Source organism: Collinsella sp. BM28 (assembly GCF_054551995.1).
Map to the genome: position 1 here is coordinate 1,724,021 of NZ_JBTOLJ010000001.1, position 57,671 is coordinate 1,781,691.

At 61.8% G+C, this 57,671-nt stretch carries 47 protein-coding genes, 2 tRNA genes and 1 other RNA gene (2 of these 50 running past the window's edge); 8 read left to right on the plus strand and 42 right to left on the minus strand.

Features of this window, described 5'->3' with window-relative positions:
- Together ACX9NZ_RS07565 and ACX9NZ_RS07570 are read right to left on the minus strand one after the other, a co-directional pair.
- Positions 1-605, minus strand: the 5' portion of a protein-coding gene (locus ACX9NZ_RS07565; protein WP_330006533.1) for a YitT family protein. Its footprint begins 142 nt before the window's first position; 605 of the gene's 747 nt are visible here — the first part of the coding sequence; its start codon is at positions 603-605; its stop codon lies off the left edge, out of view.
- 130 nt (positions 606-735) lie between these two features.
- Positions 736-1,980 (minus strand): MFS transporter, encoded by a 1,245-nt coding sequence (locus tag ACX9NZ_RS07570; protein ID WP_407496690.1) that lies wholly within the window; start codon positions 1,978-1,980, stop codon positions 736-738.
- Between the two features lie 270 nt (positions 1,981-2,250).
- Between ACX9NZ_RS07570 and ACX9NZ_RS07575 the strand changes: the two genes are divergently transcribed.
- The 4 genes from ACX9NZ_RS07575 (at position 2,251) to yihA (ending at position 6,295) form a co-directional block, all read left to right on the plus strand.
- Positions 2,251-3,309: a GTP 3',8-cyclase MoaA gene (locus ACX9NZ_RS07575; protein ID WP_407496692.1), complete on the plus strand. Its 1,059-nt coding sequence runs from the start codon at positions 2,251-2,253 to the stop codon at positions 3,307-3,309.
- 5 nt (positions 3,310-3,314) lie between these two features.
- On the plus strand, positions 3,315-4,673 hold the full coding sequence (moaC, locus tag ACX9NZ_RS07580) for a cyclic pyranopterin monophosphate synthase MoaC (RefSeq protein WP_302742390.1): 1,359 nt from the start codon (positions 3,315-3,317) through the stop codon (positions 4,671-4,673).
- A gap of 136 nt (positions 4,674-4,809) precedes the next feature.
- On the plus strand, positions 4,810-5,640 hold the full coding sequence (locus ACX9NZ_RS07585; protein ID WP_407496694.1) for a 5'-methylthioadenosine/S-adenosylhomocysteine nucleosidase: 831 nt from the start codon (positions 4,810-4,812) through the stop codon (positions 5,638-5,640).
- A 16-nt stretch (positions 5,641-5,656) separates the two neighbouring features.
- A complete protein-coding gene (gene yihA / locus ACX9NZ_RS07590) occupies positions 5,657-6,295 on the plus strand; it encodes a ribosome biogenesis GTP-binding protein YihA/YsxC (protein WP_294121660.1) in 639 nt (212 codons plus the stop codon).
- A gap of 102 nt (positions 6,296-6,397) precedes the next feature.
- Here the strand turns inward: yihA and ACX9NZ_RS07595 are convergent, their stop codons facing one another.
- The 20 genes from ACX9NZ_RS07595 to ACX9NZ_RS07690 all read right to left on the minus strand — a co-directional run bounded on the left by ACX9NZ_RS07595 (position 6,398) and on the right by ACX9NZ_RS07690 (position 27,836).
- Positions 6,398-7,423, minus strand: coding sequence for a YitT family protein (locus tag ACX9NZ_RS07595; RefSeq protein WP_118652397.1), 1,026 nt, complete (start codon positions 7,421-7,423; stop codon positions 6,398-6,400).
- A 166-nt stretch (positions 7,424-7,589) separates the two neighbouring features.
- Positions 7,590-8,459 (minus strand): MetQ/NlpA family ABC transporter substrate-binding protein, encoded by an 870-nt coding sequence (locus ACX9NZ_RS07600; protein ID WP_118652395.1) that lies wholly within the window; start codon positions 8,457-8,459, stop codon positions 7,590-7,592.
- Between the two features lie 367 nt (positions 8,460-8,826).
- The gene (locus ACX9NZ_RS07605; RefSeq protein ID WP_317440153.1) at positions 8,827-9,492 is read right to left on the minus strand and encodes a methionine ABC transporter permease; all 666 of its coding nucleotides are present in this window, start codon (positions 9,490-9,492) and stop codon (positions 8,827-8,829) included.
- Positions 9,485-10,225 (minus strand): methionine ABC transporter ATP-binding protein, encoded by a 741-nt coding sequence (locus tag ACX9NZ_RS07610; protein ID WP_407496697.1) that lies wholly within the window; start codon positions 10,223-10,225, stop codon positions 9,485-9,487. Before ACX9NZ_RS07610 ends, ACX9NZ_RS07605 begins: the two co-directional genes overlap by 8 nt.
- 342 nt (positions 10,226-10,567) lie before the next feature.
- Entirely contained in the window at positions 10,568-11,098 is a 531-nt protein-coding gene (locus tag ACX9NZ_RS07615; RefSeq protein WP_118652389.1) for an Asp23/Gls24 family envelope stress response protein, read from the minus strand.
- Positions 11,099-11,147: 49 nt separating this feature from the next.
- Positions 11,148-11,603: a DUF2273 domain-containing protein gene (locus ACX9NZ_RS07620; protein WP_233545994.1), complete on the minus strand. Its 456-nt coding sequence runs from the start codon at positions 11,601-11,603 to the stop codon at positions 11,148-11,150.
- Positions 11,593-12,138: an alkaline shock response membrane anchor protein AmaP gene (amaP, locus tag ACX9NZ_RS07625; RefSeq protein ID WP_118652387.1), complete on the minus strand. Its 546-nt coding sequence runs from the start codon at positions 12,136-12,138 to the stop codon at positions 11,593-11,595. Before amaP ends, ACX9NZ_RS07620 begins: the two co-directional genes overlap by 11 nt.
- Positions 12,139-12,351: 213 nt before the next feature.
- Positions 12,352-13,158, minus strand: coding sequence for a YebC/PmpR family DNA-binding transcriptional regulator (locus tag ACX9NZ_RS07630; protein WP_118652385.1), 807 nt, complete (start codon positions 13,156-13,158; stop codon positions 12,352-12,354).
- Between the two features lie 178 nt (positions 13,159-13,336).
- Positions 13,337-14,641: a DNA recombination protein RmuC gene (locus ACX9NZ_RS07635; RefSeq protein WP_302742375.1), complete on the minus strand. Its 1,305-nt coding sequence runs from the start codon at positions 14,639-14,641 to the stop codon at positions 13,337-13,339.
- Positions 14,642-15,276: 635 nt separating this feature from the next.
- On the minus strand, positions 15,277-19,137 hold the full coding sequence (locus ACX9NZ_RS07640) for a discoidin domain-containing protein (protein WP_304291669.1): 3,861 nt from the start codon (positions 19,135-19,137) through the stop codon (positions 15,277-15,279).
- Positions 19,138-19,309: 172 nt separating this feature from the next.
- Positions 19,310-19,849, minus strand: coding sequence for a rubrerythrin (rbr, locus tag ACX9NZ_RS07645; protein WP_118652379.1), 540 nt, complete (start codon positions 19,847-19,849; stop codon positions 19,310-19,312).
- 145 nt (positions 19,850-19,994) lie between these two features.
- Positions 19,995-20,954 carry an HhH-GPD family protein gene (locus ACX9NZ_RS07650; protein WP_294159967.1) on the minus strand — a complete coding sequence of 320 codons (960 nt, stop codon included), beginning with the start codon at positions 20,952-20,954 and terminating at the stop codon, positions 19,995-19,997.
- 26 nt (positions 20,955-20,980) lie between these two features.
- On the minus strand, positions 20,981-21,466 hold the full coding sequence (locus ACX9NZ_RS07655) for an RrF2 family transcriptional regulator (RefSeq protein ID WP_118652375.1): 486 nt from the start codon (positions 21,464-21,466) through the stop codon (positions 20,981-20,983).
- Between the two features lie 233 nt (positions 21,467-21,699).
- Positions 21,700-21,777 (minus strand) — tRNA-Asp (locus ACX9NZ_RS07660).
- 86 nt (positions 21,778-21,863) lie between these two features.
- Positions 21,864-22,319, minus strand: a complete 456-nt coding sequence (locus tag ACX9NZ_RS07665; RefSeq protein ID WP_118652373.1) for a YfcE family phosphodiesterase — start codon at positions 22,317-22,319, stop codon at positions 21,864-21,866.
- On the minus strand, positions 22,319-23,053 hold the full coding sequence (locus ACX9NZ_RS07670) for a LytR/AlgR family response regulator transcription factor (RefSeq protein ID WP_407496702.1): 735 nt from the start codon (positions 23,051-23,053) through the stop codon (positions 22,319-22,321). Before ACX9NZ_RS07670 ends, ACX9NZ_RS07665 begins: the two co-directional genes overlap by 1 nt.
- 71 nt (positions 23,054-23,124) lie before the next feature.
- Positions 23,125-24,471: a histidine kinase gene (locus ACX9NZ_RS07675; protein WP_407496708.1), complete on the minus strand. Its 1,347-nt coding sequence runs from the start codon at positions 24,469-24,471 to the stop codon at positions 23,125-23,127.
- Between the two features lie 59 nt (positions 24,472-24,530).
- Positions 24,531-25,715: a glycosyltransferase gene (locus tag ACX9NZ_RS07680; RefSeq protein ID WP_407496704.1), complete on the minus strand. Its 1,185-nt coding sequence runs from the start codon at positions 25,713-25,715 to the stop codon at positions 24,531-24,533.
- Between the two features lie 83 nt (positions 25,716-25,798).
- A complete protein-coding gene (locus ACX9NZ_RS07685) occupies positions 25,799-26,449 on the minus strand; it encodes a QueT transporter family protein (RefSeq protein ID WP_407496706.1) in 651 nt (216 codons plus the stop codon).
- Between the two features lie 124 nt (positions 26,450-26,573).
- Positions 26,574-27,836, minus strand: coding sequence for an MFS transporter (locus ACX9NZ_RS07690; RefSeq protein ID WP_118652367.1), 1,263 nt, complete (start codon positions 27,834-27,836; stop codon positions 26,574-26,576).
- A 479-nt stretch (positions 27,837-28,315) separates the two neighbouring features.
- Here ACX9NZ_RS07690 and ACX9NZ_RS07695 point away from each other — a divergent pair, with 479 nt between their 5' ends.
- Positions 28,316-29,656: an IS3 family transposase gene (locus ACX9NZ_RS07695; protein ID WP_459389438.1), complete on the plus strand. Its 1,341-nt coding sequence runs from the start codon at positions 28,316-28,318 to the stop codon at positions 29,654-29,656.
- Between the two features lie 75 nt (positions 29,657-29,731).
- Here ACX9NZ_RS07695 and ACX9NZ_RS07700 read toward each other — a convergent pair whose 3' ends face one another.
- The 11 genes from ACX9NZ_RS07700 to ACX9NZ_RS07750 all read right to left on the minus strand — a co-directional run bounded on the left by ACX9NZ_RS07700 (position 29,732) and on the right by ACX9NZ_RS07750 (position 42,200).
- Positions 29,732-30,517 carry a helix-turn-helix domain-containing protein gene (locus ACX9NZ_RS07700; protein ID WP_118652365.1) on the minus strand — a complete coding sequence of 262 codons (786 nt, stop codon included), beginning with the start codon at positions 30,515-30,517 and terminating at the stop codon, positions 29,732-29,734.
- Entirely contained in the window at positions 30,517-31,215 is a 699-nt protein-coding gene (locus tag ACX9NZ_RS07705) for a MurR/RpiR family transcriptional regulator (RefSeq protein ID WP_294159974.1), read from the minus strand. The genes ACX9NZ_RS07700 and ACX9NZ_RS07705 overlap by 1 nt, the downstream gene beginning before the upstream one ends.
- Positions 31,216-31,270: 55 nt before the next feature.
- On the minus strand, positions 31,271-31,510 hold the full coding sequence (locus ACX9NZ_RS07710; RefSeq protein ID WP_118652361.1) for a hypothetical protein: 240 nt from the start codon (positions 31,508-31,510) through the stop codon (positions 31,271-31,273).
- A gap of 107 nt (positions 31,511-31,617) precedes the next feature.
- Positions 31,618-32,967, minus strand: a complete 1,350-nt coding sequence (locus ACX9NZ_RS07715; protein ID WP_294121634.1) for a family 4 glycosyl hydrolase — start codon at positions 32,965-32,967, stop codon at positions 31,618-31,620.
- Between the two features lie 175 nt (positions 32,968-33,142).
- Positions 33,143-34,696 (minus strand): PTS transporter subunit EIIC, encoded by a 1,554-nt coding sequence (locus ACX9NZ_RS07720; protein WP_294121632.1) that lies wholly within the window; start codon positions 34,694-34,696, stop codon positions 33,143-33,145.
- Positions 34,697-34,920: 224 nt separating this feature from the next.
- Positions 34,921-36,885 carry an ABC transporter ATP-binding protein gene (locus ACX9NZ_RS07725; RefSeq protein ID WP_304291686.1) on the minus strand — a complete coding sequence of 655 codons (1,965 nt, stop codon included), beginning with the start codon at positions 36,883-36,885 and terminating at the stop codon, positions 34,921-34,923.
- The gene (locus ACX9NZ_RS07730) at positions 36,878-38,770 is read right to left on the minus strand and encodes an ABC transporter ATP-binding protein (RefSeq protein ID WP_304291705.1); all 1,893 of its coding nucleotides are present in this window, start codon (positions 38,768-38,770) and stop codon (positions 36,878-36,880) included. The genes ACX9NZ_RS07725 and ACX9NZ_RS07730 overlap by 8 nt, the downstream gene beginning before the upstream one ends.
- 243 nt (positions 38,771-39,013) lie before the next feature.
- Positions 39,014-39,109: signal recognition particle sRNA small type (gene ffs / locus ACX9NZ_RS07735), an RNA gene on the minus strand.
- A gap of 213 nt (positions 39,110-39,322) precedes the next feature.
- Positions 39,323-41,248 carry a tRNA adenosine(34) deaminase TadA gene (gene tadA / locus ACX9NZ_RS07740; RefSeq protein ID WP_407496464.1) on the minus strand — a complete coding sequence of 642 codons (1,926 nt, stop codon included), beginning with the start codon at positions 41,246-41,248 and terminating at the stop codon, positions 39,323-39,325.
- Between the two features lie 247 nt (positions 41,249-41,495).
- Positions 41,496-41,585, minus strand: a tRNA-Ser gene (locus ACX9NZ_RS07745).
- Positions 41,586-41,609: 24 nt separating this feature from the next.
- Entirely contained in the window at positions 41,610-42,200 is a 591-nt protein-coding gene (locus ACX9NZ_RS07750; protein WP_407496466.1) for a TetR/AcrR family transcriptional regulator, read from the minus strand.
- 301 nt (positions 42,201-42,501) lie between these two features.
- Between ACX9NZ_RS07750 and ACX9NZ_RS07755 the strand changes: the two genes are divergently transcribed.
- The 3 genes from ACX9NZ_RS07755 (at position 42,502) to ACX9NZ_RS07765 (ending at position 46,887) form a co-directional block, all read left to right on the plus strand.
- Entirely contained in the window at positions 42,502-43,056 is a 555-nt protein-coding gene (locus ACX9NZ_RS07755) for a LemA family protein (RefSeq protein ID WP_302742351.1), read from the plus strand.
- Between the two features lie 317 nt (positions 43,057-43,373).
- Positions 43,374-45,314, plus strand: coding sequence for an acyltransferase family protein (locus ACX9NZ_RS07760; protein ID WP_407496469.1), 1,941 nt, complete (start codon positions 43,374-43,376; stop codon positions 45,312-45,314).
- Between the two features lie 484 nt (positions 45,315-45,798).
- Positions 45,799-46,887, plus strand: coding sequence for a hypothetical protein (locus ACX9NZ_RS07765; RefSeq protein ID WP_407496471.1), 1,089 nt, complete (start codon positions 45,799-45,801; stop codon positions 46,885-46,887).
- A gap of 405 nt (positions 46,888-47,292) precedes the next feature.
- Here the strand turns inward: ACX9NZ_RS07765 and ACX9NZ_RS07770 are convergent, their stop codons facing one another.
- From ACX9NZ_RS07770 to trhA, 9 genes are all read right to left on the minus strand, one after another.
- Positions 47,293-48,534 (minus strand): Nramp family divalent metal transporter, encoded by a 1,242-nt coding sequence (locus ACX9NZ_RS07770; protein WP_294159991.1) that lies wholly within the window; start codon positions 48,532-48,534, stop codon positions 47,293-47,295.
- A 15-nt stretch (positions 48,535-48,549) separates the two neighbouring features.
- Entirely contained in the window at positions 48,550-50,436 is a 1,887-nt protein-coding gene (locus ACX9NZ_RS07775; protein ID WP_294121623.1) for a magnesium transporter, read from the minus strand.
- Positions 50,437-50,724: 288 nt separating this feature from the next.
- On the minus strand, positions 50,725-52,041 hold the full coding sequence (locus ACX9NZ_RS07780; RefSeq protein WP_407496498.1) for a polysaccharide deacetylase family protein: 1,317 nt from the start codon (positions 52,039-52,041) through the stop codon (positions 50,725-50,727).
- A 15-nt stretch (positions 52,042-52,056) separates the two neighbouring features.
- A complete protein-coding gene (locus tag ACX9NZ_RS07785; RefSeq protein WP_118652339.1) occupies positions 52,057-53,451 on the minus strand; it encodes a polysaccharide deacetylase family protein in 1,395 nt (464 codons plus the stop codon).
- 17 nt (positions 53,452-53,468) lie between these two features.
- The gene (locus tag ACX9NZ_RS07790) at positions 53,469-54,260 is read right to left on the minus strand and encodes a PRC-barrel domain containing protein (protein WP_118652337.1); all 792 of its coding nucleotides are present in this window, start codon (positions 54,258-54,260) and stop codon (positions 53,469-53,471) included.
- 15 nt (positions 54,261-54,275) lie between these two features.
- The gene (locus tag ACX9NZ_RS07795; protein ID WP_118652335.1) at positions 54,276-54,656 is read right to left on the minus strand and encodes a YtxH domain-containing protein; all 381 of its coding nucleotides are present in this window, start codon (positions 54,654-54,656) and stop codon (positions 54,276-54,278) included.
- 110 nt (positions 54,657-54,766) lie between these two features.
- A complete protein-coding gene (locus ACX9NZ_RS07800) occupies positions 54,767-55,375 on the minus strand; it encodes a hypothetical protein (RefSeq protein WP_118652333.1) in 609 nt (202 codons plus the stop codon).
- Between the two features lie 49 nt (positions 55,376-55,424).
- The gene (locus tag ACX9NZ_RS07805; protein ID WP_294121612.1) at positions 55,425-56,780 is read right to left on the minus strand and encodes a hemolysin family protein; all 1,356 of its coding nucleotides are present in this window, start codon (positions 56,778-56,780) and stop codon (positions 55,425-55,427) included.
- Between the two features lie 89 nt (positions 56,781-56,869).
- Positions 56,870-57,671: the 3' portion of a PAQR family membrane homeostasis protein TrhA gene (gene trhA / locus ACX9NZ_RS07810; protein ID WP_233545988.1), read on the minus strand. Its footprint extends 23 nt past the window's final position; only the last 802 of its 825 coding nucleotides appear in the window; the start codon falls outside the window, past its right edge; the stop codon is at positions 56,870-56,872.

A 57,671-nucleotide genomic window follows, 5' to 3' on the forward strand; every position in this document is an offset into this window, starting at 1 on the left:
ATGTACGTAAGCGAGAGTGCGAGCACCGTGAGGTCGGTGAACAGGTAGCAACGGCCCACACGCCAACCGGTGACCTTGGAGATGGAGAGCGCCAGCGCATCGTCGCCGCCAGCCGAAGCGCCTTGACGAATCACGAGCCCCACGCCCACGCCCACGAACAGGGCACCAAGCACTGCAGCGGCAAGCGGCTGATTCGAAAGATCGGGCAGCATGTGAGGAAGGCTCTCCCAGAGTTTGTAGAATCCGGCGACCGAAACCGTCGCCACGGCGGACCAGCCCAAAAAGCCGCCACCCAGAACCTTGAACGCCACTAGGTACGACAGACCGTCAAGCACCGGCGTAACGACCGAGGGCGGGATGCCAAACCAATGGTCGAAGCACAGGACGAGGCCGATGATACCGCCCTCGGTGATACCCGTGACATTATGGATGTTGTGCACGCCAAAACTCACGATGGCGGACCCGAGCAAGATGACGAGCACCCTCTTGGCGAATTCACGTGGGCTCAAGCCGGCAATGCGCACGCTCGGACTGTCGCCCTCCGTTGTGGCGTCTTCGCTATTGATCGTTGTCACGTTCTGGTGCTGCGTATTCTCGCGCGGCATGGATATCACGTCTCCCAAGTGATCTCGTGCATATCCAGCCTAGCCGAGGATTACGGCGGCGGCAAGCCGAGCACGCGGGGCGTCGTTACTCGTTCACGCCGTCTCCAAAAGCACCTTCATAAGTGGGCGGCTATCCTTCCGCGAGCTCCTCCTCTGCCACGCGCTCGCTCTTCACCAGTTGGGCAAGCTCCCGACGGCGCACCACCAGAATCGCGAGTGGGACCACAGCGACCAGCATGCCCGCAGCTATGAGCGTCCCCTGCACGCCGAACATGTGCGCGAGGCTCGGGGCGCACAGCAGCGGAATCGCGCCCGCCATGTTGTACCCGGCGCCCATAGCGGCATTGACGCGGCCAATGCGGTCGAGCGGCGTATGCACCTGCACGAGGGTGTCCTTAATGGGGCCGAATGCCGAGAACGCGATACCGAGTATGAATTGCCCAACGCACGCGATAAGTACGAAGGGCGTGGCAACGTACAGCAGGCTACCGAGCCCCGTGATGCACAGAACCACGAGCAGGGCCCGCACGTTGATGAGGCGCGGGGGCATAACGCCCGCAAGCGCGGCACCTATAAGACCGCCCACGCCCGACAGAGCGGACAGCCAGCCCATCCACTCGGCACCCACGTTGAGCACATCACGGTAAAACAGGGACTCGAGCGGGTCGAATGCTCCGTATCCCATGAAGGAAAGAAGCGTTGCCCAGAACAGCAAGGTGAGTACGCTGCTGCCAAAGATGACGGAGAAGCCCGCGGAGATATTCCCCCGGGGAGCGGAATCACCCGCTGGCGCCCCGTCCGTCGACGAGAAGGCCGCCTCCCCCATGTCATCGGCGCCCCCATCGAGCTCACCAGGCTGCCTCAAAGCCTCGATCCCCCATCCGGGAATGAGCGCAAACGCCGAGCAGGCCACCATGAACAAAAATACCGCCTGCGTGGGAGCCACGAGCGAGATCGCCCCGCCCACAAGCGGTCCCACTACGATGGCGATGTTGCCCGTAAGGGTCACGAGTGCGTTGATGCGCTTGAGCTCATCCAGGTCATCCGTGAGATAGGCGGGGTACGAGCGCGGGATGGTCTCGGCCATGCCCCATGCGAACCCGAACACAGCGGCCCCGATGTAGACGCCCACGACGCTCGTGCCCGCCACTTGGTAGAGCAGGCCGCTCGCAACGAGTCCTGCCACGGCGATGCGCAGGTAGAGGTGCGGTCCCATACGGTCCAGCAAACCACCTCCGCGAATCTGGCCGAACACGATGCATAGGTTGAGTAAGCCGACCGCGATGGCGTTGTCCCCCACGCCCGCACCCATAGCGAACGTGAGGGTTCCCATCACGCCGATGAAATAGCTCGACATCGCGCCGAGATAGAGCAACAGACGCGCTCAGATGAACCGACGAACCTGCTGCGTGAGCTCCGGCGTTGAATAGGTAAACCGGTCGCAAAGGCCGGAGAAATGTCCCTTTCCCATATCTTCCCATCTCCCGTGCTTTAGCACTCCAGTGTAGCAAAGTACCCCAACCGGCTTACCGGCCCCCTCCCGAAACGCATGCGAACCATCGTGGTTCCCCTCGGTGACGTGGGGTACCATGAAATCATCTACCCTTCACCGGCATGCCGCCGGACCATCCCGAAAGGCGCCCGCGTGCCCCGCGAACTTCACGACGGCTTCGGCCGAGGCATCAACTACCTGCGCATCTCCGTCACGGACAAGTGCAACTTCCGCTGCGTGTACTGCATGCCCGAGGAGGGCGTCGCGATGCGCGCGCACGATGAGCTGCTCTCCGCCGAGGAGATCGCTCATTTCGTGCGGCTCGTCGCTCCCGAGGGCATCACGCGCGTGCGGCTCACCGGGGGCGAACCGCTCGTCTCGCACCGCATCGTGCCCCTCATCGAGGAAATTCGCGCCATCGATGGCATCGAGGACATCTCCCTCACCACCAACGGCGCCCTGCTCCCTCGTCTTGCGCCGGCACTTCGCGAAGCCGGGCTTGACCGCGTGAACATCTCGCTCGACACCCTGAACGCTGACCGCTTCACCCAGATCACGCGCCTGGGCCGCGTCGAACAGGCGCTCGCCGGCATCGATGCCGCCCTCGAATACGGCTTCGAGCCGGTCAAGGTCAACACCGTCGTGGTCAGGCGTATGGACCAGGATGTGCTCGAGCTCGCTAAGCTGTCGCTCGAGCGCCCCGTGCACGTGCGCTTCATCGAGTACATGCCCATTGGCTCCTCAGCCACCTCGCCCCACTGCGGGGCCGGGACTTCGGGCTGCTCCGGGAGCACCCTCAACCCCGAACTGTGGGACGCAAGCGACGTCGTGCCCTCAGATGAGCTGCGCGAGCTCATCTCGAGCCAGGCGCGTGCGATGGGTATCGGAGCCCTCGCTCCCGTGGACGAAAGCGCACCGTACGGAGCCGGTCCCGCACGATACTGGGCCTTCCCCAACGCCGCGGGCACCGTGGGCTTCATCTCCGCCATGTCCAACCACTTCTGCAGCGCCTGCAACCGCCTGCGCCTTACCGCCGACGGTCAGCTAAGGCCCTGCCTCTTCTCCGACGCCGAGTACAACGTACGTGACGCCCTACGCACCGGCGACGACGAAGCGGTTGTTGCCCTGTATCGCACCGCGATTGCCCATAAACCCCAGCAACATGACCACATTGATGGAACCCAGCGCTTCATGTCGCAGATTGGAGGCTGATCTCCGTGACCGCCCGAACCCCCGATAAGCCCGAGCGCCCAAAGACCTTGGGCAGAGCCGTACACGAGAAGTACCCCGCCGCCGTGGTTGAGCCGCGCGATGCCTACCGCGATGAGCTCACACACGTGGACGAGCACGGGGATGTGCGCATGGTCGACGTGGGCGAAAAGGCGGTCACCCAGCGCCTCGCCATCGCAGAGGGCTCCATCCTCATGCACCCCGAGACGCAGGCGATGGTCCTCGAGGACCGCGCCAAGAAGGGCGACGTCCTCGCCTGCGCGCGCATCGCCGGCATCATGGCGAGCAAGCGCACGAGTGACATCATCCCCATGTGTCACCCGCTCAACCTCACCAAGGCGAAGGTCGAGATAGCGCCCATCACCGCGCCGGGCACAAAGCTCGCGAGCGGCTGGGCACCAGAGCGCGAGGACGGTCGCGTGGGCTTTCGCGTGCGCGCGACCTGCGGCGTGACGGGCGTCACGGGCATCGAAATGGAGGCCCTTACCGCCGCCTCGGCCGCCTGCCTCACCATCTACGACATGTGCAAGGCCGTCGACCGCGGCATGGAGATCGTCGACGTACGCCTGCTCCACAAAGAGGGCGGGCGTTCCGGCCTGTGGGAACGCGACGGTGCGAAAGACATGGCAGGCACCGATGACGCTACGGCCATCGCCGACTCCACCCATGCCGCAAACGCGGCCCTCCACCCCATCTCCCCCGCACCCGAGGACCTCGATCCCTCGCCGCTGCCCGGCGGACCGCGCACAGGGGCGGCGGCGCCGGCCATCGCCTTTGTGGGCTACCAAAACGCCGGAAAGACGACGCTCGTCGAGAAGGTCATTAGCCGACTCACCCAGCGCGGCCTGCGCGTGGGATCCATCAAACACCACGGCCACAAGGGCTTCGACATCGACCAGCCCGGCAAGGATTCGTGGCGTCACGCTCAGGCGGGCAGCCGCCATGTGGGCCTTGTCTCGCCCGGCGCCTACGCCGAATACGCGCGGATCGACGGCGAGGTTCCCGTGCGCGACCTGATTGCGCACTACACCGATGTGGACATCGTGATCGTGGAGGGCTACAAGACGGCGGGGTTGCCGAGCATAGCCGTGGCGCGCAGCGGCATCGACCGCATGCGTGGACGCGACTCGTTTGAGCTCATCGACGAGAACACGCTTGCCGTGGCCTGCAACGATGTGGTGGCACGCGACTTCCGCACACGAGCAGCAAAGGCCGCCCGCGCCGCCGCCGAGGAGGAGGGGCGTGCTTTCAACGAATCCGACGTCACGCTGCCGCCTTTCCTCGACATCAACGACTCTGCCGCTATCGCAAGTTTTGTATACGACCACCTGCAAAATCTAAAGTAGCCGTCCAGCTCGTTGGCGCCCTGCAGGCCCCGGGCGACCGTTCGGGGTCTGTTCGTTTGCCGCAAAATCGCTGGCGTTCACCTTTGCGCTGCTAGAATAGGCCGCGATACACACTCGCTTGCCCGATTGGAGACGCATGACACCCACCATCGCCATCATCGGCGCGCTGGAAAAGGAAGTGCGCCAGATTTATACCGCCGTAGAAAAGGGCACCGTCGTCGACGAAGCCGGGCTGCATATCGTGGGCGGCGAGTATCACGGCTTCACAGTGGTTGCCACCACCGCCGGCATGGGTACGGTTAACGCCGCCGCAGCGGCGCAACATCTCATCAGCGCCTACCATGCCAATGCCATCATCTTTTCCGGTATCGCTGGCGGCCTCAACCCCCAGCTGCATATCGGCGACGTCGTCATCGGCGAGCACCTGCGTTACCTCGACACCGACACGGCCCTCATCGCCGAATCCGCTCCCGAACTCGAGGAATTTACCAGCACCGATTTCCTCATCGACCTCGCCGAAGAAACGCTACGCGCCCACGGCTACATCGACGCCTCCCTCACTGGCAATGCGGCCGCCGGCCCCGAGACCCTTGCCGCCGCGCGAGCCGATGCCGATGCCACGTTGTTCCGTCGCAACAACGCAGGCACCGAGCCGCAGCAGTACCTGCGCGGCACCATCGCCACGGGCGACCGCTTCGTGAGCGGATGCGAAGCAAAGGCCGCCGCCATCGCCGCCACGCAGGGCGACTGCGTCGAGATGGAGGGTGTCGCCATCGCGCACATCGCCGCCAAGAACGGGATTGACTGCCTGGTGTTGCGCGCGATTTCAGACAACTGCGATGAGAGCTACGATGCCTTGTCCTCCCGCGAGTTCGACCTCGAGGAATATGCCGCAAGCGCAAGTTCCCTCGTCCTGTCCATCGTCCGTCGCCTAGCGGTTAAGCTGGGTGTCGAGCCCCGCGACTAGCACGAAAGGCTGCCCTATGGCCGAAGCCATCAACTACAACAAAGTCCACTTCGTCGCCAGTTATGGCAAGGCGTCGCAGATTCCACCGTCAACCTGCCCCGAAGTCAGCTTTGTGGGCCGTTCCAACGTGGGCAAGTCCTCAATCATGAACAAGCTGTTCAACCGTCGAAGCCTGGTAAAGGTTTCCTCCACCCCCGGCAAGACGGCCAATGTCAACTTCTTCGAAGCCGATGGCGTGCACTTCGTCGACCTACCCGGCTACGGCTTCGCACAGCGAAGCAAGGCCGAGCGCGACCGCTGGGCTCGTCTCATCGGCGACTTCTTCGACTCCGAACGCAGCTTCAATCTGGTTGTCTCCCTCGTTGACATCCGCCACGACCCGAGCAAGCTCGACTTTGAGATGATCAACTTCCTGCGTGAGAACGGCTTCAACTTCATTGTCTGCCTCACCAAGGCGGACAAACTCTCCAAGTCGCAGCAGGGCAAGCAAGCGGCCTCCATCCGCAAGCAGCTCGGCATCCCCGCCGATCGGCTCATCGTCACAAGCAGTGAATCTGGCTTGGGCATCGATCGCCTCAAGCAAGCCATCGTCGATTTCTGCCTCGACAACGAAAACGATGGGGCCGCGGATTCGGACGCCCTCAACGAAGCCTAGCGCCATCGAGTAGCCATCTTTTTTTCACATGCAAAACGGCGGCTCGCGCACCATTGGCAAGGCCATCTACGCGGGCATCTTCAATAAACCCCGCACGTCTTATTAATTAACACCTCTAAAGCCCTTGCCAACAATCTCAGAGCTGTCCACAATCGTGATAAAACAGCCCGGATCGACCTCGCGCGCATAGCGACGCAGCTTCACCGCCTCGCGACGACTGAGCACACACATGATCACGGTGACGAGCTGGCCGGAGAAAGCACCGTACCCACGGCTGATCGTGGCGGTGCGGTTGAGCTCCTTAACGATATAGGTCTCGACCTTGAGAGGTTCCTTGCAGATGATGGTACATACTTTGCGCAGGTGAATGCTCTCGATTGCCTTATCGACCACGAGCGTCTTGGCAAACAGGCCAAGCACGCAGTAAAGACCCACGCGCGGACCGTACAGAACCGCGGCGATACACACGATTCCGATGTCCACCAGCAGCAGCGCGCGACCGATCTCAAGCGTACTGTGACGCTTGAGAATCATGGCAAGGATGTCCGTGCCGCCCGTTGAAGCGCCGATGTCGAACACCATGGCACTGCCAATCGCCGGCAAGATCACGGCAAAGCACAAATCGAGCCACATATCGCCCGTGATCGATGTAGTCGAGACTCCCGGGAACAGCATTTCGAACAACGAGACATACCCCGAAAGCGCAAAGGACGCAAACACGCTCCAGAGGATTGCCTTGCGCTCAAGGAATATGAAACCGAGCACCACGAGCGCGATGTTGATGATCCACATGAACGCACCAACGGGCAGCGACGGGAACAGCGTGGATAGGATAACCGACACGCCAGACGTACCGCCAAAGGCAAAGTGATTGGGCGTCTTAAACAAGACGATGGCGAGTGCCGTTAAGATGAGGCCGCCGTTGAGGACGGCGAAGAAATGAAGAAAGCCCGGGTCCTTGCTACGCTTGGCGCCAGCCCGCTCACCGCGACGGATATCCTCCTCGGAAACCAAGTGCTCCAAAGGCTCCACAGGCGGCGTATGCCCTGTGGCGAGGCAACCGTCCGTTCCCTCCGCCGCGAAGGTGCCCTGCCTGCCGCTATCGTGCTCTTCCACCGCGCGCTCCATCGTCCGCCGAAACCATAGCGCCCTGATGGTAACGCGCCGGCGCGACGACGCAAGCGGAAACCAAGCGCACTCAAGAAAACGGGCCGTCCCGTGCGCGCGGGACAGCCCGAAGAAGTACACGAGAGCCCGTCTTGCGCGGATGCGCAACTGGGCGGTCGAGCAAGCTTTAGAACGCCGGAAGAACATCCTCGCCGTAGTTCTCCTCAAGATACGCCTTAAAGTCATCCGAGGTCAGGACCTTGACGAGCGCCTTGACGGCCTTGGAATCCTCGTTGTTCTTCGCAACGCAGATGATATTGGCGTACTTCTCGACGGCAAGGGAATCGGAGGACTCGTGAGCCAGAGCGTCGGCCACGTGGTAGCCCGCCTCGATGGCGTAATTGCCGTTGATGACCGCAAAATCCACCGAAGAGAGGGCACGCGGAAGCGCAGCGGCCTCGAGCTCCTGGAACTTGAGGTTGTGCGGGTTGTCCTTAATGTCCTTCGGCGTGGCCTCGAGGTTCTCGGGATCGCTGAGGGCAATGAGGCCCAGGTCCTGCAGCAGGAGCAGCGCACGGCCCTCGTTGGTGGGATCGTTAGGCACGGCGATGGTGGCACCGTCGGCGATGGCGTCGAGGTCGTTGGAGGTGCCGGCGTACACGGCGAAGGGCTCGTAGTGAATCAGCCCCGCGGAGACGAGGTCGGTACCGTTCTCGGCGTTGTAGTTCTCCAGGTAGGTGATGTGCTGGAAGTAGTTGGCGTCCACCGCGCCCGACGTGGTGTCCTTGTTGGGCTGGATGTAATCGGTGTACTCCTTCACCTTAAGCTCGATACCCTCCTTGGCAAGCAGCGGCGCGGCGAAGTCGTTGAGGATCTCGGCATGGGGAGCGGGGCTTGCAGCCACGGTGAGCGTGGTCGAGCCGGCGGCAGCGGAGCCCTCGGCAGCGGTGCCAGACCCGCCGCAGGCAGTCAGACCGCCCAAAGCGACAACGCCAAGGCCCGCGAAAGCGGAAGCAACAAGGGAGCGGCGGGAAATGGAGGTGTTGAAGTTCTTCATGATGGAATCCTTTCAGATGGAAAACACAGTTGGCGGGAGGGAATCGAGGGCCGTTGGTTCACCCCCCCCCATCCCTCACCTTCCGCGAAAGTTACCTTTCGCGGAGGATTTGCGGATGAATCGCCCCTAAAGTGACGCGAGAGTTAACTCTCGCGGAAGGACTGGGGCCAAAACGACTCGAAAGCGCCGCGAGAGTGCACTTTCGCGTCTTGTGCCGAGCAATACGCGGCGGCACGAGACCCATGCGCGCCGGCACGAGGACCCAACCTCGTGCCCACATCGTAGAGGGCGCGGGCAGGCGGTGCCAGATACACGAGGGCAACGCCTCGAAATCGACGAGCCAAAGCCCTTAGCAGCAAACCAACCTCTAGCGGTGGTCCACTTTGCGAGCAATGGCGTTGCAGACGGACTGGATGAGCTGGACGAGGACAACGAGCAGGACGACCGTGACGATCATGGCCTCATCCTCATAGCGGTAGTAACCGTAACGGATGGCAATGTCGCCCAGACCGCCCGCACCCACGGCACCGGCGATGGCGGTGTAGCCCAGTACGGCGATGAGCGTCACGGCGACGCCGCGCACGATGCTCGGCAGTGCCTCGGGCAGAAGCGCGGAGAACACGATACGCGGGACGGACGCGCCGCAGGCCTCAGCGGCCTCAACGGCGTCGCGGCTCACCTCGGCGAGCGACTGCTCGACCATGCGCGCCACGAACGGGGCGGTAGCGACCACCAGGGGCGGAATGACGCCCACTACGCCGGTGGAGGTGCCCACGAGTGCCTGCGTGGCGGGCATGAGGGCGATGAGCAAAATGATGAACGGCAGAGAGCGTCCGATGTTGACCACCCAGCCCAAAACCGCGTTGAGCGCGGGAACGGGGCGCAGACCGCCGGGGGCCGTGAGGTGCAAGATTACGCCGAGCACCGTGCCGATCACATAGGCAACCGCTGTGGATGCGAACACCATGACAAGCGTGTCGACGGTACCCTGAATGAGCAGCGGAGCGAACTCCGCGAGGAAATCGTTAAGCATCCCAATCCACCTTTCCAAGCAATACGCGCGTGGCCTCAGCCCGGGGCGCGGCGAAAACCTCCGCCACGCTCCCCTGCTCCACCACGCGGCCGTGCTCGAGCACCGCGACGTTGTTGCAGATCTTCTCGACCACGTCCATGGAGTGGGTGATGACCACCAGCGTCACGCCGGTCTCGCGATTGATATCGCGCAGCAGCTTGAGGATCGTGTTGGTGCTCTTGGGGTCGAGGGCGGAGGTAGCCTCGTCGCAGAGAATGACCTCGGGCTCGCAAGCGAGCGCGCGGGCAATGGCCACGCGCTGCTTCTGCCCGCCGGAGAGCTGGCTGGGATAGCTCTGCGCCTTCTCCGCAAGGCCAACGCGGTCGAGTAGCTCGAGAGCACGGGTGCGGTTTTCCTCCGTCACCTTGCCGGCGGCGGCGAGGAACGGGAAGCAGACGTTGTCCAGCACGGTCTTTTGCGCCAGCAGGCCAAAGTTCTGGAAGATCATCGCCACGCGACGGCGATACGCGCGAAGCTCCTCGCCAGAAAGCGCGGTGACGTCACGGCCATCGACCTCGATGACGCCCGTCGTGGGACGCTCCAGCAGGTTGATGGTGCGAACGAGCGTCGACTTGCCGGCACCGCTCATACCGATGATGCCGAAGATGTCGCCGTCGGCGATCTCGAGATTGATGTCAGAGAGCGCCTCGGCGCCCCCGTCATACGTTTTGTACACATGCTTGATGCTGATCACGAGGAAAACTCCGCTTGAAGATGGAATGGGACCTGTGGCCATCTCCCGCCGGAGACAACCTAGTGGAGGCGCCCGGTCTCTATCAGCACGCGGAAATCGCGCGGCATGACAAAGTGCCCGGGCGAGGGCATCTCCATGACCATCATCATGTTCGCGCTATGTCCAACAAACGTAATCATGGGGATGAGAGTAACAGGGTACCTTATATCGGGCAAGCTGGGAAACTACCATGTAACAAAAGGGACCCCGAAGGGCCCCTTTAATCGAAAGCAACGCATCTGCCCGAGTCCGCCCCTTACCTCGAAACGGCGAGGGCGCGGGCCCCATGAGACGCGGCCGTCCCTACTCGGCGTCCTCGGCGTGACGGCGACGGCTCGCCTCGTACTCCTCGCGCGTGACAACGTCCTCAATGCGCAGGTTGATGCCCGCGACCTCAAGGCCGGTCATGGCAGTGAGGCGCTCGGTCACGCGCTCCTTGACGTCCTCGAAGATGGCGGGGGCATAGCACCCGTACTCGATGATGACGGAGATGTTGACCACCACGCGGTTGTCGTCGGTCACCTCGATGGTAACGCCCTTGGAAAGGTTCTCCGCGCCGAAGGTCTCCTGGACGAGGTGCATGAGGTTGCCCTTCATGCCCAACACATGCGGGACCTCGCGCGTGGCCATGGCGACGATCTTCTCAATCACACCGTTGGAGTAGGTGAGAGAGTCCTCGGAGTCGTCGTCTTCTTCAGACTCGGCAAGGACCTCACCGATCTCGACGTCCTCGATGGCGTCAGTCGCCTCAGCCGCGTCGTCGGACGACGCCCGTTCGACCGTCTCCACCGCGTCAGCGTCCTTGTTATCCAAAAACTCTTTACTGTCTGCCATGATTCGCTCCTATCCGCAAATCCCAAACTCACACGAACCGACCGTGCGCCTATTTACGCCCATCGAGCACGCGGCGAATAAAGTTGACCGCCGCATTGTCGCCATCGACCATTTGGCCAATGACCGTACCCACAAACACGAACACCGCGATGACGATCGTGTCCCACAGGCCAATCACCAAGATGAGCACCGCCAGCACAAAGCCGATGATGCCGTACAGCGTGGCATGCGGATGAGCATTGGCATACGCCCATGCCGTACGACCGAGCCCTTCAAACAAGCCGATGGTCGCGCGTTGGAAATCACGACGAGAGGTATGCGCACCGCCTTGCGCGCCATCCCCACCCATGTGCGAGGAGCCCTTCTGAGCAGAGGCCTCGGCCGCATCTCGATCCGAAGGACCGGGGGTATCACCTGTCCCCCGCTCCCCAACGCCCTCAACATGGACCTCGAGTTGCTCGACTATCGCTTTTGGCACCTTGGGCGCATGGGAATTATCGCTCACCGGAGACCTCCTTCGTCACGGTCACGGTTTTACTCGGGAGAAAACGTACGTGCACACGCGCACCGGCCACTCCGAGCATCTTGTGACAGGCGTCTTGGACACGTTGCTGCACACGATGCGCAAGGCCCTCCGCATTGTGCTGCGTGAGCGCAATCGCCTCGATGCGAATGTCCACAGCGGATTTATCGCGGCCCACAACACGTGCGCGAACATCTTCGACCATCACATCGCGCTCCGCGGCAGCAGATCGCGCAATGGAAGCCAAAGCCTCAGTCGAAACCTCGATATCCGCGTTGCCCGCCAACCGCATGCACGTGGGCTCAGGGCGATCAACGAGCAGGTACATCAGGACGGCGATTAGATTCAGGGCGACAATGACCAGGCAGATGGCCATAGTCACGCGGCCGGACCCCGATGCGAGCATCGAGGCGAACCGCTCCGTATAGGGACCAAAGAGGGAGCCCGCGCATGCGCCGACCACCAATACACCGGCGATGAGATACAAAACCAGCCCGATTCTGCGTATTCGCCGCATGGCTCCTCCTCTCTCTTACACATCGCGGGCACCACGGCGCCCGCACACATTTCACCTTTTGTACCCCGATAGCCCGTAAAGCATCATGGCACGCTTCTCGATTATACGGCGAACACGCCGCTCTAGGGAAAAGCCGGGCCCGCCACATAGCGAACCCGGCTCAAACAAGCGACGACTTGCACGTCACGATGCGGCGCCTCGGGAACCCCGAACCTACTCCTCCTCGAGGGCAGCGATGACCTCGTCGGTCATATCCATGGTGGAGTAGACGTCCTGAACGTCGTCAAGCTCCTCGAGGCGGTCAATGAGACGCTGGACCTTCTTGGCATCAGTGCCAGAGACGGACGTCGGGGTGGTGGGAACCATGGTGAGCTCGGCACCCTTGACCTCGATGCCCTGGGACTCAATGCCCTTCGAGACGGCCATGAGGTCACCGGCGGCGGTCCACACAACCCACTCCTCGCCGGCATCCTCGTAATCGTCGCCACCGGCCTCGGCAACGGCCATCATGAACTCCTCCTCATCGCCAGCAGCGCCGTTGGCCATGAGGTTCTCCTTCTTATCGTTGGGGTCGACGATCTGCTTGGCAACGACGACCTGGCCCTTGCGCTCGAACTGGAACGACACGGAGCCGGAAGTGCCCAGGTTGCCACCCGCGTGGGAGAACGCGGAGCGAACATCGGCGGCGGTGCGATTGCGGTTATCGGTCAGGCACTCGACATACACGGCGACGCCCGCGGGACCGTAGCCCTCGTACACGATGTTCTCGTACACGGCGGCGTCGGCACCGGAACCGAAGGCCTTGTCGATAGCGGCCTTGATCTTGTCCTTGGGCATGGACTGAGCCTTTGCCTTGGCGACGGCAGCGGCAAGGGAGGCGTTGTTGTCCGGGTTGGGATCGTTGCCCAGACGGGCCGCGACGGTGATGTTACGGCTCAACTTGGAGAACAGGGCGGAACGCTTGGCGTCCTGCGCACCCTTGCGGTGCTTGGTTGTGGCCCATTTAGAGTGTCCGGACATGTGATGCTCCTTCTATTTACCCGCTCTCGACACATGACTACGCGCCTCAAGCCCATATAAACACACGCTCAGCATGATATACCGATTGCGGAGCATGCGAAAGGGGTTTACCACGAGCTTCACACGCGTGCCAAAGGGGGCACGCCCCCAAGGGCACGTTGGCACGCCCGCCGGCGCGTCACAACTCGTCCGCGTCCACGGCCTCGATTCCGAGCAGTTCGGCAGCAAGCATATCGTCTTCCAAAGCGGTCACGCTCCTGAGCTTGCGCTCAATTACGTTCGTGCGCGTGTTGATGATTCCGTCCACCGTCTTCCCGGCAGTCTCGATCTGCTTGAGCGCGCGGCGCAACTCCGCTTGATACTTGGGGAACTCCGCCTTGACGGCGCTTAGCACCTTTTGGATCTCGTCGGCGCGGCGTTGGAACGCGAACGTCTGATAGCTCAATTGCAGGCTATTGAGGATCACCGCCATGGTCGAGGGCCCTGCCACGTTCACCTGGTAGTCGCGCTGTAGGCACTCGATAAGCCCCGGCCGGTCGACAACCTCGGCATACAGGCCTTCGAACGGCAGGAACATGATGCCGAAGTTCGTCGTCTCGGGAACGCTCAGATATTTGGCGGAAATGTCCTTCGCCTCAAGCTTGATGACCTGCTCGAGCGTACGACGGGCGGCGGCGATTCCCTCGGCATCGCCCGCATCCATCGCATCGCGCAGGTGCTCGTAGGTGTCGCCGGGGAACTTTGAGTCGATGGGCAGCCAAATCGGCTCGCCCTCCTCAACCGGTAGTTTGACGGCGAACTCGACGCGATCTGCACTGCCCGGTTTGGTGGCGACATTCTCGGCATATTGGTCGGGCGCGAGAATCTCGGACAGAATCGCCGCCAACTGAACCTCTCCCAGCATGCCGCGCGTCTTGACGTTGGAGAGCACCCGTTTGAGGTCGCCCACGCCCGTCGCGATAGACTGCATGTCCCCCAATCCGCGGTACACCGCCTCGAGTTGATCGCTCACCTGTTTAAAAGAGGCGCCCAGGCGGTCATTGAGGGTCGTGGCGAGCTTCTCGTCCACCGTGACACGGATGGCCTCGAGCTTGCGCTCGTTATCACTGCGCATCGCACCGAGCTGCGCATCAACCGTCTCGCGCGTCTTTTCCAAATACTGAGTTGTCTCGCGGCGAACATCGTCCACCCTAACACCCATCTGATCGAACGCGCGCGATTGCGCCTCGAAATGTTGCTGCTCGATTATCGACAGGCTCGACAACCCATCAAGCGCGGCATTCACGGCAGCGGAAACTTGAGACAGAGCGCTGCCTGCGGCGGTAAGGGTCTCATGCATCTGCTCTCGCTCGGCAATCGAGCGCTCTCTTTCTTCCCGATGCTCCATGTGTGCGCGGCGCAGGCGGACGCACGCGACGGTCGACCAGGCAGCAAGCACTGCCGCCATGACCGATGCGACCATCGTTATAAGCTCGATTCCCATTCCCTCAACCCCTTATCCGCTTTCGAATAACCTCATCTTAGCAGTCGCCATTCGTATCGCACCAAAGCCAAGGCGAACCCCCGCACTACGCGATCGAGCAGATCCTATCAAATAAGGCAGCGAGAGCGTCCATGAGTTCCTCGGGAGTTGCACCATCCAAAATGCACGTCAACGCATATGAAGCGACGAAGACCGCAGCAACGAGAACGGGTACCGCCAAAGCCAACAACACCGCCCGCAAGACCCCCAAAAGTGCCCCGCGACGCATCCTCTTGACGTCGTATGCCCTCTCGGCAGCGTATGCCTCCGCAGCCGCAAGGCGTTGCACGCCCTCGCCCCCGGAAGCTGCGCGCTCGAACTCTCCAACGTCTACCTGCGGGAAGCGTTCCTTTCGCGCGGCGCGCCGTCCCTTTGTGCGCGGGGCGTTTCCTCCACCGGATGCGGATGCCGGCACCTGCGTGCACGGCGCGTGTTTAAGAAAAAGGTCCATGCAAAAGCCCTCCTTATGGAGGCATGCATGGAACCGACTTCTCCAGAATTGCACTAAAAAGTTCCCGCGTCAAGCCCGGATCGAGTTGAGGCTTGACGCGGGATGGTCACATGCGCCAAACGCGCATCTCCCGTTGTGGCCTGCCCTACCGGTCTTCGCGGCGCGACCTCAAACGGCTGAAGGCGGCTGCCGCCATGGACGCGACGCCCGCAGCGGACGCCATCACGCCATGAGCCGACGCGTCGCCCGTTCCGGGAAGGGTTTCGGGCTTACTGCCGAGGGAATTCTGAGGTGTCTCGTCGCCACTCTCATCCTTGGCGCCGTCATTATCGTCCTGGTTCCCGTCTTCATCGGGAGTCTCCTGGCCGCCGGAGCCATCGTTGCCGCCGTCGCCCTGGCTGTCGCCGTTGTTCCCGGCGTCTCCGTTATCGTTACCGTCACCTTGGTCGCCACCCTGGTTGTCGCCGTTGTTGCCGCCGGTATCGCCGCCGCCATTGCCGCCGTTGCCGTCGCCGCCATCGGGGTCAACGACATCGGGCACGATCTCAACGGGTGCTCCCTCGCCGGAAGTCACCGCACCTAAACCGGGCACACCCGTCACGCGCACGAAGGCATAATACGTCTCGCCGGGCGTCAAGCCGCTGAACACCGGATCGCTCGTCCAGGTGTTGAGGGGATTTCCCTGCACCTGCGGTCCCTCAGTAGCGTCGGCGACCGTCACCGCGTCAGGCGCTTGGTTCGTATCGCACAGGGCGTACTCCACGCGGGCTCCCAAGCCCTCTGCGCCCTCAACGCGGGCGTTCAGGCGAACCGAATCCTGCCCGAGCTTCTCAACATCTACGGAAACGCTGACGTCCGCCGGGGAGACCTCGATCATCACCGGAATGCTGAGCGTGCGCGCGGTAGCCTCGGTTCCCACAGCCCGATAGGCAACCTTGGCAGCCGCCCGGTGCGACCCCACCGCAAGCCCGGCTTTCGGCACCACCTGCCAGGATGCGTCCGTGCCGCCGGCGGGGATCGTAGTCGAGCCGGAACCGCGCAGCTCAAACGCGTCGGAATCGAGCGTCACGCCCTCGATCTGCACATCGACCTTGCTTGTGTTCTTCAACTCGAGAGCGATGGGGACGGGAGTCGCCTCACCCTCGCGCATCGAATCAAAGACCACCTCATCGGCTTCCAAGCCGGGCTCGTGGGCCTCCCACACATCGATGAGCGTCGCGCTGAAGTAGATGTCGTTCAGGTGCAACTTGACGTAGCGAGCCATCACTGGACCGTCGCTCAGCGTCAAACGGGTGCTCAGCGTGCTCTCCTGCCACCCGGGCACCTTCGTGCCACCCTTACCAAAGCGCTCGACTTCCTTAAAGGCCGAGGCATCCACCGGAACCCCGGCAGCAAGGCCCGTATCGGGCGCAACCGACACCGTCACCGCCATGCGATCCCACCGGGGAACGCCATTGGTGCCCAGGTTCTTGGGACGCCAGTAATCGACATCCGTGACGGCACGCTCATGTCCAAGGTCGAGCACGATCCAGGCATCGCTTGTCTTCTCGCGGCTCGTGATCCAGAACTCGTTGCCCGGTCCGTAGTAGCCATCGATCACGCGCTGGGCCATCGCCGCGCCATCGCGAGAGGAAGAATAGGAGTTGACCACCATCTCCTCATACGGAACGAAATTTGCATCGCGGTCGCCCGCGGTGAACGTGAACACGGCCGGGTTGGAGGCAGTGGTGGTTCCCCGCGCGGGCACGCGCAGCTCGACCGTGCGATTCCCCTTGTACGTCCGCTCAACATCCAGCGGCTCCCACGAACCGCCGTCCACGCGCATCTCGAGTCCATTGGGAACCTTGCCGTCAAAGAAATAGATGCGGTTCGCGCGGTCGTTCGCCTCGCACTTGAGCGAGGGAGCCTGACCCGCCACGATATCGATGCAGTTGATGACGCTCGCGCCGATGAGCTGGATCTGGATATCCGTCTCGGCGTTGATGGAGGCGATCTGATCGGCGGTTAAGACGACCTCGACCTGACCATCCGTCTGGTCGGACCATGTCTTGCCGCCGTCGAGGCTGAACCTCCACGGCACGCCTCCGCCGCGAAGGTGCTCACCCAGCGCGATCACACCCGCCTGATCGCCATCGAACGAGAAGGTCGCCACCACACCATCGGCCTCGCCCATGAGCATCTTGGCCACGCGCGCACAGGCATCGTGATTGACCGTCTGGCTCTTGTCGACCTTGGACGCGCGCTGGAGCGCATCGAGCCTGATGGCCTCCAAGGCGGCGAACTGCGAGCCGTCGGTGCGCTTGTTGATGTTTTTGATGAGGTCATGCATGGGCAGCGGGTAGAACTTGAGCTGCTCGGCGATCTCCTTGGCCAGTGCCTCCCATTCAGCGGCGGCGGCATCGCGCGCGCCGAGGAGCTCGATCTTTGCCCAAAGTGCATCGAAGTTGATGGGCTGCGCCCCGCGGGCGGCATCAATCGCCTGCTCGCGAACGGTGGAACCCTCATCGAGGCTCGCGGCGATCAGGCGCGTCTCGTAACTGCGGACGTACCCCACCCAATCGGAGAGGGCCTCCGTGGCATAGAGCGTGTACATACCTGCGAACTCGCCCGTAATGCCGCGCCCCCACCCGTTGAGCCAGTGGGCTGCAGACGGGCTCTTGCTCTTGCCCCATCCCGATACGTCGTTTTGGATGCGATACGTCGGCACCATCGTGCCGTTCGCATCGGCGCGCAGCTCATAGGTGAGCGTGGCGGCGTGGCCGGGCTGGCCCACCACGAACGAGGGCACGCCGACCATACCGTTGAGGTTGGCGAAGGTCTTGGCGAGGGCTCCGCACACGCCACCCTTCTCAAACACCATCCAGAGACGGTGGTACTTGGTCTTATCCTGTGTGGCACCCGGAACGGAAGAAACGTCGCCGCAACCGATGTGATAGAGGTCGTTCGCCTCGGCATTCGGGAAGTGCGCGTCCGTGTAGGAAAGCTGGTACTTCTCCTTCCAGCCGCCCTGCCAGACTTTGAGGGGCTTGCCGGGCGCACCGTTGGAGGACTTCATCTCCTCAACAGGGCCGTTGAACTCGGCATCGTTGTAAAAACGCACGTTGCTGTACCCGCCGTTGCTCGCATAACCACCGTCATACCAGATGTAGGAGTACGCGTTCAGGCGACTATCCTCAGTTTTGTCGTCAGTGGCGGAGAACTTGGCGAGCGAGTAATTCGCCAACCAGGGCAGCTCCGCATCGGTGATCTGGTTTTCGAAGACCAGGCGCATGCTCTCGACCGGCAACGCGTCGAACAGGTCCTTCTTAAAGCGATAGCGCTCATCGGAGCGGAATGTCTTGATGGTGTAGTAGCGCACGAGCGGGTCGGACACAAACCCCGGATCGCCCGTCCACAGGCGCGCACGACCAGAGACATCGAGGGATGCCGCAACCATCATGCGCAGGTACACATCCGCATCGGCACCCGGTGCCGTAAGGTCGGCGGCGTTCGTCTTGCGCAGGCGCATGAAGATGCCGAGCGACTTGATGTAGTCGGCGTGGGTCGCTACGTTGTTCTTGGCGTTGGTCCACACCTCGCCGCCCGTGACGTAATAGCGCAGCGCCGCGAGGTCACCCATGAACCAATCGAGGAACTCGCTTGCATCGGTTGAAGAGGCCCGTAATTCGCTCAGCTGCTCATATCCGGCACGACGCACCAGCTCTCGCTGAAGAATCAGGCGCTCCGAGGCCTCGTCGAGCGTTCCGGCAGCAGCACGGGCGACAAGGTCCTGTTTTTCGACAAGCGAGCGAATCTGCGCATCGTACGATTCGAGCGTTTGAATGGCACCACCCTGGGGAGCCGCATGGGCAATTGAGGGGACAGCGATACCAGCGGTTGAAACCGTTGCGGTCGCGATCATCGCAGCCATGAGCACCGTCTTGGTGGAGCGGCCAACGGGGTTGAGTGCGGCTCGGACACGTGAGTCAACAAGACCCATGTCCTCGTAGCGAGCGGGGTTGGTCACAATGGGCTCCCTATGAGATGTAGTACGTTTGAAGTGCCAGTCCATCGTACCGAATAATCACGCTTGAGGGAATGCCCCTTGAGCCGACACATTTCTTAAGCAAAAGATAAGGCGGTGCGCCGAAGATCTCCTCTCCGGCGCACCGCCAAACCACGCGTATATGCGCTGCGGTCTAGTAGTTAACGACCTGCTCCTCGAAGTAGGACTGCGGATGAGCGCAGACGGGGCACATCTCGGGGGCGGTGGGGCCCACGTGCAGGTGACCGCAGTTGAGGCACTTCCACACCTTCACGCCCTCGCGGGTGAAGACCTCGCCCTTCTCAACGCGCTCGGCAAGCTTGTTGTAGCGCTCCTCGTGAGCCTTCTCGACGGCACCGACACCGCGGAACTTGGCGGCGATAGCGGTGAAGCCCTCCTCGTCGGCGGTCTTGGCAAACTCGTCGTACATGGTCGTCCACTCGTAATTCTCACCGGCAGCAGCATCGCGCAGGTTATCGAGGGTGCCGGGGACTTCGCCTCCATGCAGCTCCTTGAACCAGAGCTTGGCATGCTCGGACTCATTCAGAGCGGTCTCCATGAAGATGTTGGAGATCTGAACGAAGCCGTCCTTCTTGGCCCTGGAAGCGTAGTAGCGGTACTTGGTGTGGGCCTGAGACTCGCCCGCAAAAGCGGCCTCGAGGTTCTTCTTGGTCTGGGAATTCTCGAAATCCATGAATACCTCCTAGGTGGCGTAGGAATCGAAAGGCGCCGTCGATGCGCCACATCGAGCGGAACCCCAACGGGACCGCCTGCAAAGACGCCCGTAAATCTCTTGTACCCCACTCGCGCCCGCTCTTGCAAAAGCTCGCTCGATCGCCCTAGACGATCACCCACGCCCCTTCACACTCCCGGCAAAATCCCTCGCGGGCGAGATCGGTCAATATGGATTCGACGAGCTCCCCCTCAACGGGCGGACGTCCGGCAGTGCGCTCGACGTCGTTGAGGGCGGCATGCAGCGAAGCGGTGCTCGCCCGCTCGCCACGCGCCTGGGCATCCAACAACTGGCGCACGATTTCCGCCCGCTTCTGACGGCGTGAGCCTTCAAATCGCGATTGGCGCGTATATGCCTTGGCACGACGCGAGGGGTTGGGAACGGTCTTCTTGAGATACGCACCATAGTCGAGCATGGCATAGTACCAGGTGCGCGGCGTGTCATCGGGATCCTGGGGCATAGCGAAGGGGTCCGCGGACCTCGCGTCGGCAGCCATCAAGGCGCCCGGTTTCTGGCCAGCGAAGCAATCCGCTTCCGCCCCGCACGATGCGGGAGCTGCGGGACATGTCGCCTCCGCCAGCGGCACAAGTTCCCTATCGGGCACGCCCGGCACATCGGGGAACAGGTGGTGTAGAAGAACGGTGCGCACATTCGTCTCCAGGTAGACCCCTGGCAAGTCAAACGCAAAGGATCGGATGCCCTGCGCAGTCGCCGGGCCGATCCCCGGCAAGGCGATGAGCTCCTTCGTACCCGCGGGAAACACCCCATCGTACCCGCGAACGATCTCCTCAGCAGCCGCCTTGAGCGCCAGAGCGCGACGATTGTACCCCATACCCTGCCAAGCCGCGAGAACCTCAGCAGTACCGGCCTCTGCCAGCGCGAAGACGCTCGGGAACGCATCGAGCCATTCCGCCCACCGCGTCTCCACGCGGGCGACCTGCGTCTGCTGAAGCATGACCTCCGAAAGCCAGATCTTATACGGGTCGCGCGTGCGACGCCACGGAAGGTCTCGATACAAACGAACCCCTTCCGTGCGAACCAGCGTGCGGAAGGGGTCCATGTTCATCTTGAGCTCCTTAGAGGATCATGCGGCTACACGCACGAGCACCCCCTGGAGCACCCGGCGTACTCGGGAAAACGCGAGCGATCGGCGAACTTGGGGTCGACCGCGGGATGCTGCCGTCGATTGACGACGTCATCGAGCGTAACGGAGTCCAGATAATTGCGAAGCAGCTCCTGGGCTCCTATCCACAGGGGATGATAGCAGCATTCATCCATGCGAGGGCATATCCCGTCCTCCGCCGTGCAATCGTTCATGACGAGCGGGCCCTGGACCGCCTCGACGATCTGACGAATCGTCACATCTTTGGGGTCGACTTTAAGCCGCATGCCGCCGCGGACACCGCGCAGGCTCTCGATAATCCCCGCCTGCACCAGACCGTGCTGAATGGAGCGGGCAAAAGAATACGGCACATCCACCGTCTCGGCGGCCGTACGCACGGACAGAAGGCTATCCTCGCCTTCCGCCAACATGGAAAGCATGCGCAGGGCATAGTCGGTCTTGCGGGAGATGTCCATCTCTTCTCCTTGCGAGTAAACGAAATCTATTCGAGACGTTATGCGTGGTTGGCAAATAAACTCGTGGTCGAGCATAGTGCGCCATTCGGCACCGATACTGACATTGTACTAATATAGCGTGTTTGATGCATTTGGAGAAAGGTCTGTACTGCCCCTCCTCGCGCAGATTCATCGCTTCACAACTCTACCACAAACGCAAAAAGCCCCGTCTTGCGACGAGGCTTTGATTGCGATGGCGGGAAGTACGGGGCTCGAACCCGCGACCTCCGACGTGACAGGCCGGCGCTCTAACCAAACTGAGCTAACTCCCCAGGCGGCAATTCGCGTGTGCTCCTTGCTGCGGGGATTAGTATACACAGACTTCAACTTCACACGCAAGAACTTTTTTCAAAAAAAGTTATAAGTCGATGATCTCGGCAGATAGCACGCGGCCGTCCTCGACCATAAGCCGTGCGATGGAGGCCTCCCGTCTGCCACGCGGCAGCGATGCCGACCCGGGATTGATCACCAGACACCCATGCACCCGGTCGATGCGCGGCCGATGCGTATGACCGCACACCGCAACGTTCGAGCTCGCCAACGGCAGGTCCTCGGCGTAGTGCGCCACCGAAAACCGAACCCCCTCGTACGTGAACTCGTTCACACGCGGCACATCGGGGCCGTAGTTGTAGTAACCATCGTTGTTGCCCAAAACCGCGCGCAGAACGGGAACGCTCACCTCGAGCTCCGCGTAGTTGCTCTCGGATGTGATATCGCCGGCGTGGATAAGCAAGTCGCATCCCTCGATGGCGCGCAGCAGCTCCGGAGCGAGGTAGCCATGGGTATCGGAGATGATGTCGACACGCCGCTCCATTACAGGTTCAACGCCTTCTTGAGCGGCACCACGCGCCGGCGGCTCACCGGAATGCGCTCGTCAACGCCGTTCACGCCGAGCTGGATGGCGCCCGAGGGCACCGTCTCGACGTCCTCGACATTGGCGAGGTTGACGATGTAGCGACGATGGACGCGGAAGAATCCGAACTCCCCGAGCTTGGACTCGAACTGTGCGAGCGATGTCGTGGACAGATAACGGTCGTCTTCGGTGAAAATGCAGGAGTAGTCGTCCTTCGCCATGATGAAACGGATCTGGTCGACCGGAATGAGCACCTTGCGGCCGCCCTTTTCCACCGGGATGCGCTCGATATTGGTGGGCTTGGCGGAAGTGGGCTCCGCAGTGGCGACGGGCTTGGCACGGGCAATGACCTTCTCGATCGCACGATCGAGGCGGGCCTCCTCCACGGGCTTCATGAGATAGTCGACGGCATCCACATCGAACGCCTCGACGGCATGATCGCTGTACGCGGTCACGAACACGATCGCCGGCGGGTTCTTGAGCTTGTAGAGCGCCTCGGCAAACTGGAGTCCCGAAGCCCCGGGCATGGAGATGTCAAGGAAGACCACATCGACACGCGCCTCCATGAGCATCTCAATGGCGGAGCGGACGCTCGACGCCTCGATAATGGAGCCGATCTTGCCCGTCTGCTCGAGCAAGAACCGCAGCTCGGAACGAGCGGGTGCCTCATCGTCAACGATCATCGCACGTAGCATACCTATCGATAACCTTTCATACTGTGAGTGAGACCCGGCGAGAAGCGCCGTCCGTACGGTCCGCTCCTATTCTACCCTTCGTCATACATACTACCCTCAAGATCGAGGTGAAGGGAAATCGTGGTGCCCTCCCCCGGAGTCGACTCCACGCTTGTACGCGATTTGGGACCGTAGAAACGCTTGATGCGCTCGGAGATGTTGTGCATGGCCACGCCGGCTCCACCGCCCTGTGGTGCATTGGGGTCCGGCGCCGACAAGGATCGGTCGAACAAGCGCATGGCCGTCTGCTCGTCCATGCCCACACCGTCGTCGGACACGAGAATCGACACGGCACTCTCCCCCGCCCGCTCGACCGCGATGCGGATCGTAAGGGGACCCTCGTCCGGCATGGCATGGCGCACGGCGTTCTCGACCAGCGGCTGGATCACGAATGCGGGGATGAGGACATCCTCGGCGTCCTCGTCCACATCGACTTCGACCAAAACGCGGTCCTCGCCAAATCGCGCCTTCTCAAACTTGAGATACCGCAGCGTTTGAGCGATTTCGCGTTTGACCGCAATCAGCTGACCGGAGTTCTCGAGAGTTGCGCGGTAGAACTGGGAGAACTCGCGGAGCAACTCGCGTGCCCGTAACGGCTCGGTGCGCGTGAGCGACGCGATGGTGTTGAGCGTGTTGAACAGGAAGTGCGGGTTAATCTGGGCTTGGAGGGCGCGAACCTCCGCGCGCGCGGTGAGCTCTGCCTGGCGCTCAAGCTCAGATACGGTAAGCTGCGTGGAGAGCAGCTCGGCAAAGCCAGAGGCGAGGGCGTACTGCGTGCGATTGACGTGCCGTGGCGAACGGTAATAGAACTTGAGGGCTCCCACGGCACGTCCGCGGATCTTGAGCGGTGCGATGATACCCGCGGGGATGCTGCGCCTGCTCCCGCGCTCGCCGCGGACGTCCATGTCGCTCGTGAACGACTGCACGATGCCGTGCTCGATGACATAGCGCGTCGTGGGCGTGTGAATCGGGGAGCCCGCAGGGAAGTCATCGGCGAGCTCGCCCACGCACGCAAGCACCTTCTCTCGGTCAGTGACCGCGATGGTCATGGCGCGCGTCTCGGGTAACAGACGGCAGCATATCTCCTCGGCGCTCTCGCGCGTAAGACCGCCCGTAATGTCCTCGAGCATGCCCGAAGCAACGGCGAGCGTTTGCTCCGTGTACTGCGAGCGCAGGGTATCGGGGCTAAAGAACACATAGATGAACGCAAGCGTAAAGCACACGAGCAGGACGAGCGCGGCAACGGTGGTGACCGTCTCCACACCGTTGAGGATTGCATAACCAAAGAACCCGACCATGCTGAACACCACGAGGGCGGCGAGCAGCCTGAGCGCCTCGTTCGCGTCGAGCATTCCCGCTCGATAGCTGCCCTGGGTCATTCCCTCAAAGCTCTGTGGGCACCGGGAGCCCTCGTGCTCCGACGATGTATTCTCGGTCATCAACGCTCCAAAAGGGCAACCAGGCGCTCGTCACCCGCGAGCCCGCCCATAATACTCGGCCAAAAACTGACGAATCTGAGGTAATCGGTCTCATGGGCAGCCGCGTATTCGCGCGCATCCTCAATCCCACGGCGATAGATGTGCCAATAGCCCCGGTGCTCGCAGGTGAAAATAGAACGGATGAGCGCGGTTTTGCGCACGCGTTCATCTAGACCTCCCGAAATCCACGGACCGGGATACGGCATGAGCGAGGCGGCGGTCACCGAGTTGATATCGGGACGGCGCGAGGCGCTCGCGAGCTTGGCGCGCTCGTAATACCAGCGATAAACGTTTTGCATGAAGCGCGGGGATTCTTCCACCTGGCTCGGCGGCAAGTGCTTGACCACCCAAGCATTGTCGAACCACACATCCATTCCCAGCAAGCGCATGTTGAACAGATAGTCCAAATCCTCGCCGCGCGTGATATAGGGATCGAACGCCACGCGTTTGAACGCACGCGCGTGGATGGCAAAGCAACCGCCGCAGACGTAGTTGGAGCGCGAGATGCGCGTCCCCGCAAGGGCGCGCTCCATCCAGCGGTTGAACTCGATACGCTTGGTCCACCACCGATAGGTGATTCCGTTTTTCTTGCCGGTGTCGGCCAGGGGAGAGCCAGCCTTGTTGTAAAAATAGCCGCTCTTGGCCAGGATGGGCAGACGCTGACGCGTCTCGTGCCCCAACCCGCACAGGGCCTTGTCCATAAAGTCGGGCGCCAGAACCACTTCGTCGTCGTCCAAGAACACCACCACGTCGTGGCCGAGAATGGCCGCGCAGGCAAGACCCATGTTGCGTATGGCACCGTACCCTCGCAGCGAGACAGTCTCTCCGCGCACATTGGGGGCTATCCGGCTCACTCGATCCATGATGAACGATGCCTCGCGATTGGTGACGAGGGTCACGTCGACCGTAGGGTGCTCATCGATGATGTCCCGTACGCGATGCGCGATGCGCTCGGTCTCCTGCTGAGGACATACCAGCAGCACGATGACGCGCGGAAGACGACGGACCTGCTCGAGAGAAGCCAAGCAGCGATCAAGTTCGGGGCGGGAGGCCGACAGGTCCGACGAATGGTCGTACGCCCCCGGCGACTTGAGCTCGGCGGGTCCGCCTGCCCAGTAACTCGGAATGACGATTGTCGGATTCATGCAGCCCCCTCCCCGGAAACTCACGGGAGGACATCTGCGCACCGCGCAGTTGGTGAGGGAACGCGACGCCTCTTCCGCATCTTTTACCTAGTTGTACCCACCTGAGCAAGTTCGCGCTTGATGAACGGTGTTTTTGCCAGAGAGCGCGAGAGCGGGTACCCCAACACGTACATGATAACCGCTTCGCCCAAGCCGGTGGTCACCAACCCGAAGGCATACATGAACGGATAGGCGCCATCAAGCGAGATGGACGTGAACGGAATAGTATAGAAGCCGATTCCCTGCAGGAGCAACGGCAGGTACGCGGGGACTATCAGCGCATTCGCGAGCACGGGGCCGGCAAGCGCAATGAGCGGGCGCTCACGCATTTTCCAGGTGAACAGCGCACCGGCGAACGTGGCAAGCGAGCCGAACACCACATCGAGCATGCCGAGCATGCCAGTCCCCGAGAGCGCGATGTTGGCGACGTTGGCGATGATGCAGCCCAGGGTGAGCCCGGGAACCGCCGCGGGGGTAAAAAGCGCCAACACGCACAGCGCCTCACTCACGCGGAACTGCACGGGACCCCATGCGAGGCTCCCCAAGAACATCATGGTGATCAGCGTGCACGCCGCATACGCAGCGGCGATCATCCCCACGCGCGCAATATAATGCGGATCGCGCGACCATCCCGCGCCCGCGACCTTTTCCCGTGCGGAGGCCGCCGTTTTAGAAACCTGTTGTTTTGTGCCCATGTTCTCCACCTTCTACAAAATCGGAGGGCTTTACTGACGCCAGCAAAACCCTCCGTAAGGTGGTATGTGTTCGCCCGGGCGGCCGGTGCGTGAGATGCGTGCCGCGGGATACAGGCCGGACGTCTTATGCGCGCGCCGCCTGCATTCGGGAGAGCTTTACTAGCATGACCAAGCCCACAACCAGCAAGATCCCGATGGAAAGCACTCCTAAAGAAGGATCATGCGTGAGCGAGGTCACGACAGATACTAGCAGAGTTCCCATAACAGAAGCGTACCGACCAAAGATATCAAAGAAGCCGTAATACTCGTTGGAACGCTCCTTGGGGATGATCTTTCCAAAATAGCTGCGCGAAAGCGCCTGGACGCCGCCTTGGAACATGCCGACCAAGATGGCGAGGATCCAAAATTCCACGGCCGTCTTGAGGAAGAACGCGGCGAACAGCACGATGCCCACGTAAGCGGCGACCGCGACGATGATCATCTGCAACGTGCCCACACGTCCGGCGAGCTTGCCGTAGATGATGGCGGATGGAAATGCCACGAACTGCGTGACGAGCAGCGCGAGCACGAGCTGGGTGGAATCGATGCCGAGCGCAGCTCCGTAACTGGTGGCCATGGAGATGACCGTATGAACGCCGTCGATGTAGAAGAAGAACGCGACCATGAAGACGAGCAGCACGCGATCGTGCGCAATACGGCGCATGGTGGTGAGCAGGCCCTTGAAGGTGAGGGCGATATTGTGTAGAACGCCCGCCGCGCCGCCCTCGCGCTCCTTGCCAAAACGCTGCTTATATGTACGCAGCAGCGGAATGGTGAAGGCAAGCCACCACGCACCCGTGATGAGGAACGTCAGACGCGTGCAGGTGAGGGTATCGAGGCCAAGGATGCTCGGCCCGCCAAAGATGAGGGCGATGCATAGGATAAACGGGACGGTGGAGCCCACATAGCCCCACGCATAGCCGGAACTCGAGACGGAGTCCATGCGCTCATCGGTGGTAACGTCGGTGAGCATGGCGTCGTAGAACGTCATGGATGAGTTGAGGCCGATGGTGCACAGCACGTACACCACCAGGAACACCGCCGCGCTCATGGGGATGGCCTGGGCGAGGCACAACACCAAACCCGTAAGGAAGAAGCCCGTGAAGAACTTGATCTTGTTGCCCGCGTAGTCGGCAAGGGAGCCGAGAATGGGCATAAGCAGCGCAACCACAAGCGAGGCGATGGTCTGCGCATTCGCCCAAGCAGTCACCAACTCGGCTGGATGCGCGCCCGTGTTGATGGCGTTGAAGTAGATGGGCACGACCGAGGTGTTCAGCAACACAAGGGCCGAATTGCCCACGTCATACATGACCCAGTTGCGCTCGAGCTTGGTGTATTTGAGTGCCATGGCGGTAACTCCCCGTTTCCCCCGCCACGATTGCGCGCGGGGTCTCAACACATAGATAAGTGCATGATACGGCAGCACACGTGTCGCTCAGGTCGGGATTCCGCCAAGTGCCGGTAAAGAGCTCGTAGCGGTCCAGACCAGCAAACTGGGTACGGCGACTACACATATCGGAATTTTGCAGGTTGGGACTGCGGTGGGAATCCTGGACCAAAGCGGGACAGGAGGAGAACCGCATGTACAGCCAGGGGCAGAGGAAGCGCGCGATAGAGACCTTCATCAAATTCGACCATAGCTACGCCGACACCGTCGCAGAGTTAGGATATCCGACGAGAGCCTGCCTGCGTAACTGGTGGAACGAGTACAAGAAAACCGGTGAGGTGCCCGAGAGCAAGTTCGCCACCGACCCGAGGTACACCGCAGAGATGAAGCAGCGCGCCGTCGAGCGCTACCTCGAGCATGGAAAGAGCCTGGTGAGGACGATGAGGGCGCTGGGATATCCCAAGAGCCGCGAGGTGCTCGGCGACTGGATCGACGAGATAGCGCCCGGGCAGCGCAAGTATAGGGGCCCGAACCCAAAGACGCCGCCGATTCCAATCGAGAAGAAGGTGCAGGTGGTGGCGGAGCTGGAGGCGAGGACTGGGCCCGCCGCGGTGATAGCCGAGCGTCACGGCGTGTCGAGGACCGCACCCTACTTCTGGCGCAGGGAGATGATGGGCGATAATGACGGGGGACCCGAGAAGAAGGGAGAACCCGTGAGCAAGGAGCTCGACGACCTGCCCGATGACATCGAGCAGCTTCGAGATATGCTGCGAGAGGCGAAGATGCAGCTCAGAAAGGTGCAGCTTGAGCTCGACGTACGCCAGGCGACCCTCGAGATAGTAAAAAAAGACCCGGGCGCCGACCCGGGCCGCCTGGCCAACGCGGAGAAGGCGGCGATGGTGACGGCGCTGAGGACCAAGTATAAGCTCTGCGAGCTGCTCCCCGTGGTGGGCATGGCCAAGAGCAGCTACGAGTACGCGAGGAACGTGCAGCTCAAAGGCGAGGCCGAGGAACACGCGGCCGCCAGGGAGGCGGTAATAGCGGCGTTCGAATCCAGCGGCGGCACCTACGGCTACAGGCGCATCGTCGCCGAGGTCAACGCCGGGTCTGGATCTGAGAGCCGAGTCGGCGAGTGGACCGTGCGTGCCATTATGGCCGAGGAGAACCTGGTCGCATGCGCCGCCAAGAAGAAGCGGCGCTACAGCTCCTACGAGGGCGAGGCGTCCGCAGCGCCTCCGAACCTACTGCTAGACGAGCGGGGAAAGCACCGCTTCCGCGCCGACAGCCCGAACGAGACATGGATAACGGACGTCACCGAGTTCCGCATCCCCGCCGGCAAGGCCTATCTCTCGCCAATCGTCGACTGTTTCGACGGGATGCCGCTGAGCTGGTCGATCTCCACGTCTCCCGATGCCGAGATGGCGAACTCCTCGCTGCTCGGAGCATGTGAGTGGCTCGACGAGGGCGACCACCCGGCCGTGCATTCGGATAGAGGCGGTCATTATCGCTGGCCAGGCTGGATAAAGATATGCGAAGAGAACGGCCTGGTCAGATCGATGTCGAGGAAGGGCTGCAGCCCCGACAACGCGAGGTGCGAGGGCTTCTTCGGAAGGCTCAAGGTGGAATTCTTTTACGGACGCGACTGGGATGGGGTTACGATCGAGGAGTTCATCACCATGCTCGACGCGTATCTGAGATGGTATCGTGACATCAGGATCAAGAGCGACCTGGATTACAAGAGCCCCATGCAGTACCGAAGGGATTTGGGGCTAGTCGCATAGGATGGATTTGGTCCAGGATTCCCACCGCAGTCCCGTTTTGACCGTTAATATTTTCGTATTTTGCAGATCGCCCAGCTAGATACTGCAATTTTCAGAGCATAGAGGCCGTTGCGAAACCCTGCTGAACACTCGCTCCATGAACGCCAGGACGCCGGCGGCGAAGTAGTTGGGCTCGTAGGCTTCGGGGGTCGACTTGTTGTTCTTAATCACGACGTTGACCTTTGCGAGTTTGGAGACGGGGGTGTCGTGGCTCGCCGTTATGGCGATGATGTCGAACCCGCCGCTCGCCGCCTTGAGGCAGGTTGGCAGCAGGGACATGCCGCTTTCGTTGACCACGATGAGGACGCCCGCGGCAGCAGGCTGCGTCGCAATGTCAGGACCAACAATCCCGGTGCCACCCTTCAGCACGCGCATTGACGGTGCTGCCGCAGCATCATCCTTATCCAGAAACCTCTTAGACATCTTTTCCGGATACGGTGATAGTGCCTCAACCACACCGGGTCCATACGGCATTGCGTGAAAACCCACTTCACACATCCGTAACAGGCCTATCTGGATGAATACTTCCGCATCGCCAATCGCGTCAATCAATACGGGACGATCCCGATTGACGGATAGGACCGATGCCACAAGCTGAACACTATCGGAAAGTGCATCCTCACGTTGAAACGAGGAGAAGTACCTAACGAGTTGCGTAGTGAAATCAATCCAGCCATGATAGCCAAGCGTATCAGCGACGTGTGCGACGCTCGAACGCGGCACGCCAGTCATGCGCGCAACAGCGGCGATGGTCGGTCGCTCTCCCCTCTTGGCAAAGTCCCGCACGGCCGCATACACGATCCGCTCGTTATCCTGCAGCATTACAGCCCCTTTGAAATGCGCGCGAGAGCCATCTCGAACACCATAAGAACGCGCGTCATGTATAGATCCCCGCCCGCATCATCCCGACTATCAATCGCGATGCAAAGATCAGCCTGCACTCGTGTCGACTTTTCCGGGTCGTCGGAAAACGCCACGATCGAGAATCCCGCATCGCGCGCGGCGCGCAGCATCCCCTCGCCGTACCCGGAGGTCTGGCCCCAATTCGCTCGCCCCGGCAGCTCTCGGTGGAAGAAGAATATCGCCGTCCCCGGGTCGAGGGCATGGTGCTCGACCATGAGGTAGTCATAGGACGCACTCGCGAAGATCCCGAACATGGCGAGCTTGCGGCACATGTACGACGAGAGCGGCGCCCCGATGCGATGGTCGCCGGAGAACAGGATGCTGTGCTTGTCCCGGCAGGACCAGAGCAGGCGGGAGAGCCGGTCGACCTGGTCATCTACATCACCTGAGACGGGTCTGCGGGGAAGAAGGCCGCCTGCGCTCTGGGCGTTCAGGCGGATGTTGTACGTCAGATCGCCGAATCCGCCGTATCCCAGCTTTTGAACCGCCTTGACCACGGTGCTCTTCGCAACATGACACTCCTCGGCGAGCTCGGTGAGGGAAATCTCCTCGTTGCAGGAGATATGCTGCGTGAGCAATTGGATGATGTCACGCTCAAGCGGCGTCAACCCGACCATGTGCCCTGCCCCTTCGACTGCGGTGTGCCCCCGGCGCCCCGAATTACCCATATGACTATGCGGTAAGTGCGGCACCCACGAAGAACTGTACCGTAAAGAGCGCGAGGGAGAGGACGGCGCCGGAAAGCGGCGCTGCCCTGAACACGGGCGCGGACTTGCGGATCTTGAAGAACAGCCACAGGACGATGCCCGCGAGAGGGTACCAGATGCCTGCCGCGATCTCCAGGGCGATCCCCACCTTGCGCCTGGGCGCCAGACATTCGTATTGGTTCCAAAGGTCGCGCACCTTGTTCATTGCAGATTCCCCTCTTTGGGACGGCGCCCACCGGACAAAAAGGCGCGAGGCCGCCCCCATCGACTCCGTGCCGTGTCGAGGGGAACGCGACCCCGCGCCCTCATGAGCTAGTTCAGCTCGGGCCAGTAACCCTTGTTGGCCTCGATGTAGTCGTCGAGAAGGGCTCGGGCGCGATCGGTGTCGCCCACCAGGCGGTTGAGGGTCAACGCGTCGAGGGCCTTGCGGTAGCTGCCCTCCAGACACGCGTCCACCGTGAGCTTCTCGTAGGCGAACTGGTTCTCGAGCAAGCCCTTCTGAAAGGTCGGGATCTCGCCGACGTTAAGGGGCTCCACGCCGTTCGCGCCGATCATGCAGGGAACCTCGACCATGGCACTCTCGGAGAAGTTGGGGATGATGCCCGTGTTCTCGGTCATGCACAGGAACACGTCATGCGTGTTGTGCGAGATGGCGTAGGCCAGGTCGGCGATGTAGGAGGCGTGGTCGTCGTCCTTGAGGCTCTCGATGGTGAAGGCGTGCTTGGTGCCCTCGAGCTTGCCGTTGGCGATGACCTCCTCGACCATCTCGAAGATCTGCTTCTCGTGGCCCTCCATGCACTCGTCGGCACGGGTGTGGTTGGGGTCCTCGTGGGCGAGCATGTGATCGCGGTACAGGTAGTACTGCAGGTAGGTGTTGGGCATCATGCCGTCGGAGCACTCGCGGACCATCTTGCGCATGAAGTGGAAGGTGGCGGACCAACTGGGATCGATGTCGGAGAAGGCGTCCTCGGGCAGGTCCTCGGAGAAGATCTCGCGCAGGCGAGGCAGGTAATCCTCGCCAGTCTTCTTGTCGAGGATCGCGGTGAACCAGCCGTAGTGGTTAAGACCGAAGTAGCGGGCCTCGATGGAGTTGCGGGGGACGCCGAGCTCATCCGCGTACTGGTTCATGATGCCGACCGGCATGTCACAGATGTTGATGATGCGCTTGTCTCCGGGGAAGACTCGCTTGGTGGCCTCGGCGACGATCGCGGCGGGGTTGGAGTAGTTGAGGACCCAGGCCTCGGGCGAGTACTTGCGGATGTCCTTGATGATGTCGCAGACGGCGGGGATGGAGCGCATGCCGTAGGCGAAGCCGCCGGCTCCGCAGGTCTCCTGGCCGATGCAACCATGCTTGAGGGCGATGTGCTCATCGGAGGCGCGCATCTTCAGGCGGCCGGCGCGGATCTGCATGAAGGCGAAATCGATGCCGGTGAAGGCGGTCTCGGGATCGGTGGTGTCCACGACCTCGCATTCGGGGTAGTACTCGCTCATCAAGATACGGCCGTACTCGCCGATCTTGGCGTTGCGCTCGTACTCGTTATCGTACAGGACGACCTTGGACAGCGGAAAGCGATCCTTCTCGGCGACCAGCATCTTGAGGATGCCGGGGGTGTAACGGGAACCGCCGCCGACGATGGTGACGACAAACTGCTCTTTGCTCATGGTCTTTCTTCTCCTTGTAAGTTCTGACCTATGCCTTGGGACGGGGCGCGATGGCACGCGCCCTTGTATCACGCGTCCGTTCAGATTCGGGCGCGCGCCCCATGATTACCGTGGGTGGAGCGCCGGGTGCGGGCGCAGAGGGCTGCGCACCCGGCCGGAAACTCGGCGATTGGGACTACTCGTCCTTGATGCCGAGGGCGGCCTTCACGGCCTCAGTCACGTCCTGGACCTTCAGACCGATGACGATCTGGATGTTGTTCGGACCGCCGTGGACGATGCCGGAGTTCTTGTACTCGTTGATCTTGTCCTCGTCGACGAGGGACATGTCCTCCACGTCGACGCGCAGACGGGTGAAGCAATTCATGACGCTCTTGATGTTCGCCGCACCGCCGAGGCCATCGATAATGACCTGGACGCTCTCAGGGGAGATGCCCGAGGCGAGGGCCGCACTCGAAGGGTCATCGGCCTCGTCGAGAAGCTCGTCATCGTCCTCGCGACCCGGGGTAACCAGATTGAGCTTGAGGATGAGGAAACGGAAGACGAGGAACCAGGCGACGATCGCCACGGCACCGACGGGAATCACCATGAACCACTGAGACAGCTCGGCGGGAAGGGCGATGAGACCGGGAACGGTCTCGATGAAGCCCGTGAGAAGCGCGCGGAAGCCCGAGGCGAACAGGATGCACTGGAACAGGCCGTCGAGGGCGGCGTTGACCACGAACAGGATCGGAGACGCCCAGAGGTACATGAACTCGAAGGGCTCGGTGATGCCCGCGAGGATGGCGACGAGCGCCGCGGGAACGAGCATGGCACGCACCTGGGCACGATGCTGGGGCTTGGCAACCGAGATGAAGGCGAGGACCGTACCGACGGTGCCGAACCACTTGCCGAAACCGAGGAGGCTGAAGCGGATGGACGGGTCCATAGCGGTAATTGCGGAGGCGTTGCCGAGCTCGGCCATGAAGATGTTGTAGGAGCCCGCGTAGGCCTCACCGGCTATCTGCGCAGTGCCGCCCACGGCGGAGTACATGAAGGGCATCCACAGCAGGTGATGCATGCCGGTGGGAATCAGGAGCTTGTTCAGGAAGCCGTAGACGAACTGGCCGGCGTATCCGGTACCGTACATGAAATCCTGCAGGCCGTTGATCCAGCCGTTGACAACCGGCCACACGTAGCACATCACGACGCCGAGGACGCCGGCGATGAAGATAGCGATGAGGAAGACGAACTTGGTGCCACCGTAGGTGCTGAAGACTTCCGGGAACTTGGTGTCGCAGAACTTGTTGAACACCCAGCCGTTGAGGCAGCCGAGGATGATGCCGATGAAGACGCCCATGTCGACGACCTGGATACCCAGGACGACGCCCTGACCGGTGCCATACAGGCCGCCGGCGGGATCGATGAGCATGTTGTTATTGGTGAGCCAGGCGTTGTTAGCATACAGGAAGACCAAGAAGGTCGAGGCGGCGATGACCGCCGCGTCGCCGGCGCGTTTCTTGGCGAGAGCGCAGGTGAGGCCGATGCAGAAGATCAGGCCGAGGTTGCCGACCACGCCGGAGTTGACACAGGTGTAGATGAGCTGGCCGAGCATAACCACAGGCGCGGGCATGCCCTCCATCTTGAGGATAACGCTCACCGCCAGCAAGATACCGGCGACCGCGAGGAACATGACGGGCTTGATGATGGCGCCGGAGAAGCGCTTCATCGCACCTTGAATGTCGAGGTTCATCCCATTCCCTCCCGAAATCTATATGGGAACTGACCATATGCGAAGAGGCGATTCTTCGCGTGCTGCAGCTGGTTGCAGGATACGGGAGATTACGAAATACCAAGGGGCTTTAAGGAATGGCGTGTACGGTTCCACAGAAATGGAAATCTTGTCCAACAAGATTGCCGCTCACCGAAGTTTTTCCGCCGTTCGCGCCCTTGCGCTAGACGAAGGCGCGAACGATATTACTCGGCAGGCGCAAACTGACTGCTGTAGAGCTCGGCGTAGAAACCTCCGGCGACGAGCAGTTCGTCGTGCGTGCCACGTTCCACGATGTGGCCATCGCGCATCACGAGAATGCAATCGGCGTTGCGGATGGTGCTCAGGCGATGCGCCACCACGAAGCTCGTACGCTCCTGCATAAGCTCGTCGAATGCCGCCTGGACCTGCATTTCGGTTCGGGTGTCGATGCTGCTGGTGGCTTCATCGAGCAAGAGGATGGCGGGGTCGGAGAGCATGACGCGCGCGATGCAGAGCAGCTGGCGCTGACCTTGCGATAGCGACCCGCCGTTCTCGGGCAGCACCGTGTCGTAGCCGTCGGGCAGAGCTCGAACGAACGCATCGGCGCGGGCGCGGCGTGCGGCCTCCTCCACCTGCTCGCGTGTGGCGTCCGGCCGGCCGTACGAAATATTGTCGCGTACGGTACCCTCGAACAACCAGCTCTCCTGCAACACCATGCCGAACATGCGCCGCAGGTCCGCCCTGGAATACGAGGCAATGGGCCTATCGTCAACGAGAATCTCGCCCGAATCGGTATCGTAAAAACGCAGCAACAGATTGATGAGCGTTGTCTTGCCACAACCCGTGGGGCCCACAAGTGCCATACGCATACCCGGGCGCGCGTGCATGCAGATGTCCTGGAGTAGCGGGTGGTCGGGCTCATAGGAGAAGTCGACGTGATCAAAGACAACGTCGCCCTTGGGGCCACCCTGAAGGCTGGCCCCAAGGTCGGCAGCCAAATCGTCGTGCAAAACGACAGAGTTGCGCGCGGAATCCATCGCTGCCCCGTCGTTCGAATCAAGGTCGAATGGCTTCTCCCCCATGTCATCCTCGGGAGCATCGAGCAGGGCGAATACCCGGCGTGCCGAAGCAAAAGCGCCTTGAATCTGAGTAACGACACCCGAAATCTCATTGAACGGTTTGGTGTACTGATTCGCGTACGACAGGAAAACCTGCACGTCGCCAACGGTGAGCACCGCAGGGATACCAGTCACCACACCCACAAAGCCCACAACCGCCACAACGGCATACATGCAATTGTTGACAAAGCGCGTCCCCGGATTGGCAAGCGAGCTGAGAAACTGAGCGCGCTCACCCGCCGCGTAAAGCTTACGGTTAATGGAGGAAAAGCCCTCCTGCGCGCGCTCGCCATACGCAAAGGCGCCCACCAAGCGCTGCGCCCCCACATACTCCTCGACATATGCCGAGAGCTCGCCTTGAATGCTCATTTGGGCGGTAAAGCTCTTCCCCGCAAACCGCGCCATGGCACCCGCCGCGAGCACAGAAAACGGCGTGACGAGCACAACGACAATCGCCATGGGGGCCGAGGTCGCGAGCATGAAGGCGAGGGTGGCGACAACCGTCACCACGCCGTTGAACAGCTGTGTCAAACCTTGCAGCAGACCGTCGCCCACCTGATCCACATCGTTCACCACACGCGAGATATAGTCACCGTGGGGATGGCGGTCGATGAGCGAGAGAGGCATGCGCGTGAGTTTGTCATACGCCTCGATGCGCAGATCGCACACGGTGGTGTAAGAGAGCCGATTCACGCACACGCCCTGCACCCACTGCAACGCAGCTGCGGCGAGAACGGTTGCCGCAAGCCTCGCGAGCAGCGGCACAAGCACCGCCATGTCCACCCTTCCCGCACTCACAATCAGGTCGATCGCACGCCCGATCAATATGGGCACGAAAAGCTGCAGCACGACGGAAAGCGCAGAGCACACGAACGATGCCACGAACAGCAGGATATGCGGACGTACGTAGGCGAAGATGCGGCGAGCGACTTGAGCCGTCCCCATCGGCTTTTGCGCACGGTCGGAATTGCCGCCACCGCGGGAATCGCGAAAATCATTCAGGTTGTCATTTCCCGATACGGTCGCCGTGATGGTGGAGGCTCCGGCCGTGGAGGCATACGGATTAGGCATGTGCGCCCCCCTCCTCCGCCGCCGATGCAGCGGCATCCGAGTACAACTGGGACTCAGCGATCTCGCGATACACCTCGCACGTCGCCATAAGCTCTTCATGCGTGCCCACACCGACCGCACGGCCATGGCACATCACGCAGATGAGGTCGGCGCCGCGCACCGAAGACACCCGCTGGCTCACCACCACCGTGGTCACGCTTGAATCAGCACCACTGAGCATGCGAATCGCCCTGCGAAGCGCGGCATCGGTCTTAAAGTCGAGAGCCGAGGCCGAATCGTCCATGATGAGCAGCGGTGGCGCGCCAACAAGCGCACGAGCAATGGTCAAGCGCTGGCGCTGACCGCCCGAGAAGTTCTTTCCCCCCGCCTCGACAGGCGCATCCAAGCCCTTGGGAAGAGCGCGCGCAAAGTCCTCCGCCTGAGCGGTCTTAAGAGCCCTCCACAGATCAGCGTCTGAGGCGAGCGGGTCGCGCCACAGAAGATTCGACCGAATGGTGCCACTCACCAGCTCGACCTTTTGGGGAACGAAACCGAATGCGCGGCGCAGCTCCCCAAGCGGCCACGCGCGAACATCGCGGCCGAACACCTCAACAGAACCCCGCGCAACATCGTACAGACGTGGAAAAAGGCTCACCAGCGTCGACTTGCCGGAGCCCGTACCGCCGATCACGCCGAGCGTGCCGCCGCGCGGAACCTCGAACGTCACGTCGTGCACCGCGTCCTCCGCGCTGCCCGGATAGGCAAAAGAGACGCCGGAAAGTCTGATCGCCGGGACGCTCGGATCAAAGCCTCCGGAGAGCACATCGCTCGTCGTGCCGGTAGGGCTCGCCGTGCCAATGGGGGCCGTCTCGCAAGCAGGGGCCGCCTCGCCAACAGCTCCCGCCGTGCACCCCGATCCGGTATCGTCCCCGCCAGCCCGCTCGGCGGCATCGCACATGCTCGGCTCACACGCGAGCACTTCCTCGATACGCCCGGCGCTCGCGCTCGCCTTGGTGAACACGACCACCAAATTCGCCACATAGACAATGGCAAGCAGCGTCTGCGTCATGTAGTTCACGAACGCCATGACCTGACCCTGCGTGAGCGCGCCCACGTTTACCTGGATGCCGCCGACCCATAGGATTGCACAGACAGCCAAGTTCATCACGAGAAATGTCGCCGGGTTGAGCACGTTGGACAGACGTCCAACGGCGATGGCGGTGTTCGCCTGGTCAACCGCGGTGTGGCAAAAGCGCTCTCGCTCGTAGTCCTCACGTACAAACGCGCGCATGACGCGCGCCCCCGACAGACCCTCGCGCGTAACCAGGCCAATCTGGTCGAGCTGCCGTTGCATGCGCTTGAAATACGGGATGCAACGCGCCATCACAAACCAAAAGATCGCCCCAATGAGAGGCGTTGAAATCAGGAAAATCAGACCGAGCTTGGCATCGATGAGCAGGGCCGCCACCATGGAGCCAACTGCAAGAAGCGGAAAGCGTGTGAGTTGGCGAATCGCGAGCGCGATGGCGAGCTGGACCTGATTGATATCGTTGGTGATGCGCGTAATGAGCGACGGTGTGCCAAAACGGTCGAGCTCGACATACGAAAACGAGTTGATATGCGCGAACAGCGCGTCGCGCATGCTGGTACCGAGCCCTTGGGAGGCACGGGCGGCCATTTTTTGGCAGATGAGCGTGGAGGCGAAGCCCGCCAGCGCCATACCCACGAGCAATGCCCCATAAGCGAGCAGTACACCGACATTGCGCTCGCCCACACCGCGGTCGATCATGAGAGCGACAACAAGGGGCGTAAGCAGGTCGAATATGACCTCGATGAGCTTGCTTGCCGGTCCAAGCGTCAGCTCTCGGCGAAAAGGGCGGCCAAACCGTTTGAGCAATCCAATCATGTAGATGACCCTCATGGACTCGTTGCGCAGACGAATTCGCAAAACACCGCCGCGCCTAGGTGCATCGGCACGTATTATACAGCCGGCCACGAAAGGCCGAGCGATGCATCAGATTGTTTACGAGCAGGTGCCCTGCGTGCGTCCCGGGACAATAGCGCGGCACGTCGCTCGCGCCTCATGGCAGCCGCGACACCTCCCCTGCAACCACGTCCCAGGCAGCCGCGACACAAAAAACGCCCCGTGTGCTCGATGGGAACGGGTGCCCGTCAGAGGCTCCTTATGGCTGCTTCCTTCCGGACCTGACCAGGTTCGGAACATATCGTCACCCGAACCCATCGAACGCGCAAGGCGTGTCTTGTTATAGTAGCGGCTTTGAGCCCACTCGTCCAGAGCATCGCCCATGTGAGAAAACGTGAGTTTGAAATGAGCGCGTTTGTTTCAAACCTATGATAAATCACATTACCAGGCACCTTTTTGTGAGGAATCATGGGTTTGAAAGAGTGGCCTCGCTTCAAACCCATGATTCCTCACATTGCGGGTCGGTTCTTCGCGTTACGGTCGGTGCCCCGCAGTGCGACTCGCTTCCCGCATTGCAATCAGGCGAGCGAGGGTCTCGCCAGAGGCGATGAGATTGGAGCGGGTTTGCGCGGAGCTGAGGGCACGCTCCAGAGGCTGGGGACCAAGCTCGATGGGCAGGACCGCATCGATCCCCAGTGCATACACGCTTCCGAGGTCCTCGGCGCGCGAGCCGCACACCGCAAAGACGGGAACATCTTTGCAAACGTGCTTGGCGCGACGCGCCACCCCCGCCGGAACCTTACCTTCCGCCGTTTGAGCGTCAATTGATCCCTCGCCCGTGATCACCGCGATCGCGCCGGACACCTGGTTATCGAATTGTGCCAGATCGAGCAGCGCGTCCACCCCAGACGCGAGCTCCGCACCTAGGGCGAGGAGTGCGGCGCCCAAACCGCCCGCGGCGCCGGCTCCCGGCACACCCGCAAGCGACGTGGGGCGAGCGCCAGGGACGGCAACTTGCCAAGGTGTTCCATCAAGGGCATCGCGAGCGGCGGTGAGGCGCGCGCCATACGCTGACATATGGCGGTCGCACTCGCGAAGCATCTCGTCTCGCGCAATGTCATTGAGGCCCGTGCCCAGCCCCTTCTGCTGCCCGAACATGCGCACGGAGCCGCGCGGCCCCACAAGAGGGCACCCCACGTCCGAAAGGACCTTGATCCGTACGCCAGCCAGCGCCTCGCGAGCGGGCGCGAGATCGACGAAGGCAACGTCGCGCAGACCGGCGAGGCCCGGCGTCACCGGCTCGTCTGCTGCATCGAGAATCCGTGCGCCGAGGGCCTGCAGCATGCCCGCACCGCCGTCCGTCGTGGCACTGCCGCCAAGGCCGATATACAGCGTTTTCGCGCCCGCAGCGACGGCGGCGAGCATGAGCTCGCCCACGCCGCGGGTTGTTGCCGCGAGGGCAGCCTCGTTCGTGCGCGGGGAACGGGAGATGCCGGCCGCGTGTGCCATCTCAATCACGGCGATGAGGCCCGCTTGTCCGCCGTCGAGCCCCACCCCATCAACGTCGACCAGGAGATATGGAGCCCAGTGAACCTCGCCGGCAAACGCCTCGGGCGTATCCGCGCTCCCGGCATCCGCAGACGCCCCGGCAACGAACGTCCCGGCAGTACGGGCGGTTCCAACGGGAGAGGTCACCTCGACCTCGCGGACCTCGCCGCCGAGCATCGCCCGAACGGCGTCCATCGTCCCTTCCCCTCCATCCGCAACGGGGATGGACATGACATCCAAACCGAGGTCGGCGGCAGACATCCCTTCAGCGAACCATGTCTCGACCTGCGCGCTCGTCGCCGATCCTTTGAACGAGTCGATGGCGAGTATCACGCGGCGTGAAGGCGCAGGCACCAGGGCGGGCGCGGAGGCACCTTGCGCGAGGGAACTCGCAGGGGAGCTGTCCGCGACGGCCATGGCACCCGTACCAACCGCCGCGCCCTTGCGCTTGGCCCTCAACCCTCGGAAAAACTCGCGCAACACGGCAGCGCACTCATCTCCAAGGACGCCCGCCTCGACTTCGAACGAGTGGTTGAGACGAGGATCCCGGCTCACGTCGTACAGCGTTCCAACCGCACCGCCCTTTGGATCGACGGCGCCGTACACGCAGCGGTCGATACGCGCGTTGACCATGAGGCCCGCGCACATGAGGCACGGCTCGAGCGTCACATACACCGTGCATCCGGTGAGGCGCCAGCGTCCCAGAGCACGCGATGCCTCCATCATGGCGGAAAACTCGGCGTGTGCCGAGGGATCCTCGTCGAGCTCACGGCGGTTATGGGCGCGGGCGATCACGCGACCCTCATGCACCACTACGGCGCCGATGGGCACCTCGCCGAGTGCTGCTGCCGCCCGGGCTTCTGTCAGAGCCTCGCGCATGAAGCGCTCGTCGTCTGCAAACTGGCCTCGCATGCAATCACCCTCGTCCACCATATGAAAAAAGCGAGCCGGTTGGGCTCGCTCAACTCACAAAAACTGGCGGAGAGAGGGGGATTCGACGGACGCCCTTCGGCGTCCTCGCCTCGCTGCGGCGCTTCGCGCCTTGCGGGCTACGCTGGAAAACGTCTTCGCGTTTTCTCAGCTCCGCCCCCTCGCGGGTTCGAATATCTGCCAATCCACCTCAAAGCAAGTTTTTCGAACTCGCCCATCAAACAAAAACTGGCGGAGAGAGGGGGATTCGAACCCCCGGGACACTCGCGTGCCCAACGGTTTTCAAGACCGCCGCATTCAACCGCTCTGCCATCTCTCCACGCGCTGGGTAATCATACCATCGTTAGGACCTGAGTACGCGTGTCACCATGGCTTCGGCAATGGTAATCAACTCCACCTTGCCCTCTACGCTGTGTCCGCGCACCCACCACTTCTCAAATAGGCGCACGATTCCGCCGGCGGCGAACTCCGATGCAGACGCGAGCGTGATCACGTCCGCCTCGCTCTTCTGGAATTTGTCGCGGTACCGCTCTCGCAGCGTTTCCGCCACGCGATCGGCCATCATGAGAACCATCATGCCGCTCATTGAACTTTCGAAAATGTTGTCGATCATGCGCTCGTGATCGAGCATGAAATCGACGAGGGCGCGCAGGATCGCCAGGCCCTCCTCAGCATTCACTCCCCCATCCGCCTCGGCAGATCGCGAGCCGGCGGACTGCTCCTCTCCATACTTGGTGATCTCAATGCGCAGGCTATCGACAAAAAAGCTGAAGAATTCGGATTTATCGGCGAAATGCTTGTAGAAGGTCGTCCGGCGAATCATGGCCTCGTCGCAGAGCATGGCGATCGTCACATCCTCGTAGCGATGCGTCTCGAGCAATTTGGTGAACGCCACGAGCAACGAACGGTACGTTTTTTGAATACGCAGATCCATCTCGATCCCATTCCCAACAATACGCTCGTACGTTATAACGCATTTGAGCGCACTAAGATAGATATATTATAGGTGTCTCTTATCCTACCGCTTGATAGGAAATGTGCAAGCGGCAGGTGGCTCTTGACGAATTATCGGCAACAGGTGACCACGTGAGGCCACGATCGGGCGGGCGCTGGGCGCGGCAGGTGCGCACCTTCGTCTGCGAGTCCCTTGTCATGCACATCGACCCGCGTGCATGGGTATACTGACCAGTACCACGAGCACGGCGCGAAAACGCCGCCGCAGAAACGGAGCACGCATGGATCTCACGCTCATCATCGTCATCATCGTCGTCGCCGCACTCGCCATGGGTATCGCTGGCATCTACAACAACCTGGTCACCCTGCGCAACCGCGTTGACAACGCGTGGCAGAACATCGATACGCAGCTGCAGCGCCGTAACGACCTCGTTCCCAACCTGGTCGAAACCGTCAAGGGCTACGCTGCGCATGAGAAGGAGACCCTCGACGCCGTCACCGAGGCGCGCGCCGCCGCCGGGTCAGCCGCCACCCCCGAGGAGAAGATGGCTGCCGACAACGTTCTCACCGGCGCCCTGCGCCAGCTGCTCATGGTTGCCGAGGCCTACCCCGACCTCAAGGCGAACGCCAACTTCACCCAGCTCCAGACCTCCCTCGAGGACACCGAGAACAAGATCTCCTACGCTCGCCAGAGCTACAACGATTGCGTGCTGAATTACAACAACGGTATTCAGACCTTCCCCGGCAACATCTTCGCCGGCGTCTTCCAGTTCAAGCCGCGCACCGGCTTTGAAGCCGCGGAAGCGACGCGCGAGGTTCCGCAGGTCAAGTTCTAGCAGATACCTTCGAATCGATCGGACGCCCCGCGAGCACCACCGCTTGTGGGGCGTCCGCGTTTTAGGGCACTTGCCATGCCCCGCCACCACGCTTACAGAACAGTCATGACGCGTTCGAATGACGTGCACGCATACGCGTTAGAATCGCGATAGACCGGTAAACGCACCTGATAGAAAAGACTCCGCCTTGGTCACTTCACCGCAACATCCCATAGCCTCCACGACACCCGAAGGCGATTTTGGGGCCTCCTCCCCCGCCGACCTGCACGCCCCTGACGCAACGACTCGCAAGGGACGCATGCCCTACATCCCGGCGCTTGACGGCATCCGGCACCCTCGCCGTCGCTGCCGTCGTGCTCTACCACCTCAATCCCAGCCTCGTTCCCGGCGGCATGCAAGGCGTCACCGTGTTCTTCGTCTTGTCGGGCTACCTGATCACACGCTTGCTGCTCAGTGAGCACAAGGGCACGGGGCGCATCGATCTCAAGGGGTTTTGGCAGCGCCGCCTGCGCCGCCTCGTTCCCGCTATCGTCACGGTGATCGTGGCGACCGCGGCGCTCTGCACCCTGTTCAACCACGTCATGCTCACCAAGATGAGGCCAGATATCATCCCGTCTGCCCTGTTTGTGAACAACTGGTGGCAGATCTTCAACCAGCAGTCCTATTTTAATGCGATCGGGGACCCGTCGCCACTCACTCATTTCTGGTCGCTTGCGATTGAAATGCAGTTCTACCTCGTATGGCCTGTGGCGCTCATGCTTGCGCTGCGTCACGGTGAGCCCAAGAAGCGGATCCGTCGCGCCGCCCTGGCGCTCGCAGCGGTGTCGGCACTTGAGATGGCGATCCTCTACGATCCCGCCACCGACCCCAGTCGCATCTACTACGGCACCGACACACGCGCGTTCTCCCTTCTTTTGGGAGCTTGGCTCGCACTCGTCACCAACATTCGCCTACCTCGGGCCCTGCGCGACGCCCTGCACGCCGCATTGGCGAAAAATAGCCAGCGGCATCTCAAGCAACACGGTGCAAGCCCGCTCGACCTCTTAGGAGTTCTGGGGCTCGCGGGCCTCTTGATGCTCATGGCGTTCACGAACGGCTACAGTGCCTTCCCCTACTATGGGGGAATTCTCATTACCTCGCTTTTCACGCTCATGGTCATTGCTGCGTGCGCGCAACCCCATAGTCACCTTGGACGTTTCTTCGGCATTAAGCCCCTCGTATGGCTGGGACAGCGCTCCTACGGCATCTACCTGTGGCATTATCCGCTTCTCCTGTTGATGAACCCCGCCAGCGATGTGACTACCAAGCCGTGGTGGGCATATGCCCTGCAGGTCTGCATCGTTATCGGCATTTCTGAGCTGAGCTATCGTTGCATCGAGACGCCATTTCGACATGGAGCCGGCAAGCGCATCGTCTCGCAGCTGCGCGACCGCGAGACGTTGCCAAAATGGGCCCGCGCGAACGTCATCCCGCTGGCGATTGCAGGGGCCACGGCCCTCGTAGCGGCGGGAGGCATCGCGTTCGTCCCCGCCACCTCTGCCCTGAGCGAGGACGGCACCGCACTTCTTCAGGGCGCAAGTGAAAATGGCAGCCCCAATGGCACCGATAGTGCAGCGCCCGACCAGGACGGCACTTCGCCCCAAGGCGGCACCTCGGCGGCGGACGGCACCTACGACATCACGATGGTGGGCGACTCGGTCTCGCTGCGCGCAGTCGATTCGTTCAACCAGATGTTCCCGCACGGCTATATCGATGCGGCAATGAATCGGCAGTTCACCGCCGGCATCGACATCTACAAATCGCTTGTGGACCAAGGGCTCGCAGGTCGCGTTAGCGTCTTCGCACTCGGCACGAACGGGCCGTTCTCGAGCGAGAACGTCGATGAACTCATGAATCTTGCCGGAACGAACCGCATCGTCGTGTTCGTGAACAACCGCGCGGCGCGCCCGTGGTGCGAGCCGAATAACCAAGTTCTCGCCGATGCTGCCTCGCGCTACAAAAACGTCATCCTCATCGATTGGTATTCGTACAGCGCCGACCGCAACGACCTGTTCGATGGCGACGGCATTCACCTCTCGAACACAGGCGTCACCGAGTATCTCCAGCTCATTGACGACCAGGTGGCCCGCTACCTGCCCATCCATCTCGAGGATGGAGATGACGAGCGCCTGTTGATTGCCCAGCACGCGCTCGACAGCCTCAAGACGTCAATTGGGGCCGAGTTTGCGCATATGAAGATCGAAGGTGACACGGAATAGCGGCGGCACGGCGGGACGTCGGCGCGAGCAGGGGCCGATGCTGACGGGACGTCACTGCCGACGGCACGACGACGCGAGCGTAATGTCGAAAAAATCGCGATTGAAGCGCGTCATTTTCGACATTACGCTCGCGTCTTTCTGTCAAAGACACCTCGACCGCGCCGCTCCGTCAGTAGCGTCTCACCCGTGTATTCATCGCCATGCAACGCTTGCCTGCATACGAGTGCCTCCCTGCCAAAGACGTCTCGTTCGCACATCTAGCCTCACCCTCGTTAACACGCTGTTATTGCGATTTTTAGATGGCGCCTCCAGCCTAAATGCACCCATAGCGACAATCCGCCACTCGCTCCACCTGCACAGGTTCGAAACACCCCGCGCAGGTGACAGGATACCGACAGAAACACGAGGACAACTGCTTAAAAACGAGCCAGAACCCCCTGCTACGCTCATGTCTCCCGACAGGCCGAACACATGGGAGGGGCAAATGACTGTTACCAACGACAACAAGATCGAGCTGCTCCTAAACGAGGCGGAGGAGCATGGCCAATGTCTCGTCCGGCCTCACAATGCACATCTCATGCGGGCGCTCGCCTATCGCGCGAACCACGCGAAACGGAACCCGATCTATTCTCCGTATCGCGGAATCTACGTTCGACAGGCGTACTGGAATGGGCTCTCCCGCACCGAGCAGGTCACACACATGGCAAAAGCGCTTTCGCAGATTCATCCGGAATGGGTGTTCGACGGTTATACTGCGGCTGCGATTCGCGGATGGAACGTATCGTACAGCCTTCTTGACAGACTGAGCATCGTCGCCCCGTACCAAGTGCAGTCAAAATCGATTATCGCGAGAAGCAGCAAGCATATTACGCACGAAATACTCCATGGCATTCGCGTGACGACGGTTGCCCAAACCCTTCACCAGTGCCTGCGAGCCGGAGATTTACGAACTTCCCTCCCCATAGCCGATTCCGCACTGCGAGTGACTGGGAAAACGAGTAGCAGCCTCATCGAGTTGCTCGAAAACGATCCGGCGATCGTTAGGCAACATGATCTGCAAAGGGCGGTTGATGTCCTGTCTCTCGCCGACGCTCGCAGTGAAAGTGGCGGCGAGTCCATTGCGCGCGCAACGATGATCATGCTTGGATTTGCCGTACCCGACCTCCAGATCGAATGCCATGATCCGATGAATCCAAGCAAGGTGATTCGCGTCGACTTCTACTGGACTCTTTCAGACGGAACGGTGATCATCGGCGAGCTCGATGGGAAGCAGAAATATGTCGATCCAGCCATGACAAAAGGTAAGGACCTGGTAAGAATCCTCAGCGATGAGCGCCTACGCGAATCGCGCCTCAGCATCAATGGAGCGCGCATCGTACGTTTTTCGTTTGACGATGTGTGTAATGTAGCCTATTTTGCCCAACTTCTCGAAAGCTACGGCGTTCCTCGGGATACATCCGAGATGTTTGTAGACCACGCGATGGTCTCTTTGCCCACGTGCGCCAAGTGCGAAGAGATGCCTCCGCTCGAATGCTATGCAGACCTTGTTGCCCCCTATGAGCATCGAAGATAGGCGCAGCAAAAGCCAGCTAGGTCAAATATGGGATGTCTCAAGCATGCCAACGCGAGCGAGGGGCGTCTCAACGCGCGGCAAGCACCTCGGCGCGAACGGCACGCGCCTCAACGCATGCGGCAAGCACCTCGGCGCTATCGAGACAATGGCCTCAACGCGATCGGAGCGCCCCTCTTTGGAACGTCTCGCGTAAAATGTCGAATTTGAAGCGTTTTAATTGCATTTTTTTCGACGTTACACGCGCGACTAGTCAACGAAGCGGCCGTGAACCTCATGACTCCGCGCGGGCGCCAAGGTATGTGGGCACCACCGTGCGCGAGTGCCATCATGTGCGGGAGTCCGTCGTCATCCTCGCGTTCGGCGCCTGCCAGTGCGCGTACGGGTACCACGGTGCGTGGGCGCCCGCTAGTATCCCAGTGCCTGCAACACGAACATCACGACGGTGAGCACGGTGATGAGCACAATGGTGGCCCAGGTGAGCACGTTCCACAAACGGCTGTTTTTGTAGCCACCCATAATGTGTTTGTCGCCGGCGATGAACACCAAGAACACGAGCAGAATGGGCAGCAGCACGCCGTTGATGACCTGCGCGCTCATCATGATCTGGAACAGGTCGACACCGGGCATGATCACGAGCGCGGCAGACGCCACGATGATCACCGTGATGATGCCGCGGTAGACCGGCGCCTCACTCCAACTGCGGTCGGCACCGCGCTCCCAGCCAAACGCCTCGCAAATCGCGCTCGACGTCACACCGGGCAGCACGCACGCCGCCAAGAAACTCGCCGCCACCAGGCCCGCTGCGAACAGCACCGTGGCGAACTCGCCGGCGATGGGCTCGAGTGCGAGGGCGGCGTCTGCCGCGTCGGCAACATGTATGCCCGCCGGATACAGCACCGCGCCCGTGGTGATGATGATGAACCACGCGATGGCGCAGGCGATCACGGATCCGGTCGTGGTGTCGATGCGCTGCAGGACGATATCGGACTCGTCGGCGTTCTTGTCCACGACGTTGTTCTGGGCGAGGAAGATCATCCAGGGCGCGATGGTGGTGCCGATGGTCGCCACGAGCAGCGACACGTAGCTCGGCTCGGGGATGAGGTGCGGCGTCACGGTGGAGAGCGCCACCTCACCCCAGTTGGGGCCCGCCAGGAAGGCTGCCACCACATACGTCACAAACACGCAGCTCACGAGCAGGAGGATCTTCTCGATGCGGCGGAAGCTTCCGCTCATGGTGAGCAGCCAAATGAGCAGACCCATCAGCGGCACGGACACCGTCTTGGGGATGCCGAACAGCGCAAGGCCGCTCGCGATGCCCGCAAACTCGGAGATGGTCACGGCCGTGTTGGCGATGAGCAGGGCGATCATGGCGAGTGCCGTCTTGCGCACGCCGAACTTCTCGCGGATGAGCGAGGCGAAGCCCTTACCCGTCACGCATCCGCAGCGGGCGGCGGTCTCCTGCACCACGATGAGCAGCAGCGCCATCACGGGCAGCATCCACAGCGTGGCATAGCCGTAGGAGGCACCCGCGCTCGAATACGTCGCGATGCCACCGGCGTCATTGCCGGACAGCGCCGCCAAGAGCCCCGGCCCCATGGCACCGAGCACCGCGGCGACGGTCAGTTTCTTCTTGGTCGATTGCTCCATACCGTGCACCACACCCTACAGCAACGGCAGCGTGCCGAGTACGGTGTAGGCCAACGCGGAGAGGAGCACCGCCGCAAACGTAAGCGAGGTGCCAGAAATGCTCTGGTCCTTCTCGTCGCTGCGGAACAGTACGTAGAAGTAGATCACGGCACTCGCGTACGTGCCCACTATGACGGCGGCGGCACCCTTGAAGCAGGAGAGGAGCGCGGTCGCTGCCCATGGGTCCGCCTCGCCAAAGAGGGTCGTTGCCATGAGCTCGCCACAGAGGAAGACCACGGCGGCCAGAATAACGCCGATGAGCGTCGTCTTGAGGAAGAACCCGAGGTAGGGCTTGGGCTCGTCGTCGCGCTCGTCGTACTCAAGGTAGCTGTTCTTCACAAAGGAGACCATGCGCATGGAGGCGAGGAGCACGACCGGCATGATCGAAATGGGCATGAGCGCCGTTAGACCCTGGCTGGTGATCATCTGGTGGGCCGTCGCGATACCCATGACGTTGAGGTCGAGGCGCTCCAACGGTGTCACCACGATGGCGGCGATGGCGCACGCCGCGATGGCCCACACCACAACCCAGTACTGGCGCTGCGAGAACCACGTAAAAGCGTGCGTGGACTCGCCGGCGTTGCTCTCGCCCACCGACACACCTGCGATCTGCAGGTCCTCGGCATGCTCCTCGGCGATGACGTCCAGGGCGTCGTCAACCGTGACGATACCCAGGATATGGCGGTTCTCATCACAAACGGGCATGGCGACGAGGTCGTACTTGGTCATCTCGTCGGCCACCTGCTCTTGGTCGAGATCGGGGGCGACCCACACCACGTCGCGGTAGGCGAGGTCCTTCAGGCGGTCGGTGTGATCGGCGACCACGAGCGAACGCATGGACAGCACGCCCGTGAGCGCGCCCTCGGCGTCGGTGGTGTACACGTAGTAGATGCTCTCGAAGTCCTCGTCCAGATCGCGCAGCGCATCGATGGCGTCCTGAACCGTCGCCGTGGCGGGCAGGGCCACGAACTGATTAGTCATGATGCGACCCGCGGTGTCCTCCTCGTACCCAAGGAGGTCGCGAATGGCCTTCTCCTCTTTGACGCCCATGAGGCGCAGGAGCTTTTCCGCCTTCTCGTAATCGAGTTCCTCGATGAGCGCGGCTGCGTCGTCGGGGTCCATCGTGGCGAGCATCGTCGAGGCCTCGCGGTCGGACAAGCCCTCGAGCATCTCGGTCATGAGCTCGTCATCGTCGAGCTCGGCAATGGCCTCGGCCGCCTGCTCGGTGTCAAGCTGGGCGAACACCTGCGTGCGCAAACGCGGATCGAGCTGCTCGATGATGTCGGCGATATCGGCGGGGTGCAGCTCGGAAAGCGTCTTGTGCGAGACGGAAAGCTTGATCTGCTTGGTGGAGCGCTCCAGCAGGTCCATGTAAGACCACGCGATGATGTCCTCGGGCAGGGGCTTGCCGAGCATCTTGGCGACCTTCACGGTCACGCGCTCGAACAGCGGATGAATGGCGCGCAGCAGACCGCGCGCACCCACCTCGGCGCCAAGCAGGCGCAGCTGGTTCTCGCCGGTGGTGGACAGCTTGATGTCGTTCACGCGCACGACCTTCATGCCCTGCGTGTCGACGATCTGCTTGTTCATGATGTCGCGAGCCAGCAGCACCTCATCGGGCTGCAGGTAGGAGAAGCGAATGTCGGTGGCAGGGTACTTGAGGTACACGCCGTCGTCGTCGAAACGCTCGACGTACTTGCGCCAACTGATCATGAAGGGCGTTTTGCCCGGGCCCTGGAATGCGAGTGCCGTGACACGGGGGAAGACCTCGCCCGTGGCAATGCCGAGGTCGTTGACGATGCCGATTTTCTCACCGGCGGCATCGACCACCGGCAGCTTCAGCATTTCGGAAAGGTAGTTCATCGTGCTCCTTTACGTGCAGGTTCACCCCGGCGAATTCCCGCACCGCGCATGAGCGCAGGGGCACCGCTGGGGTCATCGACTGTGTGGTCGGGGTTTAGCTTTCACCTCAGGCCTTTCTCGTGACCCTCTCATAAAACAAAACAAGCGGCCGTCCCCTCAAGGCACAGCCGTTGTAACTATACCATGCACGGACGCACGGTCTTGTAAGGCTTCCAACAGCCCTTCATCACTCCTCATTAGGCATACCATTGGGGGACGCGCCCCTTTGGCACGCCGGATACGCCACCGCTATCCCACCGTCGGCGCGTCAGCATCCTCGGGCATCTTGACGGTGCCCTGGACGACGTCTTGGGGAAACGTACCGTCGAGCTCCATGAGCTCGCTGACGGTCACGAGCGTGTAGCCGGCGTCGCGCAGGCCGTCGATGATCGCGGGCAGCGCTTCGATATCTTGCTCACGGTTGCCCCCACCATCGTGCATGAGGGCGATGGCGCCGTTGAACGCCTGATTGAGCACCGTCTTGGTTATCGCATCCGCACCGGGACGCTTCCAATCAAGTGTGTCGATATTCCACAGCACGTTGCAACTGAGCAAATCGGCGGAGCGGGCCCACTCGGTGGCGGTGAACGCACCGTACGGGGCGCGAATCATCTGCGGGCGAAAGCCCGATGCGCCCTCCAGGGTGTCGAACGCCGTCACGATCTCGGAGCGCAGCTCATCGGCGCCCACGGTGGGCAAGTTCTTGTGGGCATTCGTGTGGCTTGCCAGCTCATTACCGCCATCAACGACCGCCTTGGCGAGAGCCGGATTGCCTGCCGCGCTCGTGCCCAAATTGAAAAACGTCGCCCTAGCTCTTTTTTGGGCCAAGATATCGAGGATGGCCTGCGTGTAGCGACTTGGGCCGTCATCAAACGTGAGCGCGATGTACTTTTTGGAACCGACGGGCCGCGCGTTCCTGGAGCCGATGATCAGGTCCTGCGGCTCCTCGATCGTGCCCTTGTCCACCACCTCGCCGGACTTCTCGCCCTTCCACACGGTATGCGAACCTGCCTTGCCCCACTGCTTGACGTACTGGATGGCTCCACCCGTCTCCATTTGGACGCCGGGGGCCAAGGGCTCGACGGTCTCCGCGTGGGGCTCGGTGACATCTGCACCATCGGATACGGTGAAGATGCCGCCTTCGGCAACTTCGGTCTGCGAGAACTTCTCGGATGCAAGCGGCTGGGCGTTGTCGCCCTCGCCCACCGCGACGGTGCAACGCTCGCCTCCATCTTCCTCTATCACGTTGCCGCTTACAGAAAGCAGGCGACCGGGCTTGACGCCAAAAAAGTCGTTGCCATCCAGCATATCCTCAACGGTCGCGTGAATTCGCACGTCGACGTGCTCGCCGTTAACCACAACGGGGACGCTCCGCCAAAAGGCAACGTACCCATAGGCCACGCCGGCCAGCAAAAGCGCGCCGGCGAACACGCGGAGCACGACCCGGAACGGCGCAGATCCGGTATCGACGGCTGAACGGGCCGCCGGCGTCTGTCGAGGCACAACAGCAGGGCGCGGTGTCGAAACGCGTCGTTTCTTGGCTGAGTAACGACCCTGACTGTTCATTTCCACGAAGCCTCGCTATTCGGACGTCCCGGAACTGGAATCTTGCGTCACGCTGGGAAGAGAAGCGCCTTTGGGCAGCCCGGCGCTGCTTACGTCTATCGCATCCGCCAAATCATCATCGGTGGCGATCAGCTCCGATATCGTCACCAATTTGTAGCCGCTTTCGAGCAGGCGATCAATGAGCTGGGGCAACGCTTCCACGGTCTGCGATGCCGTCGCGTCGTTGTCGGTGAAGAGCACGATGTCGCCGTTGCTGACCGACCCCGTCACGGTCTCGATGACCGAATCGGCGCCCTGCAAGAGCCAGTCGCCCGAATCGACGTTCCAGGTAACCACAACGCTCACCAAATCCATCGCCGCAGCCCAATTCTCCTCGGAGAATTCGCCAAATGGCGGGCGCAGCAACGCGGTCGATGTCCCAGCGGCGTCCGAGACCGCCTCGAACCCCTTCGTTATCTGATCGCGCAGGTCCGAGGCTCCCAACTCGCGCAGGTCGACATCCGAGTACGCATTGGTACCGATCTCGTTACCCGACTCCGCAATCGCACGCACGGCAGCGGAATTCGAAGCGACCTTATCACCCGAGACAAAAAACGTCGCCTTGACGCCCTTCTCCTGGAGAATGCGGATGATTTCCTCGGTCTGGTTACTCGGCCCCTCGTCGAACGTAAGGGCAACGTACTTCTCGTCTTTTTTGCCCGGCAACACCGACGCGCACTTTACCAGCGCGTTCACCGGCTCCTCGACCACGCCCTTGTCCACGACCTTGCCCGTCTTGGACCCAGTCCAGACCTCGGATCGGCCCGCCTTGCCCCATGTCTCCACATACCGCACAGGGCCCGTGCCCTCAACGGTCAACGTGGGTTCAATCGTGGTCGCGGCGACGTCATGGTCTTCATAGACGTCCTCGCCGTCTTCGATGGTCACCTCCTCGCCGCCCTCGAGCTGGATGGAAGCGAGCTTCTTGCCCGAAACCTTCTTTCCGCCAAGTGTGACGGTGTAGGCGGTCCCGCCGCCCTTCTCGAGTACCTCGTCATCGACGGCGAGCAGGTCGCCGGGCTCGAGCTCGAGTTCCTGGTCGGAAATGACGCGCTCGATATCCGAGTTGATCCGAACCTTTACGGAGGCACCGTTGAGTGTGATCTCAACGCTGCGGTTGGCGTACCACACGATGCTCGCCACGAACAACAAGAAGGCGCAGCCAACCATGATCAGGGCGTATACCCTGCGATCGTTGCCGCCGTATCCGTGACCGGGGCGCCTGCGTCCTCCGAACCCTTGTGATCTGCGCAGGTACTGCGCCCCCTTGCGACGCTGTTGTCGACGGCGCCCGCCCGGAAGCTGATTCCCGGTGTTCTTGCGATACCGCGGTTTTGTTTTTGAGGAGTAGGAGGTGGTGTAGTTAGGCAATGATTCCCCCGTCCCGCTTATTTCTTTTGTTTTCTTGGCGGCGTTCCGGCTGCCTTCTTATATTCGCTCATAAACGAGCCGAACATGCCCTTGGTCTTGCCGAGCTGTTTGCCCAAGGCCTTCGAACCCTTGTCGAGGGCCTTGGAACCGGCGTCGTCGATGATGGCGGCGCCCTTCTTGGCCTGGACTTTCGCCTTGGCACCGACCTCCCCCGCCTTGGCGGCGACCTTCACGCTCGCCTCGGCGGCCTTGGCGGCGGCACCGCCCGAGAACTCAAGGTCGAGCGCCGCATCGCTCACGATCATCGCGCCGTCGCGGTAACCCTTGAGCATTGACGCCGGCATCTCCCGGTGACCGACCAGCGCATTGGAGGCACCGCCCTCGGTGAGGATGAACGAGGTCACGTTGCCAGTTTTGGGATTGAAATCGGCATCGGAGCAAAAGCCGACCGGCCTGCCGGAGACCGTGCGAACATCCATGCCCGTCCAGATGAGGCAGGCATCGAGGTTGATGCCCAACCGCTTAGCCGCTGCATTGTCGAACGCCGCGCGGTCATCCTTGGCGACCATCACGTCGCCGCTCACGCCTATGGCGTCATACGCGATAAAGCGATCGGGCTGCTTGACCATCCCGGCGATATCCGGCAGGCGCAGCATAAAGCCCACCACCCGGGTTCCCTCGGGGGTGAACACCGGGTAGTGGATCTTGCCAACCTTCTTTGGTTCGCGCGGGGTCCCGTCTTTTTTAATCCTCTTGTCTTGAGCGGGCAGCTTATAGAGCTTGATTCCCGTGAAATCGCCGGCAAGCATTCGGATGTCGAGACGCTACGCCTGAACGGCGACGTCAGAGGCCTCGGGGGCGACCGTCTCGACCACGACGTCGGCAGCAGGGGTGACGGTACCGGCGTTTACGGCATCGTTCAGCTGCTCGCGGAGCTGGTCCATGCGCTCGCGGGCAAGATCGACCTTGGCGCGCAGCTCATCCGTGGCGGCGTCCATGGTGGGGCCGAAATCATCCATGGCGGCGCGGGCCTGATCGATGCCCTGCTCGTACATGTCACGCGCGGAGTCCCACGCGTCGTTGGCCATGTCGGCCGCCATAGCGCGGGTCTCGGAGCCGGAACGGGGCGCGTACAGAACGCCCAAAACCACGCCGGCTGCAGCGCCCAGCGCGGCGCCTGCGACAAAACTCATACCCTTGCCCATGTTTACTCCTTTGTTGGACTCAGATGTCCATCCAGATCATTTGCTTCAACCATTATACGCATGCGCTTGCGACAATGGGCATGAGCCCATCGTCACGTAACACGCCTCGATTACTCAGCGGCGGCTCCGCCGTACACGACACCCTCCGCATCATGCGGTTCGACAACTGCGCCCTCGGTGTCGATTGCGCCAAAGGCCTGCTCTTCCTCCGTCTCTTCGGGCGAGTCGGGCTCGGCGGCGTTGCCGCGCAAATTGCTCACCAGGCTCGTCAGGGCGGCAACCGTCCCCGGGAAATCCGGCGGCGTCTGATCATGATGCAGGAAGGCCCAGTTCATCATGAACGTCGCCGAGGAAAGGGCGCCGATGGCAAGGGCATCGTCGGGGCACGATACCTCGACGTCGAACAGGCGGTCGTCGCCCATCACGTTCCGCGTACGCCCCGTCGAGATGGTGCCCGCGAGGCCCGTCTCATTCATAATCTCGACCGTGAGATGCTCAAGCAGGTGGGCGAGCTCCGTATGTCCCATGCAATCCTGAAACTTGGAACCTGCATCACCCAGGCACAGATGCTCGGCGATTGCCGGTGCCAGGTAGTAGACGCGCGCTGTGGCCTCGACGTCCTCGGACGTCATGAGCGGCATGCCGGGATTCACCAGCACGCGGGCGGTGAGCTTTTTGGGGCCTATCGTGACCTTGAGAATGTTGAACAGATCGGCCATGGCCGCTCCTTTCCAGTTTCCAGTCGCGCTCTTCGTTTGCCTTATTCGCCTACTCGCCCTGGTCGGTCGACGTGTCGGGCTGCCGGTCGGTGCCCTCGTTCGCGGCGGCGAGCTCTTCCTCGGACGGAGCGATAACGCGCACGAGCGAAATGCGCTGACCACGCATGGACTGCACCTTGAACTTGTACCCCTCCGCCTCGAAAACCTCACCGATATCCGGGAGCGAATCGCAAAGGTCCAGAATCCAGCCGGCGATGGTCTCGTACTCGTCGCTTTCCTCAATGGGCCAGCCGAGCTCGATGGCGTCGTCGCAGGGAAAGCGACCGTCCACGAGCCATTCCCTCTTGGAGAGGCGCGTGAGGTACTTGTTGTCGGGGTCGAACTCGTCCTCGATCTCGCCGACGATCTCCTCGACGATATCCTCGATGGTGATGATGCCTGCCGTTCCGCCGTACTCGTCAACCACGACCACGATCTGGTCATGGGCGGTTTGCATCTCGGAAAGCAGCGGCAGGATGTCCTTCGTATCGGGGATGAACGTTGCATCGCGCATGAAGTCGCTCACCGGGCGGTCGGCGCCCTCGCCCATGGCGGGTGCGATCAGGTCCTTGATGTGCGCGATGCCCACCACACCGTCCTGGTCCTCGTGAAAGACCGGTACGCGCGAGTAGCCCGTCTGGCAAAGCAGCCCCATAACCTCGGAGACCGTCTGGACGTCCTCGACCATGGTCACATCGACGCGAGGCACCATGACCTCGCGCGCGGAGGCGTCGCCCAGGTCGAACACCTCGTGGATAATGCGCTTCTCCTCATCGAGCAGCGTGTCCTGCTCGTTGATCATGTACTTGATCTCCTCCTCGGAGACGTTCTGGCGGTCATCCGCGCTCTTGATGCGCATAAGCGCGGCGAGGCCGTTCGCAGATGCTTGCGTGAGCCACACGAGCGGGCGAGCGATCTTTTGGAACACGGTGAGCGGCTGGGCCACGCGCTTTGCCATACCCTCCGCGTCGGCCAGCGCGATGCGTTTGGGCACGAGCTCGCCGACGACGATGGACAGGTAGGAGACGATCAGGGTGATGATCACCGGGGCGAGACCCGGTGCGACCGCCGAGAGAGGTGCGATGCCAAAGCTCGAGAGCCATTGGGCAAGCGGGTCGGACAGGTTCGTCGAGGCGACGGCCGACGAGGCGAAGCCGACGAGCGTGATGGCGACCTGGATGGTAGCGAGGAAGTTGCCGGAGTCCGACGCAAGCTCGGCGGCGCGGGCGGCGCGGCGGTCGCCTTCTTCCGCCTCGTGGTCGAGCACGGCGCGCTTTGCCGTGGTGAGCGCCATCTCGGACATGGAAAAGTACCCGTTGACGACGGTGAGGACAAGGGTTGTGATGATGCTTATGGTGATGTCCATGGGGACGGTTTCGAACCTCCTGGGTAGGTGTGCAGGTCATTGTCGGCGGGCATGCGGGGTCCCGCGCCCGTCGACGGCGGGACGCGAGACTAGATCACGAAGAGGACCACCGCCAAGAACTGAAGGACACTACCGGCGAGCACCCACACGTGAAACACCGTGTGCATGTAGCGGATCTTCTTGAGCACATAGAACACCGCGCCGATGGTGTAGCACACACCGCCGGCGGCGAGCAGGAACAACGCTGTAGGATGGAGCGCCTCGATAAGTTGCGGCAAGCGGAACAGCACGAGCCAGCCCATGGCCACGTACATGACGGCGGTGAGCCAATGGGGCTGTCGCTCGCGCATGAACGCCTCGAACAGCACGCCCGCGATGGCAAGAGCCCATACCGCGATGCACAGCGGTATGCCGCCCGCCTCGCCGAGGGTGATGAGGCAAAACGGCGTGTAGGTACCCGCGATGAGCACGTAAATGCAGCTGTGATCGATGATGCGGAACACACGCTTGGCGGCTGCCGGAGCAATGGCATGATACAGCGTGGATGCAAGATACTCGAGGATGAGGGCGATGCCGAAGATGATCGCGCTCGCAAGCGACGCGGGGTGCGAGCCGGCAACGGCGGCCTTGACGATCATGACGACAAGCGCCGCGACGCCCAAGGCGGCACCGATGCCATGGGTGATTGAATTGGCGATCTCCTCGCCCAACGTGTATTGAGGAGGTAGACGACGCCTGACAGCACGGGCCGCAGCCTTGACGGGAGCTCCAACGGTAACGGCGGCGCCCTTAGCGCCCGATTCGGCAGCATGGAGCAAGCGCTGCGCCCGCGATGCCGCGTCGGCGCGCGCTATGGGAACAGGGGCAGCCGCGACGTCTGGCCGCGGCGTG

Bases quoted from the DNA above. Each gene is read 5' to 3' on its own strand.
- ACX9NZ_RS07695 (WP_459389438.1), top strand. From the start codon at position 28,316: ATGAGGGCGCTGGGATATCCCAAGAGCCGCGAGGTGCTCGGCGACTGG.
- ACX9NZ_RS07730 (WP_304291705.1), bottom strand. From the start codon at position 38,770: ATGATTGGATTGCTCAAACGGTTTGGCCGCCCTTTTCGCCGAGAGCTG.
- ACX9NZ_RS07790 (WP_118652337.1), bottom strand. From the start codon at position 54,260: ATGCTTGCCGGCGATTTCACGGGAATCAAGCTCTATAAGCTGCCCGCT.
- ACX9NZ_RS07670 (WP_407496702.1), bottom strand. From the start codon at position 23,053: ATGCTACGTGCGATGATCGTTGACGATGAGGCACCCGCTCGTTCCGAG.
- ACX9NZ_RS07605 (WP_317440153.1), bottom strand. From the start codon at position 9,492: ATGCTTAACGATTTCCTCGCGGAGTTCGCTCCGCTGCTCATTCAGGGT.
- amaP (WP_118652387.1), bottom strand. From the start codon at position 12,138: ATGCGGCGAATACGCAGAATCGGGCTGGTTTTGTATCTCATCGCCGGT.
- ACX9NZ_RS07685 (WP_407496706.1), bottom strand. From the start codon at position 26,449: ATGGGCACAAAACAACAGGTTTCTAAAACGGCGGCCTCCGCACGGGAA.
- ACX9NZ_RS07665 (WP_118652373.1), bottom strand. From the start codon at position 22,319: ATGGAGCGGCGTGTCGACATCATCTCCGATACCCATGGCTACCTCGCT.
- ACX9NZ_RS07635 (WP_302742375.1), bottom strand. From the start codon at position 14,641: ATGGGAATCGAGCTTATAACGATGGTCGCATCGGTCATGGCGGCAGTG.
- ACX9NZ_RS07775 (WP_294121623.1), bottom strand. From the start codon at position 50,436: ATGAACTACCTTTCCGAAATGCTGAAGCTGCCGGTGGTCGATGCCGCC.
- ACX9NZ_RS07725 (WP_304291686.1), bottom strand. From the start codon at position 36,885: ATGCCTAATCCGTATGCCTCCACGGCCGGAGCCTCCACCATCACGGCG.
- rbr (WP_118652379.1), bottom strand. From the start codon at position 19,849: ATGGATTTCGAGAATTCCCAGACCAAGAAGAACCTCGAGGCCGCTTTT.
- ACX9NZ_RS07710 (WP_118652361.1), bottom strand. From the start codon at position 31,510: ATGAACAAGGTGCGCGACCTTTGGAACCAATACGAATGTCTGGCGCCC.
- ACX9NZ_RS07600 (WP_118652395.1), bottom strand. From the start codon at position 8,459: ATGAAGAACTTCAACACCTCCATTTCCCGCCGCTCCCTTGTTGCTTCC.
- ACX9NZ_RS07615 (WP_118652389.1), bottom strand. From the start codon at position 11,098: ATGGCAGACAGTAAAGAGTTTTTGGATAACAAGGACGCTGACGCGGTG.
- ACX9NZ_RS07690 (WP_118652367.1), bottom strand. From the start codon at position 27,836: ATGGCACTCAAATACACCAAGCTCGAGCGCAACTGGGTCATGTATGAC.
- ACX9NZ_RS07630 (WP_118652385.1), bottom strand. From the start codon at position 13,158: ATGTCCGGACACTCTAAATGGGCCACAACCAAGCACCGCAAGGGTGCG.
- ACX9NZ_RS07780 (WP_407496498.1), bottom strand. From the start codon at position 52,041: ATGAACAGTCAGGGTCGTTACTCAGCCAAGAAACGACGCGTTTCGACA.
- ACX9NZ_RS07650 (WP_294159967.1), bottom strand. From the start codon at position 20,954: ATGAACATGGACCCCTTCCGCACGCTGGTTCGCACGGAAGGGGTTCGT.
- ACX9NZ_RS07705 (WP_294159974.1), bottom strand. From the start codon at position 31,215: ATGGTCGGGTTGACGCCGCTTGAGCGTGACATCATCCAATTGCTCACG.
- ACX9NZ_RS07750 (WP_407496466.1), bottom strand. From the start codon at position 42,200: ATGGATCTGCGTATTCAAAAAACGTACCGTTCGTTGCTCGTGGCGTTC.
- ACX9NZ_RS07675 (WP_407496708.1), bottom strand. From the start codon at position 24,471: ATGACCCAGGGCAGCTATCGAGCGGGAATGCTCGACGCGAACGAGGCG.
- tadA (WP_407496464.1), bottom strand. From the start codon at position 41,248: ATGCGAGGCCAGTTTGCAGACGACGAGCGCTTCATGCGCGAGGCTCTG.
- ACX9NZ_RS07765 (WP_407496471.1), top strand. From the start codon at position 45,799: ATGACTGTTACCAACGACAACAAGATCGAGCTGCTCCTAAACGAGGCG.
- ACX9NZ_RS07805 (WP_294121612.1), bottom strand. From the start codon at position 56,780: ATGGACATCACCATAAGCATCATCACAACCCTTGTCCTCACCGTCGTC.
- ACX9NZ_RS07795 (WP_118652335.1), bottom strand. From the start codon at position 54,656: ATGGGCAAGGGTATGAGTTTTGTCGCAGGCGCCGCGCTGGGCGCTGCA.
- ACX9NZ_RS07800 (WP_118652333.1), bottom strand. From the start codon at position 55,375: ATGGCCGATCTGTTCAACATTCTCAAGGTCACGATAGGCCCCAAAAAG.
- ACX9NZ_RS07655 (WP_118652375.1), bottom strand. From the start codon at position 21,466: ATGGACATCTCCCGCAAGACCGACTATGCCCTGCGCATGCTTTCCATG.
- ACX9NZ_RS07680 (WP_407496704.1), bottom strand. From the start codon at position 25,715: ATGAATCCGACAATCGTCATTCCGAGTTACTGGGCAGGCGGACCCGCC.
- ACX9NZ_RS07770 (WP_294159991.1), bottom strand. From the start codon at position 48,534: ATGGAGCAATCGACCAAGAAGAAACTGACCGTCGCCGCGGTGCTCGGT.
- ACX9NZ_RS07720 (WP_294121632.1), bottom strand. From the start codon at position 34,696: ATGAACCTCGACATTCAAGGTGCGATGAAGCGCTTCTCCGGCGCCATC.
- yihA (WP_294121660.1), top strand. From the start codon at position 5,657: ATGGCCGAAGCCATCAACTACAACAAAGTCCACTTCGTCGCCAGTTAT.
- ACX9NZ_RS07715 (WP_294121634.1), bottom strand. From the start codon at position 32,967: ATGAGCAAAGAGCAGTTTGTCGTCACCATCGTCGGCGGCGGTTCCCGT.
- ACX9NZ_RS07595 (WP_118652397.1), bottom strand. From the start codon at position 7,423: ATGGAGCGCGCGGTGGAAGAGCACGATAGCGGCAGGCAGGGCACCTTC.
- ACX9NZ_RS07700 (WP_118652365.1), bottom strand. From the start codon at position 30,517: ATGCTGCAGGATAACGAGCGGATCGTGTATGCGGCCGTGCGGGACTTT.
- ACX9NZ_RS07585 (WP_407496694.1), top strand. From the start codon at position 4,810: ATGACACCCACCATCGCCATCATCGGCGCGCTGGAAAAGGAAGTGCGC.
- ACX9NZ_RS07755 (WP_302742351.1), top strand. From the start codon at position 42,502: ATGGATCTCACGCTCATCATCGTCATCATCGTCGTCGCCGCACTCGCC.